This window comes from Paenibacillus sp. JT22N7, assembly GCF_059383875.1.
Window position 1 is genome coordinate 173,015 of record NZ_JBXENY010000013.1, and the last position, 46,568, is coordinate 219,582.

The 46,568-nt window shown below is 48.8% G+C and carries 35 protein-coding genes; 25 read left to right on the plus strand and 10 right to left on the minus strand.

The window, feature by feature from the left end; genetic code table 11:
* Window positions 1-275: 275 nt before the first annotated feature.
* Window positions 276-950, minus strand: a complete 675-nt coding sequence (locus AC50Y5_RS28795; RefSeq protein WP_056030985.1) for a stalk domain-containing protein — start codon at window positions 948-950, stop codon at window positions 276-278.
* 242 nt (window positions 951-1,192) lie between these two features.
* On the opposite strand from AC50Y5_RS28795, the gene AC50Y5_RS28800 reads away from it, so the two are divergent.
* The 5 genes from AC50Y5_RS28800 (at window position 1,193) to AC50Y5_RS28820 (ending at window position 12,618) form a co-directional block, all read left to right on the plus strand.
* Entirely contained in the window at window positions 1,193-1,510 is a 318-nt protein-coding gene (locus AC50Y5_RS28800; RefSeq protein ID WP_494864835.1) for a Dabb family protein, read from the plus strand.
* 15 nt (window positions 1,511-1,525) lie between these two features.
* Window positions 1,526-2,350, plus strand: coding sequence for a TerC family protein (locus AC50Y5_RS28805; protein WP_056030979.1), 825 nt, complete (start codon window positions 1,526-1,528; stop codon window positions 2,348-2,350).
* Between the two features lie 217 nt (window positions 2,351-2,567).
* Window positions 2,568-3,233: a bifunctional 2-keto-4-hydroxyglutarate aldolase/2-keto-3-deoxy-6-phosphogluconate aldolase gene (locus AC50Y5_RS28810; protein ID WP_046232188.1), complete on the plus strand. Its 666-nt coding sequence runs from the start codon at window positions 2,568-2,570 to the stop codon at window positions 3,231-3,233.
* Between the two features lie 193 nt (window positions 3,234-3,426).
* Entirely contained in the window at window positions 3,427-4,812 is a 1,386-nt protein-coding gene (fumC, locus tag AC50Y5_RS28815; RefSeq protein WP_056030976.1) for a class II fumarate hydratase, read from the plus strand.
* Between the two features lie 573 nt (window positions 4,813-5,385).
* Window positions 5,386-12,618 (plus strand): 5'-nucleotidase C-terminal domain-containing protein, encoded by a 7,233-nt coding sequence (locus AC50Y5_RS28820; protein ID WP_494864837.1) that lies wholly within the window; start codon window positions 5,386-5,388, stop codon window positions 12,616-12,618.
* Between the two features lie 77 nt (window positions 12,619-12,695).
* On the opposite strand, the gene AC50Y5_RS28825 is transcribed toward AC50Y5_RS28820, so the two are convergent.
* Window positions 12,696-13,454: an MBL fold metallo-hydrolase gene (locus tag AC50Y5_RS28825; protein WP_494864839.1), complete on the minus strand. Its 759-nt coding sequence runs from the start codon at window positions 13,452-13,454 to the stop codon at window positions 12,696-12,698.
* A 265-nt stretch (window positions 13,455-13,719) separates the two neighbouring features.
* Between AC50Y5_RS28825 and AC50Y5_RS28830 the strand changes: the two genes are divergently transcribed.
* Window positions 13,720-15,717, plus strand: coding sequence for an ABC-F family ATP-binding cassette domain-containing protein (locus AC50Y5_RS28830; protein ID WP_494864841.1), 1,998 nt, complete (start codon window positions 13,720-13,722; stop codon window positions 15,715-15,717).
* Window positions 15,718-15,755: 38 nt separating this feature from the next.
* On the plus strand, window positions 15,756-16,385 hold the full coding sequence (locus AC50Y5_RS28835; RefSeq protein ID WP_494864885.1) for a fumarylacetoacetate hydrolase family protein: 630 nt from the start codon (window positions 15,756-15,758) through the stop codon (window positions 16,383-16,385).
* Window positions 16,386-16,538: 153 nt separating this feature from the next.
* Here the strand turns inward: AC50Y5_RS28835 and AC50Y5_RS28840 are convergent, their stop codons facing one another.
* Together AC50Y5_RS28840 and AC50Y5_RS28845 are read right to left on the minus strand one after the other, a co-directional pair.
* Window positions 16,539-16,973, minus strand: a complete 435-nt coding sequence (locus AC50Y5_RS28840; protein ID WP_056030961.1) for a Dps family protein — start codon at window positions 16,971-16,973, stop codon at window positions 16,539-16,541.
* Between the two features lie 235 nt (window positions 16,974-17,208).
* Window positions 17,209-17,820, minus strand: coding sequence for a TVP38/TMEM64 family protein (locus AC50Y5_RS28845; RefSeq protein ID WP_494864843.1), 612 nt, complete (start codon window positions 17,818-17,820; stop codon window positions 17,209-17,211).
* Between the two features lie 185 nt (window positions 17,821-18,005).
* On the opposite strand from AC50Y5_RS28845, the gene AC50Y5_RS28850 reads away from it, so the two are divergent.
* Window positions 18,006-19,175: a PstS family phosphate ABC transporter substrate-binding protein gene (locus AC50Y5_RS28850; protein WP_494864887.1), complete on the plus strand. Its 1,170-nt coding sequence runs from the start codon at window positions 18,006-18,008 to the stop codon at window positions 19,173-19,175.
* A 586-nt stretch (window positions 19,176-19,761) separates the two neighbouring features.
* Here the strand turns inward: AC50Y5_RS28850 and AC50Y5_RS28855 are convergent.
* Window positions 19,762-20,814, minus strand: a complete 1,053-nt coding sequence (locus AC50Y5_RS28855) for a LacI family DNA-binding transcriptional regulator (RefSeq protein ID WP_494864845.1) — start codon at window positions 20,812-20,814, stop codon at window positions 19,762-19,764.
* A gap of 419 nt (window positions 20,815-21,233) precedes the next feature.
* On the opposite strand from AC50Y5_RS28855, the gene AC50Y5_RS28860 reads away from it, so the two are divergent.
* The 4 genes from AC50Y5_RS28860 to AC50Y5_RS28875 all read left to right on the plus strand — a co-directional run bounded on the left by AC50Y5_RS28860 (window position 21,234) and on the right by AC50Y5_RS28875 (window position 26,462).
* Complete coding sequence (locus AC50Y5_RS28860) at window positions 21,234-22,544, plus strand: sugar ABC transporter substrate-binding protein (RefSeq protein WP_494864847.1); 1,311 nt, start codon at window positions 21,234-21,236, stop codon at window positions 22,542-22,544.
* Between the two features lie 78 nt (window positions 22,545-22,622).
* Entirely contained in the window at window positions 22,623-23,936 is a 1,314-nt protein-coding gene (locus AC50Y5_RS28865) for a carbohydrate ABC transporter permease (RefSeq protein WP_494864849.1), read from the plus strand.
* On the plus strand, window positions 23,933-24,769 hold the full coding sequence (locus AC50Y5_RS28870; RefSeq protein ID WP_494864851.1) for a sugar ABC transporter permease: 837 nt from the start codon (window positions 23,933-23,935) through the stop codon (window positions 24,767-24,769). The genes AC50Y5_RS28865 and AC50Y5_RS28870 overlap by 4 nt, the downstream gene beginning before the upstream one ends.
* A 4-nt stretch (window positions 24,770-24,773) precedes the next feature.
* Complete coding sequence (locus tag AC50Y5_RS28875; protein ID WP_494864853.1) at window positions 24,774-26,462, plus strand: alpha-amylase family glycosyl hydrolase; 1,689 nt, start codon at window positions 24,774-24,776, stop codon at window positions 26,460-26,462.
* Between the two features lie 163 nt (window positions 26,463-26,625).
* Here the strand turns inward: AC50Y5_RS28875 and AC50Y5_RS28880 are convergent, their stop codons facing one another.
* Together AC50Y5_RS28880 and trxB are read right to left on the minus strand one after the other, a co-directional pair.
* The gene (locus AC50Y5_RS28880; protein WP_494864889.1) at window positions 26,626-28,602 is read right to left on the minus strand and encodes a glycoside hydrolase family 13 protein; all 1,977 of its coding nucleotides are present in this window, start codon (window positions 28,600-28,602) and stop codon (window positions 26,626-26,628) included.
* A 206-nt stretch (window positions 28,603-28,808) separates the two neighbouring features.
* Window positions 28,809-29,753 carry a thioredoxin-disulfide reductase gene (gene trxB / locus AC50Y5_RS28885; protein ID WP_056030942.1) on the minus strand — a complete coding sequence of 315 codons (945 nt, stop codon included), beginning with the start codon at window positions 29,751-29,753 and terminating at the stop codon, window positions 28,809-28,811.
* Window positions 29,754-29,897: 144 nt separating this feature from the next.
* Between trxB and AC50Y5_RS28890 the strand changes: the two genes are divergently transcribed.
* The 10 genes from AC50Y5_RS28890 (at window position 29,898) to AC50Y5_RS28935 (ending at window position 39,261) form a co-directional block, all read left to right on the plus strand.
* Window positions 29,898-30,572: a response regulator transcription factor gene (locus AC50Y5_RS28890; RefSeq protein ID WP_056030939.1), complete on the plus strand. Its 675-nt coding sequence runs from the start codon at window positions 29,898-29,900 to the stop codon at window positions 30,570-30,572.
* Window positions 30,569-32,020: a sensor histidine kinase gene (locus AC50Y5_RS28895; RefSeq protein WP_494864856.1), complete on the plus strand. Its 1,452-nt coding sequence runs from the start codon at window positions 30,569-30,571 to the stop codon at window positions 32,018-32,020. Before AC50Y5_RS28890 ends, AC50Y5_RS28895 begins: the two co-directional genes overlap by 4 nt.
* Window positions 32,021-32,098: 78 nt before the next feature.
* Window positions 32,099-32,974 (plus strand): UTP--glucose-1-phosphate uridylyltransferase GalU, encoded by an 876-nt coding sequence (gene galU, locus AC50Y5_RS28900; protein ID WP_056030933.1) that lies wholly within the window; start codon window positions 32,099-32,101, stop codon window positions 32,972-32,974.
* 136 nt (window positions 32,975-33,110) lie between these two features.
* The gene (locus tag AC50Y5_RS28905; RefSeq protein ID WP_056030930.1) at window positions 33,111-33,521 is read left to right on the plus strand and encodes a BlaI/MecI/CopY family transcriptional regulator; all 411 of its coding nucleotides are present in this window, start codon (window positions 33,111-33,113) and stop codon (window positions 33,519-33,521) included.
* Window positions 33,505-34,368, plus strand: coding sequence for a M56 family metallopeptidase (locus AC50Y5_RS28910; RefSeq protein WP_494864858.1), 864 nt, complete (start codon window positions 33,505-33,507; stop codon window positions 34,366-34,368). The genes AC50Y5_RS28905 and AC50Y5_RS28910 overlap by 17 nt, the downstream gene beginning before the upstream one ends.
* 145 nt (window positions 34,369-34,513) lie before the next feature.
* Window positions 34,514-35,263, plus strand: a complete 750-nt coding sequence (locus AC50Y5_RS28915; RefSeq protein WP_494864860.1) for a YceI family protein — start codon at window positions 34,514-34,516, stop codon at window positions 35,261-35,263.
* A gap of 327 nt (window positions 35,264-35,590) precedes the next feature.
* On the plus strand, window positions 35,591-36,844 hold the full coding sequence (locus AC50Y5_RS28920) for a zinc ribbon domain-containing protein (protein ID WP_494864862.1): 1,254 nt from the start codon (window positions 35,591-35,593) through the stop codon (window positions 36,842-36,844).
* 12 nt (window positions 36,845-36,856) lie between these two features.
* Window positions 36,857-38,011: a S1C family serine protease gene (locus tag AC50Y5_RS28925; RefSeq protein WP_056030920.1), complete on the plus strand. Its 1,155-nt coding sequence runs from the start codon at window positions 36,857-36,859 to the stop codon at window positions 38,009-38,011.
* A gap of 270 nt (window positions 38,012-38,281) precedes the next feature.
* Window positions 38,282-39,064: a hypothetical protein gene (locus tag AC50Y5_RS28930; RefSeq protein ID WP_056030916.1), complete on the plus strand. Its 783-nt coding sequence runs from the start codon at window positions 38,282-38,284 to the stop codon at window positions 39,062-39,064.
* Window positions 39,065-39,090: 26 nt separating this feature from the next.
* Complete coding sequence (locus AC50Y5_RS28935; protein ID WP_155972815.1) at window positions 39,091-39,261, plus strand: hypothetical protein; 171 nt, start codon at window positions 39,091-39,093, stop codon at window positions 39,259-39,261.
* A 96-nt stretch (window positions 39,262-39,357) separates the two neighbouring features.
* Here the strand turns inward: AC50Y5_RS28935 and AC50Y5_RS28940 are convergent, their stop codons facing one another.
* Together AC50Y5_RS28940 and AC50Y5_RS28945 are read right to left on the minus strand one after the other, a co-directional pair.
* A complete protein-coding gene (locus AC50Y5_RS28940) occupies window positions 39,358-40,128 on the minus strand; it encodes a response regulator transcription factor (RefSeq protein ID WP_056030912.1) in 771 nt (256 codons plus the stop codon).
* Complete coding sequence (locus AC50Y5_RS28945) at window positions 40,106-41,980, minus strand: sensor histidine kinase (RefSeq protein WP_494864865.1); 1,875 nt, start codon at window positions 41,978-41,980, stop codon at window positions 40,106-40,108. Before AC50Y5_RS28945 ends, AC50Y5_RS28940 begins: the two co-directional genes overlap by 23 nt.
* Window positions 41,981-42,259: 279 nt before the next feature.
* Here AC50Y5_RS28945 and AC50Y5_RS28950 point away from each other — a divergent pair, with 279 nt between their 5' ends.
* From AC50Y5_RS28950 to AC50Y5_RS28960, 3 genes are all read left to right on the plus strand, one after another.
* Window positions 42,260-43,909 carry a type 2 periplasmic-binding domain-containing protein gene (locus tag AC50Y5_RS28950; protein ID WP_056030906.1) on the plus strand — a complete coding sequence of 550 codons (1,650 nt, stop codon included), beginning with the start codon at window positions 42,260-42,262 and terminating at the stop codon, window positions 43,907-43,909.
* A gap of 34 nt (window positions 43,910-43,943) precedes the next feature.
* Window positions 43,944-44,900 (plus strand): ABC transporter permease, encoded by a 957-nt coding sequence (locus AC50Y5_RS28955; RefSeq protein WP_056030903.1) that lies wholly within the window; start codon window positions 43,944-43,946, stop codon window positions 44,898-44,900.
* Window positions 44,901-44,991: 91 nt separating this feature from the next.
* Window positions 44,992-45,912, plus strand: coding sequence for a carbohydrate ABC transporter permease (locus AC50Y5_RS28960; RefSeq protein ID WP_056030900.1), 921 nt, complete (start codon window positions 44,992-44,994; stop codon window positions 45,910-45,912).
* 103 nt (window positions 45,913-46,015) lie between these two features.
* On the opposite strand, the gene AC50Y5_RS28965 is transcribed toward AC50Y5_RS28960, so the two are convergent.
* On the minus strand, window positions 46,016-46,568 hold a 553-nt coding region (locus AC50Y5_RS28965; RefSeq protein WP_494864868.1), incomplete at its 5' end, for a hypothetical protein.

Consider the following 46,568-nt stretch of genomic DNA (forward strand, 5'->3'; position numbering starts at 1 on the left):
ATGAAAGTATCATAACATATTCGTGTGGTGGAACAAAGACAGATGCTGCTTCGGAAGGCTGCGTTTTCGCCAAAAAGAGACAAAAAAGCAGCATACCGACAAACAAGCCTCTAAATACGCTGCAATAGCGTATTTAGAGGCTTGTTTAAAATATAAGGATTTATAAGTTTCACCCTCGAAACGGCAGCTTTGCCGCCAAAGGACGGCGACAGCCGTTTCGCCAAAACGATGGCGTCTAATAGAAAGGACGCCACAGGCGTTTTTCTTATGACCCTTTATTTGTAATAGGAGGTTGTGAGCGGAACGAATACAGCTCCGTCCTCTTTGGCATCGGCATAAACGTACAGCTGGTTTGCGCCGCCGATATCCACTTCAACCGTGACAAGGCCGTCGGCTACGTTAATTTCTGTCGTTTTCAAAATCGTATCCGTACCCGTGTCCTTCACCGTTAACTTGCCCAAGTCTTGCCCAACGGCTGCGATTTGAAGATACAGCTTTTGGTACTTTTTCTTAGGCTCCAAAATAAACGAGCTTGAACGGGAGCTTTCTGCATTATCAAATAGGGCTTCTTTATAATCTTTGCCGTTATAGGTTGTTTGCGCAGAATCTTTCGTGCGGTACGTATTGGTGGTCAAGGAGCTTGAGATGGAAACGCCTTCTACTTTTTCACCAAGCTGAATCAATTGCGTCTTGCCATCATAGTCAACCGCAACGCCAAGCGCATCGGAAATTGATCTTACTGGAAGATAGGTTGTGCCTTTATAGCTAATCGGAACAACGGTATTATTATTGCCATCCCGCAGCTGCACAGGCTTGCCATCCACCTTAAAGGCAATGTCTTTATTCAAATAAGCTTTAATTTCTTGCAGCTTCGTTGCGCCGTAAGCACCTGTTGCCATGCTTGCAACAATCGTCGTGCCAAGAACTACAGCTATCGTGAGCTTTTTCAAAATAGGCCACTCTCCTGTTCTGGTTTGAAAAAATGGTCGTACGCATATCTAATGCTTGGAAATGCTTACCCTATTATAGGTGCGGTGCAACAGAGGGACAAGCCCACTGGGACTATTTTCCTCTAAAAATAAGTCTCTAGAAATGGATTTGTTTTTGAAACGCGAGCCGTACATGCCACGTACAAGGAAGGAGAAATGTGGTTAATAGGTATAGAAACGGAACATGATAAGGAGGAGAAAAAATGTCAGGTGTTTGGATTCAGCATTCGGTTATTTTTAGCTTGAAGCACGCGGAGGGCTCCGATGAGGAGCAGCGCTTTCTGGAGGATGGACGTACCATATTGAGTTCGATTCCGGTCGTTCGCGATTTTGAGGTGTATTTGCAGGTAAGCCCTAAAAACGATTATCGTTTCGGCTTTTCCATGGTATTCGAAAGCAATGAGGATTATGAAGCTTATAATGCGCATCCAATGCATGTAAAGTTTGTTGAGGAGCGCTGGGTTACGGAAGTAGAGAAGTTTCTGGAAATTGATTATCAGAAACATGTCACGGTCGTTTAGAAGGAGGAGACAACGTTGGAATTGCTGTTGGAATATGGCTGGGTATTAGTGGTCTTGGTTGTTCTGGAGGGTTTGCTGGCAGCAGATAATGCGCTCGTGCTAGCTGTAATGGTTAAACATCTTGATGAGAAAAGCCGGAAGAAGGCGCTGTTTTACGGATTGTTCGGCGCATTTATTTTCCGTCTAGCCTCCTTGTTCGTTATCTCGCTGCTTGTGAATGTATGGCAAATTCAGGCACTCGGAGCGCTGTATCTCTTATTTATTTCAATAAGCAATATCATTAAGTTTTTACGAAGGTCCAAAGAGGCCGAAGAGGAAGAGGAGACAGAGGAGCAGAAGGAGAAGAAAAACTCCAAAGCTGGCTTCTGGTGGACGGTTCTGAAGGTCGAAATCGCTGATATCGCCTTTGCGATCGATTCTATTCTGGCAGCGGTAGCGCTGGCAGTGGCCTTGCCTCCAAGCGGTCTGATGCAAATCGGCGGCATGGACGGCGGACAGTTTATCGTTATTTTCCTCGGCGGTTTTATCGGGCTTGTCATTATGCGTTTCGCGGCGAACTATTTCGTGAAGCTGCTGCATTCCCGTCCCGCGCTGGAGCTGACAGCATTCGTTATCGTCGGCTGGGTCGGCGTTAAGCTGGCCGTGCATACGATGGCGCATCCATCCATCCACTGGCTGTCGCATGATTTTGTAGAAGGCTCTGTATGGAAAGCGACCTTCTACATCGTACTCGTCCTGATTGCTGTTGTTGGCTGGTTCTTGTCGGGCCGCAGCAAAGTGGAAGGCGAGCATGGAGATGGATCGGGAAAAGCCGCAAGCTTGGATAAACATACGGGTTAATCAAATGACATAAACCGTTTAATAAATGAATGAATGAATAAATGAATGAACAAGGGGAGCCATCTACACAGCTTTATGCTGTGAGGTGGCTCTTTTATTCCGCATAATTTGACAATTGCCTGTCATGCATTGCCGAGTGGACGAGAAAGGCATATAATTAAAACGGCAAACATCGTACTTTTTCGTACAAATATGAACATTAGGGGAGGCTGTACTTGTGAAGAAAATCAAGGTGCTTCAACAAATTGTAGATGCTGGCGTCGTCGCTGTACTTCGCGCTGATTCGCCGGAGGAAGTTGTAGAAATGTCCCGCCATGCGATAAAAGGTGGGATTAAAGCGATTGAAATTACGCTGACCGTACCGTTTGCGCTGCGTGCGATCGAGCAGCTCAGCAAGGAATATTCGGTAGATGCGGACCCGCAATCGGATCAATTTGCTATTATCGGAGTGGGAACGGTACTTGATCCAGAATCGGCACGCGCGGCGATTTTGAGCGGCGCGGAATTTGTCGTTTCTCCGGCACTTAACCCTGATACTATAAAGCTGTGCCATCGTTATGCCATTCCAGTTATGCCGGGCACGATGACCGTTAATGAAATTCAACATGCGCTGGAGCTGGGTGTTGATGTTGTGAAGCTGTTCCCTGGCAATCTGTATTCGCCAAGCGTTATTCCTTCGATTAAAGGGCCTTTGCCGCAAGCGAATGTCATGCCGACTGGCGGCGTATCGCTGGATAATCTCGGCGAATGGGTGAAAGCGGGCGCGGTTGCTGTTGGCATCGGCTCCGATTTGACGAAGGAAGCTGTGAAAACAGGCGATTACACCTTAATTGAGGCAAAAGCACGCGCTTATATGGAAGCTTACCGCAGCGCGAAGCGCTAAAATTAACGTTCGGCCGCTGCTTTTTATGTAAGCGCATTAGCGAAAAGCGGCAGAAAGCGGCTATTGCAAGGCGAGTGGGCAGCCTATTCGCAAGCAATTAAAGGGCTTTTGACGCATTTGGATGGCGAAAGCCGTTTGCGTTTGATAAAGTAGGAGTAGGTTGTTCAAGATTTTTAAGGAGGCTACTTAAAAGATGGAATATCGGATTGAAAAGGACACAATGGGTGAAATTCAGGTTCCTGCGGACAAGCTGTGGGGCGCTCAAACGCAGCGCAGCTTGCAAAACTTCAAAATCAGCGGAGAGCAGATGCCGATTGAGGTCGTTCATGCTATGGCTATTATTAAGAAAGCTGCAGCTATCGCCAATGAGAAGCTGGGCGTGCTGGATGCAGAGAAATCTGCGGTTATCGGTGAAGCGGTAGATGAAATTTTGACTGGCCGCTGGGATGAGCATTTCCCACTCGTCGTTTGGCAGACGGGCAGCGGTACGCAAACGAATATGAACGTCAATGAAGTTGTAGCTCATCGCGCCAATCAACTGCTTGAGGAGCGCGGCAGCGCCGTTCGCATTCATCCAAATGATGATGTTAACCGCTCCCAAAGCTCTAATGATACGTTCCCTGCGGCGCTGCATATTGCTGGCGTAGTAGCGGTGGAGCAGCGCCTGATTCCGGCTATTGATGTGCTGGCAAGAACGCTGCAGGACAAGGCTGAGCGTTTCAACGATATTGTGAAAATAGGCCGTACGCATTTGCAGGACGCGACTCCGATTACACTTGGCCAAGAAATTAGCGGCTGGTACGCCATGCTGGTTAAAACTCGCAAAATGATCGTGCAAAGCGTAGACGAAATGCGCGAACTGGCGCTAGGCGGCACAGCGGTCGGCACAGGCCTTAACGCGCATCCGGATTTCGCGGTGCAGGTAGCGGAGGAAGTAACGACGCTTACGGGCAAAACGTTTATTACAGCAGAAAATAAATTCCACTCGCTAACGAGCCACGACCAAATCGTCTATACACACGGTGCTGTTAAAGCGCTGGCGGCTGATTTGATGAAAATCGCCAATGACGTTAGATGGCTGGCAAGCGGTCCGCGCTGCGGAATTGGCGAAATCTCGATTCCTGAAAATGAGCCGGGCAGCTCGATTATGCCAGGTAAAGTTAACCCGACGCAAAGCGAAGCGATTACGATGGCGGTCTGCCAAGTTATCGGCAACGATGCAACGATTGCTTTTGCGGCGAGCCAGGGCAATTTTGAGCTGAACGTATTTAAGCCGGTTATCATTTACAACTTCCTGCAATCCGTTGCTTTGATGGCGGACGGCATGATTTCCTTCAATGACAACTGTGCGGTTGGCATTGAGCCGAACGAAGCCGTGATCAAGCGCAATCTCGATCAATCGCTCATGCTCGTAACAGCGCTTAATCCGCATATCGGCTATGAAAATGCAGCAGCCATTGCGAAAAACGCGCATAAAAAAGGGCTGACGCTGAAAGAATCGGCAATTGCGAGCGGCCTCTTGACGTCCGAGCAGTTCGACGAATTTGTGAAGCCGGAAGCGATGATTGGCAAACGCTAAGCCAGTGACACAGCAGCAAGTGCTGCATTGTTCTTGCTAGCGGTACGATAAAATTTTAAATAGGTATAAAATTTAGCCTCTAGTGTCCTAAGAAATATAGGATGCCAGGGGCTTTTTTCTGTGGAAAATGGGATGAAAACAGACTGAACAATTGATTCTCGACATATTGAACATTTGATCATTCGGAGGGGCGACAAGCGAAATGTTAAGATATTATATTCATTTTCATGACCGAATGTTAAGACAATGTAAATTTAGATAACAATTAAAGATAGCTTAACAATATTTTTTTGTCAAAATGTTTACAATAGGCCTACTCTACTTTATATTAAATATTAAATAGAGAGAAAAAGGTTTCTTTTTTTCATTGATTCATAATAATATGAAATTTTGATAAGGGGTTGATGAATGAAAAATGCACAAATAGCAAAATAGTTGTGGATTTTTCTTATTTTCATCTGATTTATTGCACGAAATGACAACAATTATCGACAAAATGATCTCAATGTCACATGTATGTGAGAAAAAAGAACTATCTATGGAATTAACCTAGGAAAAAAGGAGAGATTGTCTATGAGGCGAAAGTTTCAGGCGTTTAAGCGGCCAGTAAGCCTGTTTTTGGCTGCTATTTTGCTTGTAGGAACGATATTGGGTGGTTTTGGTGCACCTGTGCAAGCGGCTGTAAGCAATGACAACATTGTCATTTCACAAGTGTATGGGGGCGGCGGCAATGGAGGCGCGCCACTCAAACAGGACTTTATAGAATTATACAATCCAACCGATTCACCGATTTCCCTCGCAGGCTGGAGTGTGCAATATGCTTCGGCTGCAGGAGCTTTTACAGCGAATATACACAATTTAAGCGGAACAATTGCCGCTAAAGGCTACTTCCTTATTCAAGAGGCGGCGGGAGCAAGCGCGACGGCTGCTGATCTGGAATCGCCAGATGCAATTGGTACGCTTAATATGGGTGGTACCGCTGGTAAAGTTAGACTGCTTAATGTAAGCAGCGCAGTGATTGATCTAGTTGCTTACGGTTCAACAGCGACTGGTGGAGAGGGTGCTCCAACTGGCGATTTGGGTGCTGCATTAGCAGCTATCCGCAAAGCGCTAAATCCGGGTGACCGCGCGCTGGATACGGATAACAATAACGCCGACTTTACAGTAGCTGCTCCAAGCCCTAGAAATTCTTCTTACGGCGTGGTTGCAAGCGTAACGGCTAGTCCAGCGGCGGGCGAGGTTCCAGCAGGAACATATGTAACCTTGTCTACAGCAACGGTTGGATACAGCGTGTATTACAGCGTCTACAGCCCGGATGCGCCGGTTGCTCCGGAAAATTTTGCAGCTTATGCTTCGCCTATCGAAGTTACAGCTCCAATGACCATTCATGCGTATGTGAAAAATGCAGAAGGCACGATTAGCGGCCTGACTGAATTTGCCTATACGCTTGCGAACCTTACACCGGTTGCGATTTCGGATGTGCGAAGCGCGGCAGTAGGCTCTAAGCTTGTGACGCATGGGACAGTTTCCCATCGCACAGAATCTGGCGGCAAAGTAAATCTGTTTGTTCAGGATGCCACTTCTGCTGTCGTTGTTAGAGGCGCGGATTCAGGTGCGCAGCCAGGCGATGACATTGAAGTTTACGGTCAAACCTCGCTGTACAATGGCATGCTGCAGTTGGACACGGATCTGGTAACAGGCGGTTATGTGACAGTTAACGGTCAGGGTCCGGTTCCTGGGCCAACGGTCATTACTTCAACGGCTTTTGGCACGGGTGATGCGGTTCGCAATTTGTCCGAAGGCCGTCTGGTGCAAATCAATGATATTACAATCAAACGTGCGGCAAGCGGCGTGTTTTATGCGACGGATGCTGCCAGCAGCCAGGAAATTGCAATTTATTCCTCGGATGCGGCGTTTGCTCTGAACAAAACGTTTGAGCAAGTAACTGGCGTAATGACGTATTACACGGGTGTCGGTATGGAGCTTGTTCCAAGAAACTCTTCCGATATCGTAGAGCGCAAGCTGTCTGTAAATGCCAGCGTACCTTCTGGCGGTATTGCCACGGGTGGAACGGTTGCGCTCAGCACGCTGATGGATGGCGGCGTCATTCATTTTACAACGGATGGCACTACGCCGACAGCGGCAAGCGCAGTCTACAGTGCGCCAATTGTCATTAATGCAGATACAACGATTAAAGCAATCGTAGTGGCGGGTGCCGACACGAGCTCTGTATATACATTCGAGTATACGGTGCTGCAAAACACAAACGGCATCAAAATTCATACGATTCAAGGCAAAACCCATCGTTCTATTTATGAAAATGTAGCGGTAACCAATGTTTCCGGTATCGTTACATCAGTAAGCGCAAGCAGCTTCTACATGCAGGAGCCAGATAGCAGCATCGATAGCGATCCTGCTACTTCAGAAGCGATCCAAGTGTATAAAGCGGCTCACGGCGTTGCCCTAGGAGATGCGGTAACGGTAGATGGCACAGTTGTCGAATATGGCACGAGCCCGGCACTGACAGTTACGCAAATTACCGCTACAAATGTTACGAAGGGACTTCCTTCGCAGCCATTGCCTGCGCCAATTGTTATTGGTGCAAATGGACGTATCGTACCGAACGCCATTGATACCGACAGCTTTGGAGCATTTAATCCCGATGGCGATGCGATTGATTTCTTCGAAAGCCTGGAAGGCATGCGCATCCAGTTGAATGATGCCCGCATTACTGGCCCTTATGCCAACTCGGTTACGCCAGTTACTTTCGACAATGGTGCTAACAATCCGATTAAAACCGATGCAGGCGGCATTGTGCTTACAGGTGATGGCACGCAGCCATTCGACAGCAGTCTGAATCCGCAGAAAATGTATATCGCGGCTAAGCCGGCCGGCCAGGATATTAAAACAGGCGACCAATTTAATGGCCCGATTACAGGTGTATTGAATTATACGAGCAATTTATTCAAGCTCATTCCGGATGGCTCATTGCCAGCTATTACGTATTCCTCCCGTGCGCAGGGTGTTGCGTCCACGGTAGCTGCGGCTGAAAAGCTGACAATTGCTACGTTCAACGTAGAAAATTTCAGCAGCAGCCAAACGGCTAAAGCTGCAAAAATCGGCGGCATTATCGTAAACAACCTCAAAACGCCTGACATTATTGGGCTTATGGAGGTTCAGGATAATAATGGCGAAACAAACAATGGCGTTACGGATGCGAGCCAAAGCTTCCAAGCGTTAATCGATGCTGTTGTTGCCAAAGGCGGCCCGACTTATGCTTATACGGACATTGCTCCGGTAGATGGGCTGGATGGTGGAGCTCCGGGCGGAAATATCCGCGTAGGGTATTTGTACAATACAGCGCGCGTAAGCCTTGCGACTGGAACGAAAGGCGACTCGACAACTGCTGTACAGGTGAAAGGCGATGGCAGCCTGTCTGTGAATCCGGGCCGAATCAGCCCAACGGATGCAGCCTTTAATGCTTCCCGCAAGCCGCTTGCCGCTGAATTTAATTTCCAAGGCAAACGCGTTGTAGTCATTGCAAATCACTTTAATTCCAAAGGCGGAGACGGCATTCCTTGGGGAACGATCCAGCCGGTTATCCGCAGCAGTGAAACACAGCGTGCTCTGCAAGCTGGAATCGTAAATTCCTTCGTATCGCAGCTTGTGGCTAGCGATCCTAATGTGAACGTTGCGGTATTAGGCGATTTGAATGACTTCCAGTTTTCGAAGACGCTTGATATTTTGAAGAAGGACGCTCTGACTAATCTGGTTGAGACAATGCCGGAGAAGGATCGTTATTCTTATATTTACGATGGCAACTCCCAGACGCTTGACCACATTCTGGTTAATGATGCTCTGAAAGACTATTCCAATATAGAAGTTGTCCATGTCAATGCAGACTATACAGATTCAATGGGACGCGTGAGTGACCATGATCCGCTGCTTGCCCAGCTTGATCTTGGCAGCAAGCCATCCGTGGATGATGATAGCCTCTCGCTGCGTGTGCTGCACACAAACGATACGCATGCGCATCTCGACAATATGGCTCGCCGTGCAACGGCAATCAATAGCTTGCGCGATAAAAACACACTGCTGCTGGATGCGGGCGATGTATTCTCGGGTACGCTCTATTTCAATCAGTTCAAGGGTCTTGCTGATCTATGGCTTATGAATTACTTGAAGTACGATGCGATGACATTCGGCAATCATGAGTTTGATAAAGATGCGGCGACGCTTGCTGCTTTCGTTAGAGGTGCGAATTTTCCATTCGTAAGTGCGAATGTGAATTTCAGCGGCGAAGCGGAGCTTAGTAGTCAGTTCGTCAACAGCATTCCGCAAGTGAATGGTACGGCGAATGATGCTAACATCTATCCGGCTATCATTAAAGAGGTGGATGGCGAGAAAATTGGTATTTTCGGTTTGACGACACCGGATACAGCGCTTCTTGCTTCACCTGGCGGTGTGAAGTTTAATGATGTTAAAGCAAGCGCAGAAGCAACGGTTGCTCAGCTGGAGTCAATGGGCATCAACAAAATTATTGCTTTGTCGCATATTGGTTATACCGAGGATCAAAAGCTTGCGGCTGCGGTAGACGGCATTGATATTATTGTCGGCGGCCACTCCCATACGAAGCTGGATGAACCGACTGTTTACCGCAAGGATGCCAATGCAGCGGCGACGCTGATTGTGCAGACTGGTGAATACGGTGTGAATTTAGGCCAACTGGACGTTAAGTTTGATGCGGCTGGCAAACTTACCGTTTGGGCTGGCAAGCTGGTCAATGTGGATCAACAGGTGAATTCCCAATATGTATTTGCTGCCGATTCTGTGGCGGCAGCCAAGCTGCTTGAATACGAGGCCCCAATTAAAGAGATTGCGAAAACAGTAGTAGGCAAAACGATTGTCGATCTCGATGGGCTTCGTAAAAACGTCCGCAGACAGGAAACAAATCTGGGTAACCTGGTTTCGGACGGTATGCTGGACAAGGTGAAAAATAGTGCGCTAATCGACAAAACAGGCATTGCTGGTTTTGTTGCAATTCAGAATGCTGGAGGTATCCGCCAGTCCATTCCGGCAGGTGACATTACGCTCGGCAATTTGCTTTCGGTTATGTCTTTTGGTAACAATCTGACGGCGCTGAAGATGACGGGTGCGGAAATTACTTCGGCACTAGAAAACGGCGTCAGCGGATCTACACCAACGAGTGAAGAAGGTAGATTCCCGCAAGTAGCGGGCATGCGCTTCTACTATGATATGACGAAGCAGCCGGAGATTTATAATTCGGTGACAGGTGAAATCACGCAAGTAGGTAAGCGGGTTATGAAGGTTCAAGTACTGAACGATAAGGGCGTTTATACGGATATTGACGAAAATGCCTATTATATCGTAGCGACCAATTCCTTCATGGCAAACGGTGGCGACTTCTACCTGTCGATGAAGGCAGCCAAGGATGCTGGACGCTTCTATGAAATGAACCTTGTAGACTATGAAGTATTTAATGAATACTTGACGAAAATCGGTACGGTTAACATTGGTGTAGAGGGACGTATTACTGATGTGCAAGGCGCATTTGATCTGCGCGTACTGCATACTAATGATACCCATGCCCATCTTGACAACGCGCCGCGCCGCATGACAGCTGTCGACCAGATGAAAAATGATAATACTCTACTGGTAGACGCAGGTGATGTGTTCTCGGGCACGCTTTACTTCAACCAATTCAAAGGGCTGGCGGATCAATGGTTTATGAACCAAATGGGTTATGACGCTATGACTTTTGGAAATCATGAGTTTGACAAGGATGCGGCAACGCTGGCTGCGTTCATATCCGGTGCAGAATTTCCTTTCGTTAGCGCAAACGTTGATTTTAGCGGCGAGGCTGAATTGGGCTCCCTGTTCTCGCAAGGAATTAAGACGATATCGGATGACTCGGAGAACGGTAAAATATCTCCGGCTATCATTAAAGAGATCGATGGCCAGAAGGTTGGTATTTTCGGTCTGACGACGCCGGATACAGTATTGCTTGCATCGCCGGGCAAAGTTACCTTCAAGGATGCGGTAGCGAGCGCGCAAGCAACGATCACAGCTCTTGAGCAAGCGGGAGTCAATAAAATTATTGCCCTGTCGCATCTAGGCTACACAGAGGATCAGAAGCTTGCAGCAAGTGTGGAGGGTCTGGATATTATCATCGGCGGTCACTCACATACGAAGCTGGATGAACCAACCGTGTACCGTAAAACAGCTGATGCAGCAGCTACGCTTATCGTGCAAACAGGTGAGTATGGCGTGTATCTGGGCAAGCTGGATGTGTTGTTTGATGACCATGGCGAACTTGTTGTTTGGGACGGCAAGCTGGTCAATGTGGATCAGCAAGTGAATTCCCAATATGTATTTGCTGCCGATCCTGATGGTGCTGCAAAGTTGGCTGAATACGAGGCCCCAATTAAAGAGATTGCGAAAACAGTAGTAGGCAAAACGATTGTCGATCTTGATGGGCTTCGCAAAAACGTTCGCAGACAGGAAACAAATTTGGGTAACCTGGTTTCGGACGGTATGCTGGACAAGGTGAAAAATAGTGCGCTAATCGACAAAACAGGCATTGCCGGTTTTGTTGCAATTCAAAATGCTGGAGGTATCCGCCAGTCCATTCCGGCGGGTGACATTACGCTCGGCCATTTGCTTTCGGTTATGTCTTTTGGCAATAATCTGACAGCACTGAAGATGACAGGTGCGGAAATTACCGCGGCACTCGAAAACGGCGTCAGCGGATCTACGCCAACGAGTGAAGAAGGTAGATTCCCGCAAGTAGCAGGCATGCGCTTCTCCTTCGATTCGACAAAAAAACCTGAGATTTATAACTCCGTTACTGGTGTTATAACTCAAAATGGTGAAAGAATCGTGAAAGTAGAAGTATTGAACGAGCAAGGGAATTATGTAGCAATTGATCCAAATGCGTATTACATCGTAGCGACAAACTCATTCATGGCAAACGGCGGTGACTTCTACCTTTCTATGAAGGCGGCGAAGGATGCTGGACGCTTCTACGAAATGAATTTAGTTGATTACGAAGTATTTAACGACTATTTGGAGAAAATTGGTACAGTAGATATCGGTATTCAAGGAAGAATTACTGATCTGTTAGGCTCTGGAAACCCGGGCACAGGAAATCCTGGCACGAGCAATCCGGGAACAAGCACACCTAGCCCGAGTCCAACACCTTCTGTATCCCCGAGTCCAGATCCGAGCCCGACGCCAACTCCGGTTGTGCTTAAGGACGTAGCAGGACATTGGGCAGAGCAGTCGATTAAGCAGGCGGTAGAGCAAGGAATTGTAAAAGGATTCACCGACGGTACGTTCCGTCCAGAGGCGAATGCGACTCGTGCAGAGTTTGTAACGATGGTAAGCCGTGCATTTAAGCTGGAAGCTGCAACGACAGTGCCGAATTTCCGCGATGCGGATGCAATTCCTGTATGGGCACGCTCCTTCGTAGCACAGCTGTTAGAAGCGGGACTCATTAGCGGTTATGCGGACAATACGTTCCGACCAAGCAACCCATTGACCCGAATTGAAATGACGGCCATTATGGTACGTGCACTAGACCTTCCGGTTGATCCGGCTGCAAAGGTAGATTTTGCCGATGCGAAAGAGATTCCGGCTTGGGCAGTTCCTTATGTAGCTGCGGCAGCCAAAGCAGGCATTGTACAAGGGGCGAACAATAAGTTCAATCCAAATGCTAAGGCAACGAGGGCTGAGGTTGTCACCTTGCTGCTGAATGCAACGAAATACGCTGAAGCAAGCAAATAAGTAAAAGGCAGTTAATGAAATAAGCGAGGCCGTCCCAAGGCAGTATTTACACTGCTTTGGGACGGCCTTTGTTTTGATTAAACAGCAGCTCCATCAGAAATTTGAGCAATTTGTTCATTAAGCTGACCGCTGCATAAACCGCCATGATAGCAAATAACATGCTGGATGGGGTAATCTGCAAGCGCTTTGAGCGATTGCAGCGCCATTCCATAATCGAGCGTGGCAGCAAATGCAGGAGGGGCAAGCTTGCCATTTTCTGCGATCAGCGCATCTCCGGCTATTAATGTTTGGCTCGCGTGATGATATAAGCTGATATGTCCGGGTGTATGTCCCGGCGTATTAATAATGCTGATGCCGCCGCATACATCAAGCTTGTCGCCGCCCAGCAGCTGCGCTGTCACATTTGCGTGGGGCGGATGCTCCAGCATTTTTCGAAAAGCGGCGCGGAATGCAGCGGGCGTTTCCGGCGGAAACATCAGGTCGAGGTTCGCGAGCGCCTCGTCGGTTATTTTGAGCAGACGCTTGCGTCCTTCGATGTAGGGCTTCTCGATGTCGCTGCTCCATACACGCGGAGCGTAATCAGCCTGTTCAATGACAGCTGGCAGACTGCCAATATGATCGATATCTTGATGGGTAAGTACGATGTCGGTTATTTGCTCGAGGAGAACGCCTTCTTGTGCTGCGGCCTCCTGAATCAATGGAAGCTGCCCAGGGTGGGCAGTGTCTATAAGGATTTGGCGATCATTATCCCAAATAAGGGTAGGGTAAATCGTTGTGGATTTTCCCATGATGGCAGCTGTAATCTCCAGCATGGCAATGCCTTTTGCAAGTAGCATACGATCCCTCCGATCAACATCAGCTCAGATTGTGCTTGGCCAAGCTTTTATATCATAAGGGATAAATATAAAGGTGTAAATAATAAAATATTATATTATACCACATAAAAATATTTTTGTCAATACTTAATTGAGGTGGCTGCTAAGCGGGGTGGAGGGGCGCGGATTATGATATGATAGTTGGAAAGGGCGGCTTCTCCAAGTGTTATATGGTAGGAGAAGCTGGCTTGGAACAACTATTTCTGATGTAAAGTAGGTTATTGCGATGCATTTATTATCAGTCGAACATATTACGAAAAGCTACGGGGAAAAAATGCTGTTCGAGGACGTTACCTTCGGTCTCGAGGATGGCGACAAAATCGGCATTATCGGCGTCAATGGAACGGGCAAATCGACGTTTCTTAAAGTGATTGCCGGGCTTGAGCCAGCCGATGCAGGCAACATTTCCATTGGGAACCGGGTGACTATTCGCATGCTTTCACAGGACCCGGTGTTCGCTCTAGGGGAAACGGCGCTTGAGCATGTGCTTGGCGGCGATTCGCCGCAGCAGCGTGCTGTGCGCGAGCATGTGGAGGCGCTTGAAGCACTGGAGCTTCATCCAAGTGACGAGGCGCTCCAGCAAAGGTTGATTAAAGCGAACCAGCGGATGGATGAATTCGACGCTTGGACGCTGGAGAGTGAAGCGAAGATTGCGCTCGCTAAGCTTGGCATTCTTCATTTTGACGAGAAGGTCGAGACGTTTTCCGGTGGACAGCGCAAGCGGGTAGCGATGGCGGCGGCTTTGCTCCAGCCTTCGGACATTTTGATTTTGGACGAGCCGACGAACCATATTGACAATGATTCGGTCGCTTGGCTGGAAGGCATGCTGCAAAAGCGCAAAGGCGCACTGCTTATGATTACCCATGATCGCTATTTCCTTGATCGGGTCAGTAATCGGGTTATTGAGCTGGACGGCGGACGTGCTTATTTCTATGAAGCGAACTACAGCCGCTTTCTAGAGCTTAAGCTGGAGCGGGAAGAGCGCGAGGCGGCAACAGAAAGCAAACGCAAAAACCTGCTGCGCAGCGAGCTGGCCTGGATTAGGCGCGGAGCCAAGGCGAGAACGACAAAGCAGAAGGCGAGAATTGATCGCTTCGAGGACTTGAAGGCGCAGGCGCCTAAGCAAAGCGCGGGAAAAATGGATGTATCGGTTGCCTCGACTCGCCTCGGACGCAAAATCGTCGAGCTTGAAAAGGTGACGAAACGTTTTGGCGAGCGGACGCTCATTCGCGATTTCAGCTATATTGCCGTACCGGAGGACCGTGTAGGCATTATCGGACGCAATGGCAGCGGCAAATCTACGCTGCTTAAGCTGATTGAGGGCAGGCTGCAACCGGATGAAGGTACAGTTGAACTGGGCCTCACCGTTAATCTCGGCTGGTTCTCGCAGGAGCATGAAGAGATGGACGAGTCGCTGCGCGTCATTGAATTTATCCGCGAAGGTGCGGAGCAGGTGAAGACGGCGGATGGCTCGCTCATTTCAGCAGGGCAAATGCTGGAGCGGTTTTTGTTCCCTCCTGCGATGCAATGGAGCCTGATCAGCAAGCTGTCAGGCGGCGAGAAGCGCCGTCTCCAACTGCTTCGCGTGCTGATGAAGGCGCCGAACGTGCTCCTTCTCGATGAGCCGACGAATGATTTGGACATTGCGACTTTGGCCGTATTGGAAGATTATTTGGATGATTTTCCGGGCGTCGTATTCGTCGTATCCCATGATCGTTACTTCCTTGACCGGACAGTCGATAAAATTTTATCCTTTGAGGATGGCGTCATTACGCAGCATACAGGCAACTATAGCGAATATCAGGAGTTTGTAGAAAAGTATGGCTCGGCGGCGGCTGGTACATCGCCAGCAACAGGTGGCGCCTCGGCGGGCGGAAGTGCGAAATCTGCTGCTGGGGCAGGCTCGGCGAGCGCTGCTGGAAGCAAGAGTGCGGCGGGGGAATCAAACGCAAAAGCCGGAACGGGCGGCGGCAAGGAACGTGCGCTCAAAATGTCCTACAAGGATCAAAAGGATTTTGAGCAAATTGACGGCTGGATTGAGCAGGCTGAAAATGATCTTGCGCACATTGTACAGCGTATGGAGGAATCCGGCAGCGATTCGGTGCTGATTCAACAGCTATCGGAGGAGCAGCAGCAGCTTGAAGAAAAGCTGGAGCAGCTCATGGAGCGCTGGACTGAGCTTAACGAGCTTGCGGAGCAAATTGCTGCTCAGAAGAAGGTTTAATTAAAAGCGAGCCTATAAAACGGGAGAGGGAGATGGAGATGTTTTCAGAAGTACGCAACATTTATTGTATTGGGCGGAATTATCGTTTGCATGCATTAGAGCTGGGCAATGAGGTGCCTGAATCGCCAATGGTATTTACAAAGCCGACTCATGCGCTTGTGCCGATGGATGGCAGCGTAGTGGAGCTGCCGGGCGATCAAGGCGAGGTGCATTTCGAGCTGGAGCTGGTGCTGCGAGTGGGCCGGGCGCTTGAGCCGGGCATGGAACCTGATGCATGCATCGACGGTTTAGCGCTGGGGCTTGATATGACGCTTCGCGATGTGCAAAGCAAGATCAAGGCCAAAGGCCAGCCATGGCTTCCGGCCAAAGGCTTCAAAGGCTCCGCTCCCCTTGGCGCATGGCTGCCGTATCCTGGTGCGGAAGCGCTGAAGGCGCATGATTTTGCGCTGCTTCGCAATAATGAAGAAGCACAGCATGGCAATTCTTCCGATATGCTGTTTGATATTGGCACGCTGCTCCGGCATATTAATGACAACTACGGACTTGGGCCCGGTGATCTTATTTTTACCGGAACGCCAGCAGGTGTTGCGGCCTTGCAGGATGGCGACAAACTCTCGGCATTGTGGCAAGGCAAAGAAGTGGCTAGCTGTTCAATTAAGCTCAAATAATCGGTCGGATTCAAGCAACTAAAAAACCTTCAAACCCGCGCAGGTCGCAGAGTTTGAAGGTTTTTTTGCGTCGCAGCCTGCCCTTGGGGGAGAGGCTGTGACAGCTAATTATGTGGTTCGCCTATACGTTTAGGCGGCCTGATTTTTTTTGAATTAAGCGTTAAAAGCTTTCAGCATCCATACATGTTTCTCAAGCGCGGTGTGAATCGCAAGCAGCATATCGGCTGTCGTCTCATCATTCGCTTCTTGCGCAATCGACATGCCGGCTTTGAGCTCCTCGATAATCGTCGAGAAGTCCGTTATAAGAGACTCAACCATAGCAGTAGCGGTTTCTTTGCCTGTAGCATCTTTGATGGAAGCCGTCTCCATATATTCTTTCATTGTTGCGACAGGCTTGCCTTCCAGTGCAAGCAGGCGCTCAGCCAGCTCATCCACATTCAAAGCGGCCTCTTCATAAAATTCTTGGAACTTCACGTGCAGGGTGAAAAATTGCGAGCCCTTCACATACCAATGGAAGTTGTGCAATTTAATATAAAGGACACTCCAGTTAGCGATTTGTTTATTTAAGACCTCATGTGTTTTTTTCATGATCGTTCATCCTTTCGTTTCCTGATTTTATGTTTCGTAAAGAGCAGCTTGTTTGGCGAGAACGCAACGGCTGGAATGGCTGTTGTTTAATTTATAATAATTACTTATTTATAATTATTACAAATAATAAGCGTTTTGTCAAGCTCGCCTCACTGCATTCATCCGATAACATACTATAAACGTCCGGGCATTATTTTAAACAAGCTGCTAAACAAACAGGGCTATTTTATGCGTTTCATTGTCTTTTTAACCAAAGGCGGTATCCGCCATAAGACAAGGCGAAAAAAGCGGCGTATACGCCCGCGAATAAGGCGAAGCTGGCCCAATCTTTAAACATATTTTGTCCCATATAAGCAAATAGCAGCATAAACGGGATTTTGCCAAGAGCCGATGCAACGGCATAAGGAAGCAGCCGTACAGAAGTAACCGCGGGATAAATATTGACGACCATATGCGGAATGATCGGAATTAATCGTGCTGTCAAAATCGTCAGAAACGGCCGTTTTTCCATCGTGGCCTGAAGCTTGTCCAGTTGGCTGAATTTATGGAGGAAAGCTTGTCCCTGCTCACGGAAGAGATAGCGAGCCAGCAAAAATATGATGATGGCAGCAAGTGAAGCAGCAAGCCAGCTAATCAATGCCCCGAGCAGCGGACCGTACATAAAACCGAGTAGGGCAATCATAATTTTGAACGGAACGACGGGCACGAGTACGAGAAACAGAGCGACGAGAAAGACGATAAATACAGAGGGCGTGTCATTTTGCAGCCAATCGAGCAGATTGTTTTTGTATATAAAAACGGTGGCGAGCAGTAAAGCATAAATAATGGCGGAAACCCATTTCAGCATAACTATCTCCTTTAGCATGTCCTTAGCGGTACTTCTTTAATCTTAGCCTTTGCATAGTAACGGGTGCAACAAAGGATAGTGTGAAATGCCAGTACCACATAAACTTGGTACTAGCTGGATGCTGGCCTTTCGCTAAAATAGGAAAAAAAGCCTATGGGGCATAGAAGGGGGAGCATTCGTTGAAAGTGAGAGATTGGAGTACGATTATTTTAGCTGCGATACTTATTAGCTTTCCGATTATTTTTTTTACTTGGCTCACTTCTGGAGTCGTCATTTTTTTAACAGGCTCTAAGATATATGGAGTATTAGTCATCACGGCTTCTGCGCTTATAAGTATCTTTTATTTTCTAGCTTATATTGATGTGCTAAAAGAAAAGGTTTTCTGGTCATTGTGCGGTTCAGCTATTCTAATCATTGCAATTTCATTTGTCATCGGCTGGCGTTATGAACAATACGTAGAGAAGCTGAAAATCGTCGATGATCAGGCGATAAATATGAGAGATTATGAACCTTTCCGAGAGGGAACGAAGGCGGTATCGCTGCCAGAGCCGGCAACGCTCAAAATCCGCAGCAAGCTGCCGCATCTGGATGGCTCAACCGCCCTATATCCGATGTATGCGGCATTCGTTCAGGCGGTATATAAGCAAAAGGAGTATTCCTACTATGAGCAAGACAGCGAGGTTCAGGTGAACGGCACGGAGGATGCGTATAATCGTCTAATTGAAGGTGATGTCGATCTTATTTTTGCACCTGCACCGTCTAAGGATCAGGAAGCGCAGGCGAAAGCGGCGGGTGTGGAGCTTAAGCTGACGCCTATTGGCTATGAGGCATTTATCTTTTTCGTAAACAGCCGCAATGAGGTGCAGGACTTGACGCTGGAGCAGATTCAAGGCATTTACGCCGGAGAACTGACAAACTGGAAGCAGGTCGGGAGAGCGAATGAGAAAATTCGACCGTTCCAGCGCTCAGAGAACAGCGGCAGCCAGACGATGCTGCAAAAAATCATGAAGGATAAGCAGCTGATGGAGCCTGCGAAAGAGGATATAAATTCCGGAATGGGTGATATCATTAAACAAACCGCAAACTACCGCAATTATAAAAATGCGATCGGCTTTTCGTTCCTTTTCTACGCCACCGAAATGGTGCAGGAGCAGCAAATCCATTTGTTGAAAATAAACGGCGTGGAAGCGAACCGCGAGAATATTAGAAACGGTACATATCCGCTTACGGCGCCATTTTATGCGATTACCGCAGGCACTGACAACCCTAAAGTACAGCCGCTTGTTGACTGGATTTTATCGCCGCAGGGGCAATATTTGATTGAGAAAACGGGGTATACGCCGCTGAAGCCGTAATATGTATTTTGTAACGAACGGTCATTGCAAGGGCGTGTATGCGATCAAGAGCGAGCCAGATCCTGATCGGAATTAGCATCAAGCGTATTCCCGCATCAACCAGGAATGAAACCCCTTATGGATGTGATCCGGATTTGATCCTACGTGCGAAAAGGCAGCTTCATATTTTCGTTGTAGTGGCTTCCGCCCTGCGGAAGATAGACTTTGGTGGACACAGCAGCCGCTATTTCAACAGAATCACGGGTTTAGGATATTACGTGGACACAGGAGCCGCTAATGCGCTGTCCATCCCCATTTTGACGGGATTTTTAGGGCGATAACGGATCTCCTGTCCGCTTAAACCCTGAAATCGAATAAAAAGCCATAATAGCGGAATCTCTGTCCTTCAAAAATAAAGTGTGCACCCAAGCTCGGCTATCAGTACTTAAATCAAAATGAAACCTGCTTAATTTTTTTGGAATTAACCATCTTGGAAAAACAAGTTTCACTACGTATGCTCAAATAAGCTGGCTTCTGTTGCAACCTTAAATATGCTCAAATAAGCTGGTTTCTGTCGAAAGCTTAAGGTAGTGCCACCTTCTAACCATCATGCTTTTTTATCCTTCATTCCGCCCTTCTTAACGGGAACATGCATCGAGGACTCACGGACGATCAACCGATGCGGAATAATGGTGCTGGACTGGTGAATCGGCTCGTCTTGAATGAGGCGGACAAGCTTCTGCGAGGCGGTGTAGCCAAGCTGATAAGTGCCGATATCGGTGGAGCTGATCGGAGGCGTGGCAAGCTCTGAGAGCGCAATATTGTTAAAGCTTACGATGCAGATATCGTCTGGAACGGAATAGCCCAGTTCGGTAAGTCCACGCAGTACGCCGAAGGCGACTACATCATCAATGACGATGAGCGCGGTAGGGCGATCAGGCATTTCCATCAGAAAAGACATCGCTCGAAAACCGCTTTCCTGCAAAAACTCCCCCTCAACGACCCATTCCGAGTTCAGCTTCAGCCCAGCGTTAGCTAAAGCTTGGCGATACCCCTCCATTCGGTCGTAAGAAACGGTCAAATTCCGCGGTCCACTGACAAAGCCGATTCGCTCATGGCCCTGCAAAATCAAGTGCTGGGCCGCATCATAAGCCGCCTGCACATTATTGTTGTTAACCGTTAAAATATGCGGATTCGAATCGTCTGTACGCCCAATTAGCACGCTCGGAAATCGCTGCTCATTCAAATATTGAATAAGCGGATCTTTCACGCGGGCGGATAAAAGAATGACGCCATCAACCCGGCGCCCTAGGACGAGCCGGGATACCGTTTCAATTTCATCATGCTCGCCTGTGGCGGTGGTAAGCAGCATATCATAGCCGGCTCTGGTAGAATGGGTCAGTATGCCCCGCAGCAGCTCCCCGAAGAAAAAGTCCTGGAACAGCTCCTCCGCAGGCCTTGGCAGCATAATAGCCAGTGTATTCGTTGTTTTGGAGACGAGGCTTTTAGCCATTGCATTCGGATGATAGCCCATTTCCGCCATAATGCGTTTTACTTTATCTGCGGTTTCTTTACTGATGCGAGGGTGCTTGGAGACGACTCTTGAAACGGTCGAAGGAGACACTCCTGCCGCTTTTGCAATATCTTTTATCGTTACCATCGTTTAATCGGGCTCCTGTCACTTGAACTATGCAATCGTTTGAACACTACAGTTACATGTTAATGCAAGCGCTATCGAAAAGTAAATACGCCTGCATCACAAAAGTGGAAAAATGATGAAATTATAAGCAAATGGAAGGAAAATGCAGTGAATAAGCGAAACAAATGGATAATTCCAGCAATTTGAGCTGTGCAAACGTTTTAACAAACCTTTGTCCGTATTGTATGATGAATTCATTAATCAAGCGCTTACATCGCAATTATCGAATAGACTCAAGCTATTTTATTGATTTCAAGCTGCTTGAATACTTTTCGCACGATCATTTGTACAAACGTTTGCACAAAACAGAAGGAAACGTTTGAAGCATCGGTATCGGTAGGCGTGCAACAGAGGCAACACATTATGGAGGGGGATTTTTAATGATGAAAAAGTGGTTGGGAGTATTAATCGTCTGTGTGCTCGTATTTACTTTGGCGGCATGCGGCAATGCGGGAAAAGGCAGCAATAATGCGATTACGCCAGAAGCTTCTTCGCCGCCTGCAGAGTCTGGTGGAAATAATGCGGTGACTGAGGAGGAAGGCGAGCTGCTGCCGGAGGATGGAGCAAGTCTCATCATCTGGGAAGGCAAATCTCAGCGCAATTTTGTAGAAGAGTTGGCGCAAGAATTTACGGAGCAATACGGCGTTCCAGTCAAGCTGGAGGAGGTCGAAAATCCCGATCAGGTGACGAAGCTGACGACGGATGGGCCGGCAGGGCTGGGAGCGGACATCGTTGTATTCCCGCATGATCAGATTGGGCGCGCCGCTTCTGCGGGTCTCGTGCTGCCGAATGATTGGTTCGGAGAAGAAACGGCAAGCGAGAATGACCCTAATGCCGTAAGCGCGGTAACTTTTGAGGACATCCTATATGGCTATCCCCGTTCCGTTGAAACGTATGCGCTGCTTTACAACAAAAAGCTCGTTTCAACCCCTCCAAAAACGTTCGACGAGGTCATCGCTTTCAGCAAAACGTTTAATGATCCGAAAAAAAATAAATATACGATTATGTGGGAGCTTCAGCAATTTTATTATGATTATGCTTTCCTTGCTACTACGGGGGGATATATGTTCGGAAGCAATAATACAGATAAAGAGGACATTGGCCTAAACAATGAGGCGGCTGTCGAGGGCGCCAAGTTCCTTGCTTCGTTGAAAGAAAGCCTGCTGCCGCTCAATACAGGAGATATTACATTTGATATTAAAAAGGGACTGTTCATCGAAGGCTCCTTGGCGATGGATATTAATGGACCATGGTCACTCGCGGATTACAAGGCGGCCGGAATGGATCTTGGCGTAGCGCCGCTGCCATCGATTGACGGGAAGCCGATGAGCTCTTTCTCTGGCGTTCAAGGCTATTATGTAAACGCGTTTACGAAATATCCGAATGCGTCGAAGCTGTTTGCACGATTCCTGTCTACGAAAGAGTCGCAGCTTCGCAACTTTGAAATGAACGGCACGATTCCGGCAAATTTAGAAGCTGTTCAGGATCCTAAAATTCAAAACGATGAAATTACGAAAGCCTTTTATGAGCAATTTTCGCATTCTACACCAATGCCAGCTATCCCGCAAATGGCAAGTGTTTGGGGGCCGATTACAGCAGGCATCGCTGATATTTGGGACGGGGGAAAAGATGTGAAAGCGACTCTCGACAACTCGGTAGCGCAAATTAAAGATGCTATTGCCAATCAATAGAACGATAGCGACAGCTTGTTTTCACCCGCCGGAGGAGCAGCGGCGGGTGATTTTCAGTCGGAGGGAGGCCGGAGCGCAATGAAGCAGCATCGCACAATTGCTGTACTATTATCGATCGTGCTGCAAGGTTTAGGACAAATTTATAACCGGCAGTGGTTAAAGGGCATTCTTTTTATGCTGATAGAAGTGGCGGGCTGCATCTATATTGCTCCACGACTCGGTGGGGCGATCTGGGGCCTTGTTACATTAGGAGAGAAGACGCAGAAATTCGTAAAGGTTGGCAAAGTGGCGCAAATGGTCAAGGGCGACCACTCGATTTTTTTAATATTGGACGGGTTGATTATTTTATTTCTCGTATTTGTGCTGCTGGGCGTGTACGTGTGGAATATCGCGGATGCTTATCGGAGCGGCAAGCTGCGGGATGAGAAGAAGGCCATAAACACGTTCAGGCAATCGTATGAGCATGCCACGACCTTTTATTTTCCTTATTTTATGCTGGCGCTTCCGGCGCTGGGCGTGCTTTTTTTCACGATTATGCCTATCGTATTTACGGTCATGCTCGCTTTTACAAACTATTCTGCTCCTGATCATATTCCGCCGGCGAAGCTTGTCGATTGGGTAGGGTTCAAGACGTTCGTCGATCTTGTGAAAATGAAGTCATGGAGCCATACGTTTGTTGGCGTGCTGTTCTGGACGATTATTTGGGCCGTGCTGGCGACGGTTACGACTTATTTTGGCGGAATTCTCGTTGCTCTGTTGATCGAGCAGAAAGGTATTCGCTTCAGGAAGCTGTGGCGCACGATTTTTATTATTCCGTATGCGATTCCGCAGCTCATTTCATTATTGGTGATGAAAAATTTGTTTAATGGCCAATTCGGGCCGATTAATCAATATTTAGGCTACTTTGGGCTTGGCGGACTGCCGTGGCTGACCGATCCTTTCTGGGCCAAGGTGACGGTCATTACCGTCAATATGTGGATTGGCATACCTGTCAGCATGGTGCTTATTCTGGGTATTTTGACATCAATTCCGCGTGATTTATACGAGGCTGCTGATGTGGATGGGGCGTCGACGCTGCAAAAATTCCGCATTATTACGATGCCGTTTATTTTGTTTTCAACGATGCCGATTTTGATCATGCAGTTTGCAGGCAATATTAATAACTTTAATGTGATTTTCCTCCTGACGGGAGGCAATCCAGCGAAGGGTGATTATCAGTTTGCCGGGGCGACCGATCTGCTGATTACTTGGCTGTATAAGCTGACGCTCGATAACAATAAATATAATGTGGCTTCCGCCGTTGGCATTATTATCTTTTTAATCGTAGCTATTTTCTCGATCTGGAATTTCCGACGCTCGAAATCGTTCAAAGAGGAGGATATGATCCAATGAGAAAATGGAAAAATAACGTCCGTCTAACCTTGAGCTATGCGCTGCTGCTGTTGATCTCGGCAGTCGCAATTTATCCGGCGCTATGGGTCGTGTTGTCTTCGCTGCGTCCGGGGGGCTCGCTGTACAGTGAGCATTTTTGGCCCAGACAATTTACGCTTGTCCATTATGCGGAGCTGTTTACGAGCAAGGCTTATCTATATGGCACATGGTATTTGAATACGCTGAAAATTGCCGTCGTCACGATGATTTTATCGACGATACTCGTTACGCTCAGCATGTACGCCTTATCGCGCTTCCGCTTTCGCGGACGCAAGACAGCATTGACAGTTATGCTGGTGCTCGGGATGTTTCCGAGCTTTATGAGTCTCATTGCGATCTACATTATATTGCTGCAATTAAATTTGCTTGATACGCATATGGCGCTTATTCTCGTCTATTCGGCTGGGGCCGCGCTAGGCGGATTTATTGTAAAGGGCTTCTTTGATACGATTCCCCGCAGCTTGGATGAAGCGGCCAGAATCGATGGAGCATCGCATTTGCAGGTATTTGCGAAAATCATGCTGCCGCTGTCAAAGCCAATGCTCACCTACGTGGCGCTGACCTCGTTTACTGGCGTATGGGGCGACTTTATTTTCGCAAGGCTGGTGCTGCGTACGAAGGAAAACTGGACAGTGGCAGTGGGAATGTGGGATTTGGTCAATTCGCTGCAAAATAGCAATTTCACGATGTTCGCTGCTGGCTCCGTGCTGATTGCGATACCGATTACGCTGCTCTTCATCTTTCTCCAGCGGTTTCTCGTGCAGGGACTCACATCTGGCGCTTCGAAGGGGTAAGGCGATGGGGATTAAAGCCGATGATGGAAAGTACGCCAGCGTTAAAGAGGCATGTCTAGCTGCTCTTATTCTGTTGCCGCTGCTGTTGCTCGTTGCCGCTTGCAGCTCCGACTCTGGCTTCAGCTCCAGCCCCAGTTCTAGTTCTAGTTCTAGTGACAGCGACAGCCCCAGCCCCACGCCCAGCTCAGAAGTAGGCAGCTATGAAGTGGATGAACAGCCCTCCACTGTGTATTATGAAATATTCGTGCGGTCGTTCTATGATACGAATGGCGACGGCATTGGCGATCTGAACGGTGTAACCGCAAAGCTGGATTATTTGAAGCAGCTTGGCATAGGGGGGATTTGGCTTATGCCCATTCAGCCCTCGCCAAGCTATCATGGCTATGATGTGACAGACTATTATGCGATAAATCCCGATTATGGGACGATGGAGGATTTGCACAAGCTTCTGGAAGAGGCACATGAGCGAAATATTAAGGTCATTATGGATTTGGTCGTAAATCATACAAGCACGGAGCATCCGTGGTTTAAGGAAGCAGTGGCAGATGCTGCAAGCCCTTATCGCAGCTGGTATCATTTTGCTGAACAGGATGAGCGGGTGCAGTTGGACGGGGCCGTTGGGAGCAATCCTTGGCACGCTGCCGGGAGCGGCCGTTATTTGGGTGTTTTTTGGGAAGGGATGCCGGATTTGAATTTTGATGAGCCTGCCGTAAGGGACGAGATGATCCAGATTGGGCAGTTTTGGCTCGAGCAGGGCCTTGATGGCTTTCGGCTTGACGCAGCCAAACATATTTATGGCGATTTTGCTTCGACGGTTAACCGTGATGCTGTGAAAAATAACAACCAGCGCTGGTGGCAGCAATTTCGCAGCGGACTTGCGAAGGTGAACCCAGGCGTCTTTCTCATTGGCGAGGTATGGGATTCAGTGACGATTGTTGCGCCCTATTTGGATCGGGCATTTGATTCGGCTTTTAACTTTGACTTGGCGGGGAGCTTGCTGCGCGCAGCGAGTTATGAGAGTGACCCGGATGCTGCTTTTTCCCTGAATCGGGCCTATAAGCTGTATGGAGATGCCTCTGGAGGGGCGTTTGCTGATGCTCCTTTTCTGAGCAACCATGATCAAAATCGTGTGATGTCACTGTTGAACGGAAATGCAGCGCATGCCAAAACGGCGGCCGCTTTACTGCTGACACTGCCCGGCAATCCCTTCATTTATTATGGGGAAGAAATCGGCATGAAGGGCATGAAGCCAGATGAGCATATTCGCGAGCCGATGCTTTGGTACTCCGCATTAAGTGGCGGTGAAGGGCAAACGACATGGGAACGTTCCAGCTCAAATGCCAACCCGAATGCAATATCTGTGGAAGCGCAGCTCAACGACGAACAATCGCTGCTGGCGCATTATCAAATGCTGATTGGCTGGCGCAATGAGCTGCCGGCTCTGCGGGACGGCGGCATAGAGGAATATCGTCTTGATCCGCCATTGAGGCAGGTTAGCTCGTATATAAGGGCAACTGCTAAGGAACGGGTGCTCGTGCTTATTAACTTGTCCAATGAGCAGCAGATTGCCGAGCTGCATGAGCAGGAGCCGTTCGGCTTATTCGATAAGGTGATGCGCGCGAGCCATAAAGAGGTGGAGATTCAAGAAGGGCTCATAAGCTTGCCGCCATACAGTGTGATTATTGTAAAATGAGGCGACTGGAGTGGGGCTGAGTTTAAGGCAGCCTTGCTTGAAACGTAACCGCGCTTGAAGCGAAACTGTGAAAAAGGAGAAAGACAGGCGAGTTTGCTGCCTGTCTTTCTCCTTTTTAAGGTTAAAAATAAAGCTTACGCCTGCTGCTATTCGCCTGCTGCTATTACAGCTTTTGTTGCAGCAGCACCTCATAGCCATAAGCTGGCAGCTGCAGTGTGATACTGCTGGACTCTGCATATCGGGTTTGTTCGGTATGACGAAGCAGAGACACCCACTCATAACGCCCGCTTAGCGCTTGGGCGGCTTCTGTTGCTGTTGCTGTTGCTGCTTCTGCTGAGGCTCCTGCTGCAGGTAAATCGCCAATTATGCTCGTTATTCCGTTCACTGATGTGCTTTCTAACGTGCTGCTGGCCTTACTGCTCCTCGTGCTTTCCACTCTCAGATCTACGCTGCTTTCGTCTGCACTTGCGGCGACCTCCCGCGAAGCTTCCTCGACCGCATTATCGTCTAAGCGAATGATAACCTCAGCCGGTTCGGCTCCGGCATTCATCGCGATAACGATTCGCTCGTCGCCTGAACGGCGCTCATAAACGATGATGCGCCCTGTTTCATCGGCTTGGATGAAGCGAATGTCCGCACCGCGAAGAGCGGCATGGCTGCGCCGCAGAGCGATCGCTTGCTTAAAGAAATCAAGCAGCGCAGCGTTCTGTCCCTCTGATTCCCACACCATGCATTTGCGGCATTCGGGATCGCCGCCGCCATTTAAGCCGATTTCATCGCCATAATAAATGCACGGGACGCCGGGATAGGTCAGCTTGAACAGGGTGGCCAGCTTCATCGCGCCAAGCTCATCTCCGCAAACTGTCAATAGTCGTGGCGTATCGTGGCTGCCTAGCAAATTGAAAGCCGTCTCGGTTACCTGCTGCGGATAAGCGGCGAGCTGAGCGCCAAGCGCATTAGCGAAGGTGGAAGCATCCATTGTCTGATAAGCGAAAAAGTCGAGTACAGCATTCGTGAACGGGTAATTCATGACGGCGTCGAATTGATCGCCCTGCAGCCACATAATCGAATCATGCCAAATTTCACCGAGGATGTAGGCTTCGGGATTCGCTTTTTTCACAACGGCTCGGAACTCGCGCCAAAACTGATGATCCACTTCATTGGCGACATCGAGCCGCCAGCCGTCGATTCCGATTTCTTCAATCCAGTAGCGGGCGGCCTTAAACAAGTATTCCTTAACATCGGGATGCTCGGTATTGAGCTTTGGCATCAGCGGCTCGAAGGCGAACGTCTCGTAGGTCGGTATGCGGTCAACTACACGCAAAGGCCATTCCCGCACATGAAACCAATCGGCGTAAGGTGATTCCGCACCGCGCTCAAGCGCATCCACGAACGGTGGAAATGTTCTTCCGGAATGATTGAAGACCGCATCAAGCAGCACGCGTATGCCCCGCTGATGGCAGGCGTCCACCAGCTCCTTGAGCTTCTCATTCGTACCGAAATGCGCATCTACCTTCATATAATCCGCGGTATCGTATTTATGGTTAGTCGTAGCTTCAAATAAAGGATTGAAATAAATAGCGTTTATGCCAAGCTCGCCGAGGTAGTCCAGATGGTCAATGACCCCCTGAAGATCGCCTCCAAAAAAATTGCGTGGCGTCGGATCGCCGCCCCAAGCCTCGGTCGCTTTAGGATTCAAAGTCGCATCGCCGTTTGCGAACCGCTCGGGAAAAATTTGATAAAATACAGCATCCTTCACCCATGCAGGAGGGGCAAATACATCAATAGGGTTCATATACGGATAGTCAAAAAAGCTGTTCGAGTTTTCCGGCATCTCTCCATGAAAGCCTGTTTCCGTCAAAATAAGCTGCTCCAAGCCGCTAGTCAGCTGGAAGGCGTATCGCAGCCTGCGAAAAGGCGGTATTACCGCAGCTTCCCAATAGTCGAACAAGGCGTCGGAGGATAGCAGCGACATCTCAATCAGTTCCTGGGTTTCCTTCCAGGCATATTTGTCGCCAACGATGGCGTGGACTTGGTCCATATCGCCTTTTTTGGTGCGCAGGCGGATATGCAGCGTTTTTCCGTCGTAGGCATACGCCCAGTTTTGCTTTGGTCGATGATAAATAGCTTCCAATAACATCATTCCACTCTCCTCAAGTTTAATGGCTTAAACGAGCAAGAAGAACGCAAAAAAGGTACAACCCGCACCTTTTCAGCGAGGTTGTACCTTCTCCATAATCGATCCGTATTCGATCGTAATGTGTTGGGTAGCATTGCCTTTATCTTCAGCTTTGATTATACATCTAAAAGGGAAATCATGCCATCATTTATTTAGGGAAAAAGAGCTTAAGCATGGACCGAAGCGGCATGAGCCTGGGCTTCCAGGAAACGCTCGGCGTCGAGCGCCGCCATACAGCCGCTGCCAGCAGCAGTAATCGCTTGGCGATACTGGCGATCCTGTACATCGCCACAGGCGAATACGCCAGGGATGTTCGTCTCGGAAGTTCCGGGCTTCACAATAATGTAGCCTTGCTCATCGGTGTCGATTTGACCGCCAAGGAAGCCTGTGTTCGGCGTATGCCCGATCGTAATGAACACGCCGTCTGCCTCAATCAGCTCTTCTTCGCCTGTTTCATTGTTGCGGACTTTCAGGCCCTGAAGCCCGGTATCTCCGGCTGCTACCTCGAGCGGGGTGCGATCGAGGCTCCAGGAGATTTTGTCATTGTCGCGAGCGCGGTCTTGCATGATTTTCGAAGCGCGCAGCTCGGAGCGGCGGTTAACGACCGTTACTTCCGACGCGAAGCGAGTCAGGAACACCGATTCCTCCATGGCGGAGTCGCCGCCGCCGACAACGAGAATCTTTTTGCCACGGAAAAAGAAACCATCGCAGGTTGCGCATGTGCTGACGCCGCGTCCAATGTTCTCCTGCTCGCCGGGAATGCCGAGATATTTCGCCGAAGCGCCGGTTGAAATAATGACCGATTCAGCTTGCAGCTCGCCGATTCCTTCAACATCAAGCGTATAAGGGCGTTTGCTGAAATCAACGCTTTTTACAGAGCCTGTGCGGAACGTAGCGCCGAAGCGCTGCGCTTGCTTGCGCATATTGGACATCAGCTCGCTGCCGAGAATGCCGTCAGGGAAGCCGGGAAAGTTTTCGATTTCGGTCGTTGTCGTCAGTTGGCCGCCTGGCTGCCAGCCTTCAATAACGAGCGGCTCCATGTTGGCGCGAGCCAAATAAATAGCAGCGGTTAGTCCCGCAGGTCCAGTACCGATAATAATTGTTTTATGCATAAATGATTGCCTCCATTCGATAGCTTCTGATCATAAATTCTAGTTTAAAATTATTACAATTAACGGGTACTGTCAAACATGTTCATCTTAAATTCATCTATATGTATTATGGTAAGGGAAAGTCGAACAACAGGGGTGATCCGCATGCCGAAAATATTAGTCGTAGATGACGATCCAAACATTCGTGAGCTAGTCAGCATTTTGCTGCGCCGTGAAGGTTTTCAAATTATAGAAGCACAGGATGGACAAGATGCGCTGGAGCGGTTGGAGACGGTGCTGCCGGATTTGGCTGTTATTGATGTCATGATGCCGCGCATGGACGGCTGGACCTTATGCGAAACGCTGCGCGCCTCGTATGATATGCCGCTGCTTCTGCTGACCGCTAAAGGCGAAACGGCGAATAAAGTAAAAGGCTTCGGCCTCGGAGCCGATGATTATATGGTTAAGCCATTTGAGCCGCTGGAGCTGGCTGTACGCATTAAGGCTTTGCTTAAGCGCTACCGCATCGCGGCTTCACAGACCGTGGAGCTGGGGCAGCTGATTCTCAATTTGAGTGAATTTCATGTCACGATGGCTGGCAAGCGGATAATGCTGCCGCCTAAAGAGTTTGAGCTGTTGTTCAAGCTGGCAAGCTACCCGGACAAAACGTTTTCAAGGGAACAGTTGATTGAGCAAATATGGGGCATGAACTATGAAGGGGATGAGCGGACGGTGGATGTGCATATCAAACGGCTGCGCGAGCGCTTTACCGAGGAAGAGGCGGGCATTCGGATCGTCACGATTCGCGGACTCGGCTATCGAATGGAGGAGCTTGAATGATTCGCAGCCTGTATGTTCGCGTGACCTGGACGTTTCTGGTCATAGTGGTCATCAGCATGGGCATCGCTTATTGGATGGCGGATCAAATTTTCACAAGGGATTTAAGCGGACAATTTCCGGCTCAGCTGGATCGCTCGATTGTGCGGATTGAGCAGCTGTATGCGGCTTCCTCGCCGAAATCCTTGAGCATATTCATCAAGCAGGTTGCCGATATGCAAAATTTAGCGATTGTAGCCGTTGGCCGTGGTGGCGAAATCATTGAGGCGGGCAAGACCAGTGCGGAAATCACACAGCTTCTAACCCCGGCAATTATCGAAAATGTTTTCGCTGGACAATTGCAAATGCTGTCCAGCGAGGAGGAGGGCGAAACCAGCCGGCCGTCGTCGCCTCCGGCTTTGGGGCGCAAAGCTGTGCTTGGCGAGAGTGATTGGGCGTTCTTCGTTCGGCCCGATCGCGTGCCGGAAATTCGCAGCTTTCAGCGCAACACCTACACCATATTGATCACCCTGCTGGTCGTCGGCTGTATTCTAATTCCGATTGCGGCCCGCTACTTGGTCAAGCCGCTGAAAATGATGACCGAAGCGACGAAGCGCATCGCCACCGGAGATTTTACTGTGCAGCTGCCTGTGCAGCGCCGGGATGAGCTCGGCAATTTGGCCGACAGCATCAATCGCATGACAGTAGGCTTGTCGCAGCTGGAGACGATGCGGCAGGATTTTGTATCCAACGTCTCCCACGAAATTCAATCGCCGCTGACTTCAATCGGCGGGTTCGCCGAGGTGCTGCGCAGCGAGCAGCTGACCGATGAGGAACGCGATCGCTACGTCGGCATTATTAAGCAGGAGAGCAGCCGCTTGTCCCGGCTGAGCGAGAATTTGCTTAAGCTGGCTTCGCTGGACTCGAAGCAGCATCCCTTTGAGCCGCGTGCGATCAGGCTGGACCGCCAGCTGCGCGACGTTGTGCTTTCATGCGAGCCGCAGTGGATGGCGAAGCGGCTCACGGTTGAGCTGCTGATGGAGGAGACGGTCATCGTCGCGGATGAAGATCAGCTGAGCCAGGTTTGGAACAATCTGCTGGCGAACAGCATGAAGTTTACGCCGGATAATGGGCACATCCGCATTACGCTGTCCGAGGAAAACGGCTGCGCAATTGTGCGTATTGCCGATAGCGGCAGCGGCATTTCCCCCGCTGATCAGGAGCGGGTATTCGAACGCTTCTATAAAGCGGATGCGGCGCGGGACCGGATGAAAGGCGGCAGCGGACTGGGGCTGTCGATTGTGAAGAAAATCGTCGATATTCACGAAGGTTTGATTGAAATCGAATCAAGCATCTTAGCTGGCGAGGGAAAAGGGACACCATCCGGCACAACGATTCGGGTCATGCTGCCGCTTCATTCAGCACTGCTGCAAGCGGCTCCGACCGCCAGCGGTGAGAATGACGTTGGCTAGCTGGAAACAGGAGCCAAGACAAGGTATGATGAGGAGAGCTCTACACGAACAATTAGCGAAAGATGGAGGCGGCGACGTATGGGAAAAAAGGTACGCAAAGCGATTATCCCGGCAGGCGGACTTGGCACAAGGTTTTTGCCAGCAACGAAGGCGCAGCCTAAAGAAATGCTGCCGATAATAGATAAGCCAGCGATTCAATATATTGTAGAAGAAGCGGTGCAGTCGGGCATCGACAGCATCGTCATTGTGAGCGGCCGCCATAAACGGGCGATCGAGGATCATTTTGACAAGTCGGTTGAGCTTGAAGGAGAACTGGAGGAACGCGGCAACGAGGAAATGCTCAAAGTTGTGAAAGAAATTTCGCAGCTGGCTGACATTTATTATGTTCGCCAGAAGGAGCCGCTTGGTCTGGGACACGCGGTGCTGTGCGCGCAGCGTTTTATTGGCGACGAACCATTTGCGGTGCTGCTCGGAGATGACATTTTGACATCTGAGCCGCCGTGCCTGAAGCAAATGATCGATCGTTACGAGCAGTATTCTTCCTCCGTCGTGGCTCTTATGGAAGTGCCATGGAATCAGACGCACAAGTATGGCATTGCCGATATTCGGGACGAGGCGGGACATATCCGTGAGCTGATCGAGAAGCCGCTGCCTGGGCAGGCGCCGTCGAATTGGGCTGTTGTTGGGCGCTATGTGCTGGAGCCGGCTATTTTTGACCTCTTGTCTAAGGCCGAGCCAGGCAAAGGCGGGGAGATTCAATTAACGGACAGCCTGCAACGGCTGAACGAGCTGTCGCCGATTATTGGGCATCGCTTTACGGGCAAGCGCCATGATGTTGGAGATAAGCTGGGCTTTGTCCAGGCGACGATTGATTTTGCGCTGGAGCGCGAAGATTTGCGGGAAGACGTCCGCCGCTATGTGCTGGAGCGTCTGGCTGCCTATACGCATAGCTAGTCTGCATGAGGCGATGATGTATTTTTGTGTCAATTTAGTAAATTAATTTCCTGCTCATCTTTTTTTAAGGTTATTTTCATAAACCGCTTTTATAATAACACTACATTAAGTAGTTATAGCAAGGTGTGAGGCAGTCTTGGGAACAAGTGACATTCAGACAAAAGGGCTGGAGAGGTTTTTTGGCCCGCTGGAGGCAAGAATTATGACCATCTTGTGGTCGCAGCCTGATAGCTACATCAAGGATGTACAGCATAAGCTCGAACAGGACAAGCCATTAAATTTCAACACCGTCATGACCGTCATGAATCGGCTTGTAGACAAGGGGCTGCTCGTGAAATCATCAGGCAAGCCTTCGAAATATACGCCTGTGCATACGCAAGAGCAGTTTCTGAGCATTCAGTCCCGGGAGCTTCTTGAAGATCTTGGCCCGCTCGTCGTCAACTATATGTTCGATGCGATGGAAGAGGTTGATGAGGAACTGCTGGATAAGCTGGAGCAAAAAATCAAATCGCTTAAAGAGGGCAGACGCCATGAGCTGGAGTCTTAGGTCGAAATGGATGTTTGGCTTGTGCCTGATGCTGATTGGGTTCACGCTGCTGCAAATGGGCATGTATGCGACGCATACGCTGTTCGGCTGGGAGAAGGCAGCGTTTAATGTATTTGAAATTTGCGAGAGCCTCATTAAGAGGTACAGCCTGCTGCTCCTTAGCTACATCATGAAGCTTGCCGTCTTTGGGACGTTCGTGCATCTGATGTACGTTACGGTAAAGCATTGGCTCGGCGTACGGGCTGCAAACCGTAAAATGAGCGTTTTACAGCATGGCGGTTTATCGGATGAACTGAATGCGCGTTATTTTGCAGGCAGCAAAGCGATCATGGTCGTTTCGCATCCAGAACCGATTGCGCTGACGCTTGGCTTTCTTCGTCCCAAAATCATTTTATCTACTGGGCTTCTCGATCTGCTTGATAAGGAAGAGCTTGAGGCGGTCATCGAGCATGAACACTTTCATTACCGAAATCGTGATCCGCTGATGATTTTGATTTTGCAGGTAGGTGCAACGGTGCTGTGGTACATGCCGATTCTTCGCTTTGGAGTCGAGCAGTACAAAACGACCCGTGAGCTGTTAGCCGACCAATTCGCATTGCAGCGCCAGGTGAGCGAGCATAGTCTTGGCAGCGCGCTGCTCAAGCTTGTGAAATACAGCCGTGGGGAACGGAGCAGCCGGACCTTTGTCCATGCTTCTTTCGCCGACCATTCGATTAATTATCGATTAATGAGGCTGCTGAATCCCGAGTCGCAAGAGCTAAGCATGCGTTGTCCAGTGGTGGCATTGGTATTATCCATACTGACCTTCGGATCGATTTCCGTCATGTATCTTCCTATTATGCTGTAGAAGTTCAAGCTTGACGCCATACTAATCTTTCAAAATGCAAGCTTTATGCGAAGCGCATAGCTCCCTTCAGGGGAAGGCGCGCTTCGCCTTTATATAACTTAAAACACTACACAATGTAGTTTTAAAAACAAAGGAGGATTTTACAATGAAGAAGAAAAATGTAGTTATTGGTGCTGTCGTTGCGGTTGTTTTGCTAGGTGGAGCAGGTGCATATGCCATGTATGATTCGTTTACGGGCAACAACAAGGAAATCAAAAGTGTTATTGGCACGGAAGCGGCCGCTACAAACAGTGCAGCAGGTACGACTAGCACAGGTTCTGGCTCTACTAATAGTGCAAGTGGTACGCAGACGGCTGCTGTTGGCGCTGTGGCGGATATAAACGGAGCATGGACCATTGATTCCACCTCCAATGTGTATTTCTCGGTTACGACTTCCCGTGAGACGGTTAACTTCGAAGTAAATGGTGTAACAGGCACTTGGAATGTAGATACGGTGGATGCGGCAGCTAATGCGGCGGATGCAAGCCTCGATATGAACGTACTAGATTCGGGCAATAGCCAGCGCGATGGGCATGTGAAGGGAGCGGATTTTCTTGATGTGACCAACTTCCCGAACTCCACGTTCAAGGCGACATCATTTGAGGCGCTGCCAACGGAAGTGAAGGACGGCGAAACGTTCCCGCTCATCATGACTGGCGACTTGACGATTAAAGGGATAACGAAGGAAGTTACTTTTATAGGACAAGCGGCATACAGCGACGGCAAGCTGAATGTGGAGAGCGAGACGGTCGTCACGTTTGAGGACTTCGGCATGCAGAATCCGCATAACGTCGTGATGGATACCGAAAATAACGTTACCGTGCAGCTGCGCCTTACTCTATCGCAAAATGCCTAACACGCGATTGGCGAGCCGCCAAGCGGTATCTTCTTTAAGCAAGAGCAGGGCTTAGGCCTTGCTCTTGCTTTTTTTATGGAGAAGGAAACGTAAACATATATCAATAAGGTAATTATCTTATTTTGGCTAATTCAAAAGGAATGTTATGATAGGCTAAAGCTGATGCGGGTGAAGCGAGCAGGCATGCTCGCCTAATTCAACCATAAGTTTATTAAGCTTATTAAATTTTTTAATTTCCCATCATTTAAAAATGGAGATCATTTACTATTTCATATAGAATAGAGGGAAGGACGATTAAAGTTTGATTGCGTCAGGAGATGAGCACAGGTGCATTGCCAACATTGCGGAAATAAATACGAGCCTAGTGCCGTTTACTGCAGCAAATGCGGGAAACCGCTGCTTCAGGACGCGCAGGCAAATGAGCAGACGCAGGCCATTGTCATTCAAGAGCATGAATTATTCATTCGGGAGGCAAGCGCCTCATTAGTGCCAGAGCAAGCGCCAGTACGAAACAGAAGAACCCGTGCCGGAGCTGGGCGTAAGTTTATTATTGCGCTTGTGCCTGTTGTTGTGTTCATTTCGACCTCTGCCGGGGTATTTTCTTATTACATATATGAAAGCGATTTGAATGATCATGTCGCCGAATGGCACGAGCAAGCGAAGCAGAAAGCTTGGGGAGGCAAATATCACGAAGCGATGGTCCAGCTTGAGAAGGCAGCGAAGGTGCGTCCAGCCTACGGTGCTCTTCAGGATGATATGGATATTGTCAACGAGGCGGTTGCGATCGAAAATAAAATTAACCTCCTTGCCAGCGAACTGGACAATGGATCTTTGACGGAGGCTGGACCGCTAGTGAAGCAGCTGAATACGCTGCTTGCAGGCCGGGAGGAGCAGATTTTTTCTCCGCTGCGCGAGGCGTTTGCCGATTTAAATGTTAGAATGGTCGTTGTACAGGTGCAAAATGAGCTGGACCAAATAGATTCGCTAGATGCTTTGGCGGTGAAGCTTAATACCGTTAATGGTTTAGGCGGCGAAGAAGCGGTAGCTGTGCGCAAGCAGATTGTGGACAAAATCGCGATTGTATGCCAGCAGCAAACGAAGGAGCTGCTTCAGAAAAAAAGCTTCTCCGAAGCGATCGCCATGGTACAGAAGGGAATGGCCTATGCCCCGGAGGATACGAACTTGACGAAGCTGCTTGAAAGCATTCATGCGGAGAAGCAGGCTTTTGAGCAGGCGGAGCAGGAAAGAATTGAGCGTGCGATGCAGAAAGCGGCGGAAGAGGATTTGCTTAACCAAACGGCGGCCGTTGAAGTGGTGAAGGTGGATACGAGCTTTGATGAAACGGGCATCTTCAAAATCCATGCCTTGCTCAAAAATGCTGCCACTAGGCCGATTTATTCCGTTGAAATCCAATATTCGGTGCGCGGCAAGGATAAACAGATTTTAAAGAAGGGTACGTCTATCGCCATGCCTAACTATATAGAGCCTAACGAATCCTTTACTTTCGACGCAACTGTGGAAGGCATTGAAGAGACCGATGCTACTGTCGTCATCGATCATGTCACATGGTATTTGGACTAGGAGAAGATATTGATGAGAAAAGGAACTTGGCTTAGCCTTATAATGTCCGTTGCTTTTCTGCTTTTTGGAGCTGGAGCGGTCGTATTTATCCGTTCCGAAATTCCCAAGCAGCTCAGTGGCAAGCCGCTGCTTGCCGTGTCAGATACGCGCTCGGAGAAAACAGGCAAGCCGCTTAAAGACGTCATTTATGAAACGCAGAAGCTGGTCGTCATGATTGAAAGCGGCAATGGCAAGCAGGGATCAGGCTTTTTGTACAATAATCAAGGTGATTTGATCACCAATGCGCATGTCGTATCCGGCGTTCATAAGGTGAAAATCCACACGTCTGATGCGCGGGAGCTTGATGGCGAAGTAATTGGCATCAGCACGGAGACGGATGTCGCGGTTGTCCGCGTCCCTGGACTAGTTGGCGAGAAGCCGCTTAAGATGGTTCGCAATAAAAAAGCGGAAATCGGCGATGAAGTGATGGCGATCGGCAGTCCGCTTGGTTTTCAAAATACAGTAACGACTGGCATCGTTAGCGGCTTGGGCCGTAATTTTACGATTGAACCGTATTCGTATAAGGATTTGTATCAAATTTCTGCGCCCATTGCGCCAGGAAACAGCGGTGGCCCTCTGGTCAGAAGAGAGACAGGCGAAGTGCTCGGCATTAATTCAGCAGGCATTGAGCAAGGTTCGATCGGGTTCAGCATTCCAATCGTCAATGTGCTGGCAACGGTGGAAGCCTGGTCGACGAAGCCGATGGAGGTGCTGCCTGAGCAGGAGGGCACGAATAGCACGGGCATGGCAAAGCAGGAAGCGACGATGAGTGAATATGCCAGCTACTTGGTTACTCATTTTTACGACAGCTTGAACAATGCCGATTATGTTTATGCCTATTCCTTGCTGGGCGGCAGCTGGAAAGAGGGTACAAGCTATGACGCATTTCGGGAAGGTTATATGCCAACGCGCAATGTCGTCATCGACGATATGCATGTCACGGTCAACAACGATCAGCAAGCGACTGTAACGGCGATTATTTCAGTAGATGAACGAGTAAGCGGCAAAAACAAGCTGAGCAAATATCAGGTGATTTACGAGGTCGGCTATGAGAACGATCAGCTCAAGCTGATAACCGGCAGAGGCAAGGTCATTGAGCAGGCCGCACATGAGAAAGAACAGCATTAACGCTAATTGCAGAGAAAGCCAGCATACCGAATGAGGAATGCTGGCTTTTTGTCTGCTAAATAATTGGAGGGAAATAATGATTAATGTTTTTGAATTGACATTTTTTCCTATTCCTATCGATCCGAGGGTTATTGCGGCAATGTGAAATAGGAATGATTATTTACTAATAATTTCTTCATTATAAATTCTAATTATTGACAATTTAATTTTTATAGTTACAATAAGTTAATGAACACTACTAATACCAAATTAAAGAAAGGTTGATCATTTTTGAGAAAAAGAATAAGTTTGGCTCTATCTTTGATCCTGTTTTTCACCCTCTTTCTTAATAGCTTTAGCTTTGCAGCAACTCCAATAGACTCATCTGTTAAAGAGAATATTCAATATCAAAAGGATTTATATACCGCTATAAAAGAAATTGAAGAAAATAACTTAAATAGGAATCCTGACGGCACCTTCGAAATTATTGGAGAACCCTCAGTAGAACAAGAAATTCTCGATCATCTTGTAGTCAGTGTCCATAATATTAATGATCTAATAGAGTCCGGTAATCTTGTTACGGACGAAAGTTTTCGTGTATACTCAACAGGAGATATTCAAAAGGGTAACTTAGAGACTAACAAAACCGTTTATGTAGAATATGATATCTTTTTTGAAGATGTCATTAATAGGGATCAAGGCATATCCGTTGAGATGGGAGAAACAAACTACTCCCTCTCTTTTAATGGAAATACTGTACATGCAGATAGTTATAATCCTCCTGTTGGTTTGTATTTTTATTGGTGGGGATGGGAACTTTCTCTATCTGAGTATGCAACGCAGGTTTTAATTAATGGATTGAATACCGGAGCAGCTTCTGCTGCTGTTGCCTCAGCGTTACAAGCGGCCGGTATTATTACTGCTGGTACTGCAGCAGTAACAGGAATTATTGCTGCAGTAGTATGGTTTGGAGGAGCTGCTATTGGTTTAGCAGACAGTTTGGGTGGAAACAAAGGTATCTATTTTAGAGGTTTATATGCTCCTCCTGTTTACTATGTTTGGGCACGTTCATAAGATAGTATAAGTTTGGAGGTAATAAAATGAGCAGTTGGCTTTTATACATTAATTTATTTATCGCGATTGTTCTTGTGGGATTAGGTATCTTTAAATTAATCACAGATATATCACAAAAGAAGATATCTATTATCCTGATAGTAGCAGGAATCATCGGTATTCTAAGCTCTATTATCCAACTTTCAATTCGAACTTAAACTTTTTTTGAAATTAATATATATTTTTGGATTAGTAGTGTTCCTGAAAGCATCATATTTTTCAGGTATCCAAATTAACATTACGGAAATGACACACTAAAGCTGGTTTTTTCGAAAATGGGAAGGGGTGCAGCCAGTAATCTTCTTGAACTGCTGCACAAAATAATCCGGATCTGGATAGCCGACGCCAGCAGCGATGTCGGCTATTTTGCTGCTTGTTGTGGCGAGCAGCAGCTGCGCCTTATCCACGCGAATTTGATGGACGTAATCGTTGAAATAAATACCGGTTGCCTTGCGGAACAATTGCCCGAGATAGAAGGGATGGAGATACGTTTTGCCGGCAATTTCCTTCATCGTCACCTGCTCCTGATAATGCAAGGCTACATACTCTTTGACAAAAGCGATAGGATCATCCGAAGACATCCCCATCCCCATCTCAATTCCTATCTCCGGTTCCGCAGTGCCGCCTGCGCTGGAGGCTGTGCTGGGCAAAGCCTTGAGCAGCCGTTTTTTCACCCGCAGCAGAGCGCCAATCAGCTGCTCCTCCTCCACTGGCTTCAAAATATAATCAACAGCGCCACAGATAAGCGCCGTCTTCACATACTCAAATTCGTCATAGCCGGATATGACAATAAAGCAGGTATCCATGCGCCCTGTTACTTCCTTCATAAGCTCAAGCCCTGTAATGCCGGGCAGGCGAATGTCGGTAATGACTAGCGCGGGCTGCTCGCGTTCGATTAATTCGAGCGCCTGCCGTCCATTTTCCGCATCCCCGCATACATTAAAGCCGTACTTTTCCCAAAAAATAATTCTTTTTAGCCCTTCACGCATCCGCGGCTCATCTTCAACGATCAACGTTTTCAACATCGACGATTCTCCTTTCACCTATAAATTCATCCTTAGCGAAGGCAGCGGGCATTTGCAGTTCAATCGTTGTGCCTTCCCCATAACGGGAATCGAGGCTAAAGCTGAACTCGCTCCCAAAATGCCACTTGAGCCGGTCATATACATTTTTCAGCCCCACATGCTTGCCCTGCTGATGCTGCACGCCGGATTGCTCCAGTCGGGCAAGCCAGTGTCTGAGCTTCTCCTCTTCCATGCCAATGCCATTGTCCGACACGCGAATGACTACGCGAGTGCTGTGAAGCTTAGCCGATACGGTAATGCTGCCGGGCTGCTCGGAATATTCAATGCCATGAATGCAGGCATTTTCAACGAGCGGAAGGATGCTCATTTTCGGCAGGGGCAGCTCCAGCACCTCCTCATCAATATCGAGCTGATAGGAGAGACGGTGGCCGAAGCGGAAATGCTGAATGTCCAAATAGTCGGTGACGAATGCCATCTCCTCTTGAAGCGGAATCATATCCTCGCCCCAGCTCAGCGATCGGCGAAAGCCGCGGCCGAGCAGCTTAATGACCGATGCCGTTTCCTCTTCACCTTTAATGACGCAATTCATTCGAATGGCATCAAGCGTATTAAACAAATAATGCGGATTAATTTGGCTTAGCAGAGCATTAAACTGCGCCTGCCTCCGGTCCAGCTCCGCCACGTACACATCTTGGATGAGGCCGTTGATCTGCTGCGTCATTCGGTTAAATTCCTCGGTCAGCTGCCCGATTTCATCGGATGCCGGTTTGGCCTTCAGCATTTCAAAGCGCTGGTTTTTCACCCGTTTAATGCCGCCGAGCAGCATGCCCAGCCTAAGATTGAGCGACCGGGCAATGAGCAAAATAATAATGCTCGGAAATAGCAGATTTGCGCACGTCAAATAAATAATAAATTTGCGCGAATCAAGCAGGCTTTGATTGACAACCTCATTAGGGTAGATGCCTACCATCTCCCAGCCTTTCAGATAATCGACGCCTTCAAACGCGCTGGCGATAATGGTTTTGCCCCGTTGAGCTTCTTCATGGATGAAAGCTGGCGGCTCTGCCTCCGACGAATAAATGACATCGCCCTGAGGATTCAGTAAATAAATTTCACCGGGAAACGAATGATCGAACAATGTGTTTTCCAAATAATGCGGCAAAATATCTACTCTGAGAATTTTATGGTAGCTGGAATAGGCTTTGTAAAAATCAAGCTCGCGAATCACGCTCAAATAAGGAGCGCCGCATTCGGCCGACCCTGCTCCCGCGCCTGTCTCCCCGCTGGCTGCTAACGAAGCAGCTGTTGCCCCAGTTTGCCTGCAAGTCGCGGTCGGCGTGTTCGTATAAAGCAGCCATTTTCGGCTTCGCGCCTGATCGGTAGTCGCTTGATACCAGCCCTCCTGCTTCGTCTGCAAGTCGATGAATTGCAGGAGGCCCGAGTGAATCAGACTGTCGTTGTCGGTAAACAAATACGCATTATAAAACTGCTTATTCAGTGGCACGAAGCGGTTAATCGAGTTGTTCAGCACCTCGCCATAGGCTGCAATAACTTCGCTTTCGCTCGCATAAGTGCGATCCAATGCGCTATAGAGGACGCCATCATTATAGATGACCGAGGAGAAGCTGATGACGCCCTCCAGCATTTTGCGAAAGTTATCCTTGTTTCTTTCAAGCGATTGCCGAAGGTCCTGGACCTTCTCCGTTCTGACATTGCCTGCGGTGATCGTATAGAAAAACGTATTCGTCAGCATGACCGGAATAAAAACAGCGGCAAAATATAAAATCATCAGCTTGTTTCGCAGCCGCAAGTCGTTCCAGCGGAAGGGACGGAGGTTTTGCATCATTTTCATCGCGTGCTGCTCCTTTGGCTAAAAACTAACAAAACCATTCTGTTAGTATAATAGTGTTATTTGAAAGCTAATTAAGCGTTTTCATTAGTAAAATTAACACTTATTTGTTGAAATAGCTACCCTAAATTAAGAGAATTTGGTAATTTACCAGCCCATAGCTGAAGCAATAGCTGTCAATCTCATTAGATTTGCGGGGTATGATGTTAAGGTTTTTCGGGTACCTGGGCAGCTTCCTGTTTGATACAGTTAATTTATATTAAAGGGAGGGTGGCAACGATCTTGAGTAAAAAAATAGCGCTTACATGGATCATGGGGGCATCTTTGGCCTTGTCGATGATAGTAGGAGGATGCAGCACGGAGAGTACGAATACGGCTGCTGGCACCAGCAAAAATAACAGCGGCGAGGAACTGACCACATTCAGCTATTTCATCTTTGATCCCGGCGACAATGTTCCCGAGCATACAAAAATTGGCGACATGATTGAACAGAAAACAGGAGTAAAGATCAAATATGAGCGGCTCGTCGGCGAGAAGGAGCAGAAGGTAGGGGTAATGATCGCCGGAGGCGATTACCCTGACCTCATCAATACGGATCAGACGGTTAAATTCGAGGATGCGAATGCGCTTATCCCGCTGGAGGATTTAATTGAGCAGCATGCCCCGAACATTAAGCGCATCTATGGGCCCTATTGGGAACGGCTGAAAACAGCAGATGGACATATTTATGCGCTGCCGCAGGTTGCGCCTACGGGGACGCCGATTAAGGGCATTAGCGCAGCCTTCTGGATACAGAAGGAAGTGCTCAAGGACGCAGGCTATCCGAAAATTACGACGTTTGACCAATACGTCGATGTTTTGCGCGCCTATTATAAAAAATACCCGCAAATCGATGGCGCGGATACGATTCCTTTTGAAATTTTGACCTATGACAACCGCAATTTCACGTTGACGACTGCGATGCAATTTTTGGCCGGCGGCCCTAACGATTCTCGGGCTATTGTTGACCCGGTGGCGAACAAGCTGGCCTTCTATCAGACGGACGAAAACATTACGAAGCGGTATTACGCCAAGCTGCATGAAATGTACCGGGAAGGCATGATCGATAAGGAAGCCTTTGTGATGAACTATGAGCAGTATTTGGCTAAGCTGTCCAGCGGCCGGGTGCTGGGGATGTTTGACCAGAAGTGGCAGTTCCAGACGGCGCTTGACTCCCTGAAGCAGCAGGGCAAGGCGAACCGGATGTTTGTGCCGCTCCAGCTTACCTTCGATGATACCATTCAGCCGGATTATTTGGATGTGCCTTCGATGAATTACAATATGGGCTTCTCGATTACGATAAATGCGAAGGATCCTGTAGCGGCGATCAAATATGCCGATTACATGGCAAGCGAAGAAGGACAATTGCTGCGCAACTGGGGCGTGGCGGGCGAAGACTATACGGTCAGCGACACCGGGCGGTTTTATCGCAATCAGGAGCAGCGGGACTTTTTTGCCGATCCGAAAAACGGCTTGAAAACAACCGGCAACATCCTCTGGTACTGGCCAGGCTCTTCGGGCACGATGGCTGACGGCAACAGCTACCAGCAGTATCAGCAGCCGGAAGAGATTGCCGCCGGATATGATGAAATGGATAAGGAACTGCTGAAGGCTTACGGCGCAACGACTTACGAGGAGCTGTTCGACGGCCCGAATCTGAACCGCAAATATTTCCCGCTCTGGAGCATCGAGCTGACGGAGACAAACAAAGTATTCAACCAGAAGCTTAACGATATTAATAAAAAATATCCACCGCAAATGGTCGTTGCCAAAAACGCCGATGACTTCGAAAAATATTGGAATGAATATGTCGCTGCCGTAGAGAAGCTGGACGTTCAAGGCTGGCTCGATGAGCTGACGACGAAGGTGAAGGACCGCCAAGAGAATTGGTAAGGAGCTCGCGGCGAGGAGGGAGAGAGAGCGTGCGATGTCTGTAACGGTTGAGCGAGTGAAAGAGCATGCCGGAATCAAAAAAAGTCGGGGCAAGTGGAGCAAGCTGCGCAGCCAGAAGGCGCTAATGGTCATGTCGATTCCTTTTGTGGTGTACGTCATTATTTTTGCATACTTGCCGCTGTATGGGTGGATGATGGCTTTTCAAAATTATAAGCTTGGCTCGGCGATGCTGGATAACGAATGGGTGGGGCTGGCCAACTTTCGCGAATTGTTTCAAGATGAGAACTTTATCCGCGTCATACGCAATACGCTCGCGATGAGCTTGATTAATCTTGTGTTCGGCTTCGTCAGCTCGATCGGTCTGGCGCTATTGCTCAATGAGGTGCGCAAAATCATGTTCAAGCGTATCGTCCAGACGGTCAGCTACCTGCCGCATTTTTTATCGTGGGTTGTGGCCGCGAACTTGATTATGAACGTGCTTTCCATAGATGGGGCTGTCAACAAACTGCTAGTGAGCCTGCATATTATTAAGGAGCCGATCATGTGGCTTTCCGAGCAGCATTATTTTTGGTGGATTATTGGCGCCTCAAATGTGTGGAAGGAGATCGGCTGGAGTGCCATTATTTATTTGGCAGCGATGACGACGATTGATCCTTCGCTCTATGAGGCGGCAAGCATCGATGGAGCGGGACGGTTTCGAAAAATAAGGCATATTACGCTGCCCGGCATTCGCAGCATCATCGTTATTCTGCTTATTATGAATATTGGGCATATTTTGGATGCGGGCTTTGAACAGCAATATTTGCTGCAAACACCAATGGTGGTGGATTATTCCGAGACGATCGATATATTTGTACTAAAATACGGCATTAATTTGTCGCGGTTCTCGTTTGCAACCGCCGCCGGCATTTTCAAGACGGTTATCAGCGTCGTGCTGCTGCTGGCCGCGAATCGCATGGCGAAGCGGATGGGGCAGGAGAGGCTGTTTTAATCGGAGAAAAAATGAGCTTTTTGCCGCCCGGTCCTGGAGGGCAAAAGCCTGTTTTACACTCATGCTAGGCGATAGGGAACAGGAGGAGACGATGACAACGACGACACTCAGCAGGTCAAAGAGGTCGGCAGCTGACTTGCTTTTTGACCTATGCAATACCGTATTTCTGCTAGCACTGCTCGTGCTTACGCTTTATCCGGTTTTGAACACGCTCGCCGTTTCCTTTAATCAGGCGCAGGATACGGTTCGGGACAGCACCTTTCTGTGGCCGCGAGAGTTCACGACACTTAATTACAGCACGCTGTTTCAGGATGGGCTCATTTATCATGCTTTCTTTATTTCCGTTGCCCGGACGCTGCTCGGTACAGTAAGCAGCGTGTTCTGCACAGCAATGCTGGCCTATACATTAAGCCGCAAGGATTATGTGCTGCGGGGGCCGATTTCCTTCATCTTCATCTTTACGATGTACTTCAGCGGCGGCCTGATTCCAACCTATATGCTCATTAAAAACCTCCATCTGTACGGGACGTTTTGGGTGTATGTCATCCCGGGACTTATTGGCGCGTTCAACCTTATAGTCATGCGATCCTTTATGGAAGGCTTGCCCGAGAGCCTGGTAGAATCTGCGCAAATAGATGGGGCGACGCATTTCTCGATCTTTATGCGGATCATATTGCCGCTCAGCCTGCCCGTCATTGCTACGATTGCGCTGTTCGTCGCGGTGGGGCAATGGAATAGCTGGTTCGATACTTTTTTATATAATTCCTCGAATATTAACTTAAGCACGCTGCAATATGAGCTGATGAAAAAGCTGCAATCCGCCAATATGAGCGTTGGAGGCACAGCAGAGTCGGCCTTCGCCAGCAGCAAAAATATTCAGGCGAACATCGTAACGCCAGCGTCGATCCGGGCTGCTATTACAGTTGTAGCTACCGTGCCGATTATTATCGTATACCCGTTTTTGCAAAAATACTTCGTTACGGGGCTGACGCTCGGCGGCGTCAAGGAATAAAGGAAAGCTTGTCCACTTGTTGCAGCGGGAGCTGAAGCTGGTCAGGAATTGGAAAGAGCGGGCCTACGTTATTCGTAGGCCCGCTCTTTTTTTATCCATTATTTTAGGACTGCTGTGTGACATCGGAAATGTCAGCTAAATCCTCATCGCTCTGGCGGCCAGAAGGGGAGTAAATCAGTTCCAGAGCTACGGCGTCATTGCGCTGAAGCGGGAAGCTCAGCAGCGTGGATGGGATAACTCTGCCATTCAGGCGCAGCAGATAGCTGATATTGCCACCGATCGGAATGCCGCTGATCGAAGTAATTTGTCCGTTGAAGCCAAACCGGACAACTCCGGTTTCCCACAGCGCCTGATAAATCGTCATGCCGATACGGTGGATAACTCGGTACGCCTGAGTAACGTTTGGAAACACCCGTCCTCCGTTAATAACGACCGTTACCCTCCCTTGTGGTCCCGGAGGGAACGGAATAGGAATCGGCAGCGGAATCGGGAATGGGAACGGTGGGAACGGCCCCGGAGGGAACGGCCCTGGTCCCGGAGGGAACGGCCCTGGTCCCGGAGGGAATGGCCCTGGTCCCGGAGGGAATGGCCCTGGTCCCGGAGGGAATGGCCCTGGTCCCGGAGGGAATGGCCCTGGTCCCGGAGGGAATGGCCCT

Excerpts from the sequence above, each read along its gene's own strand:
- AC50Y5_RS28910 (WP_494864858.1), top strand. The coding sequence starts at position 33,505 with ATGAGCTGGAGTCTTAGGTCGAAATGGATGTTTGGCTTGTGCCTGATG.
- AC50Y5_RS28925 (WP_056030920.1), top strand. The coding sequence starts at position 36,857 with ATGAGAAAAGGAACTTGGCTTAGCCTTATAATGTCCGTTGCTTTTCTG.
- AC50Y5_RS28855 (WP_494864845.1), bottom strand. The coding sequence starts at position 20,814 with ATGGTAACGATAAAAGATATTGCAAAAGCGGCAGGAGTGTCTCCTTCG.
- AC50Y5_RS28835 (WP_494864885.1), top strand. The coding sequence starts at position 15,756 with ATGTTTTCAGAAGTACGCAACATTTATTGTATTGGGCGGAATTATCGT.
- AC50Y5_RS28870 (WP_494864851.1), top strand. The coding sequence starts at position 23,933 with ATGAGAAAATGGAAAAATAACGTCCGTCTAACCTTGAGCTATGCGCTG.
- AC50Y5_RS28880 (WP_494864889.1), bottom strand. The coding sequence starts at position 28,602 with ATGTTATTGGAAGCTATTTATCATCGACCAAAGCAAAACTGGGCGTAT.
- AC50Y5_RS28945 (WP_494864865.1), bottom strand. The coding sequence starts at position 41,980 with ATGAAAATGATGCAAAACCTCCGTCCCTTCCGCTGGAACGACTTGCGG.
- AC50Y5_RS28940 (WP_056030912.1), bottom strand. The coding sequence starts at position 40,128 with ATGTTGAAAACGTTGATCGTTGAAGATGAGCCGCGGATGCGTGAAGGG.
- AC50Y5_RS28830 (WP_494864841.1), top strand. The coding sequence starts at position 13,720 with ATGCATTTATTATCAGTCGAACATATTACGAAAAGCTACGGGGAAAAA.
- AC50Y5_RS28865 (WP_494864849.1), top strand. The coding sequence starts at position 22,623 with ATGAAGCAGCATCGCACAATTGCTGTACTATTATCGATCGTGCTGCAA.
- AC50Y5_RS28875 (WP_494864853.1), top strand. The coding sequence starts at position 24,774 with ATGGGGATTAAAGCCGATGATGGAAAGTACGCCAGCGTTAAAGAGGCA.
- AC50Y5_RS28820 (WP_494864837.1), top strand. The coding sequence starts at position 5,386 with ATGAGGCGAAAGTTTCAGGCGTTTAAGCGGCCAGTAAGCCTGTTTTTG.
- AC50Y5_RS28915 (WP_494864860.1), top strand. The coding sequence starts at position 34,514 with ATGAAGAAGAAAAATGTAGTTATTGGTGCTGTCGTTGCGGTTGTTTTG.
- AC50Y5_RS28840 (WP_056030961.1), bottom strand. The coding sequence starts at position 16,973 with ATGAAAAAAACACATGAGGTCTTAAATAAACAAATCGCTAACTGGAGT.
- AC50Y5_RS28860 (WP_494864847.1), top strand. The coding sequence starts at position 21,234 with ATGATGAAAAAGTGGTTGGGAGTATTAATCGTCTGTGTGCTCGTATTT.
- AC50Y5_RS28890 (WP_056030939.1), top strand. The coding sequence starts at position 29,898 with ATGCCGAAAATATTAGTCGTAGATGACGATCCAAACATTCGTGAGCTA.
- AC50Y5_RS28960 (WP_056030900.1), top strand. The coding sequence starts at position 44,992 with ATGACAACGACGACACTCAGCAGGTCAAAGAGGTCGGCAGCTGACTTG.
- fumC (WP_056030976.1), top strand. The coding sequence starts at position 3,427 with ATGGAATATCGGATTGAAAAGGACACAATGGGTGAAATTCAGGTTCCT.
- AC50Y5_RS28955 (WP_056030903.1), top strand. The coding sequence starts at position 43,944 with ATGTCTGTAACGGTTGAGCGAGTGAAAGAGCATGCCGGAATCAAAAAA.
- AC50Y5_RS28825 (WP_494864839.1), bottom strand. The coding sequence starts at position 13,454 with ATGCTACTTGCAAAAGGCATTGCCATGCTGGAGATTACAGCTGCCATC.
- AC50Y5_RS28845 (WP_494864843.1), bottom strand. The coding sequence starts at position 17,820 with ATGCTGAAATGGGTTTCCGCCATTATTTATGCTTTACTGCTCGCCACC.
- galU (WP_056030933.1), top strand. The coding sequence starts at position 32,099 with ATGGGAAAAAAGGTACGCAAAGCGATTATCCCGGCAGGCGGACTTGGC.
- AC50Y5_RS28935 (WP_155972815.1), top strand. The coding sequence starts at position 39,091 with ATGAGCAGTTGGCTTTTATACATTAATTTATTTATCGCGATTGTTCTT.
- AC50Y5_RS28895 (WP_494864856.1), top strand. The coding sequence starts at position 30,569 with ATGATTCGCAGCCTGTATGTTCGCGTGACCTGGACGTTTCTGGTCATA.
- AC50Y5_RS28800 (WP_494864835.1), top strand. The coding sequence starts at position 1,193 with ATGTCAGGTGTTTGGATTCAGCATTCGGTTATTTTTAGCTTGAAGCAC.
- trxB (WP_056030942.1), bottom strand. The coding sequence starts at position 29,753 with ATGCATAAAACAATTATTATCGGTACTGGACCTGCGGGACTAACCGCT.